The organism is Mesorhizobium sp. M0136 (assembly GCF_040322515.1).
GTDB lineage: Bacteria > Pseudomonadota > Alphaproteobacteria > Rhizobiales > Rhizobiaceae > Mesorhizobium.
In genome coordinates this window covers 1-56121 of record NZ_JAMYTP010000024.1, presented here as the reverse complement: position 1 = coordinate 56121, position 56121 = coordinate 1, and the positions used below count along the sequence as shown (strand labels likewise).

Below are 56121 nucleotides of genomic sequence, written 5' to 3'. Positions count from 1 at the left end.
CCAGCGCAAGTTGCGGCCAGCTTATGGAGTTGTAGTTGCGCGCGCTGAAATTCAAGTCGACTTTCCTGCCCAGGCCAGCCGGTGCGGTTTCGCTACTGGTGATCGCTGCGGCGCTTTCCGCCTGCAATTCGTCCAAGATGATCGGCGATCTCAATCCGAGCGAGACGCTGACGCAAGGCTACGTCATCGACCAGCAGGCGATCGACCTGGTGCCGGTCGGCTCAAGCCGCGAACAGGTGCTGCTGGCGCTCGGCACTCCCTCGACGAAGGCGACCTTCGATAACGAGGCCTTTTATTACATTTCTCAGACGCGCAAGCGCTATGTCGCCTTCGATAAGCCGCGGCTGGTCGACCAGCATGTGCTGGCGGTCTATTTTGGCGATGACGGGCGCGTCACCCAGATCGCCAATTACGGCTTGAAAGACGGCAAAGTGTTCGACTTCATCTCGCGCACCACACCGACCGGCGGCAAGGACCAGAACTTCCTCAGCCAGATCATCAGTGGCGCCAGCAAGCTGGCGCCTGGTGTTCCCGGCGCCAGCGGCGGCAGCACGCTCGGCGGCACCTGATCCATTCCGGTGGAGGTCGGCTCCTTCTTTCCTTTTACTTCCCTCCCCAGAAGCGGCACATCTCAGGCAATGAAAAACCCGCGGGAGCGATCCCGCGGGTTTTTGTCTTAAGGTCGTAGCAACCGAGCTTAGCCGTGCGCGAGAACGGCCAGCAACAGCAGCGCGACGATGTTGGTGATCTTGATCGCCGGGTTGACCGCCGGGCCGGCAGTATCCTTGTAGGGGTCGCCGACCGTATCGCCGGTCACCGAAGCCTTGTGCGCTTCGGAGCCCTTCATATGCTTGACGCCGTCCTTGTCGACAAAACCATCTTCGAACGACTTCTTGGCGTTGTCCCAGGCACCGCCGCCGGAGGTCATCGAGATGGCGACGAAAAGGCCGTTGACGATGACGCCGAGCAGCGAGGCACCGAGGGCGGCAAAGGCGGATGCCTTCGAACCGGAGATCAGGAGGACGCCGAAATAGACGACCAGCGGCGCCAGCACCGGCAACAATGACGGAACGATCATCTCCCGGATCGCTGCCTTGGTCAGAAGGTCGACGGCGCGCGCATAGTTCGGCTTCGAGGTGCCGGCCATGATGCCCGGATCCTCGCGGAACTGCTTGCGCACCTCCTGGACGATAGCGCCCGCGGCGCGGCCGACGGCGGTCATGGCGATGCCGCCGAACAGATACGGGATCAGGCCGCCGAAGATCAGGCCGGCGACGACGTAAGGATTGGAGAGGTCGAAGGAGACGTCGCCCATGCCCTGGAAGTAGGGGTATTTGTCGCCACTGGCGGCAAAGAACTTCAGGTCGTTAGAGTAGGCCGCGAACAGCACCAGCGCGCCGAGGCCGGCCGAGCCGATAGCGTAGCCCTTGGTTACCGCCTTGGTGGTGTTGCCGACCGCGTCGAGCGCGTCGGTTGACTGGCGCACTTCCTTGGGCAGGCCGGCCATTTCGGCAATGCCCCCGGCATTGTCGGTAACCGGGCCGAAGGCATCGAGCGCGACGATCATGCCGGCGAGGCCGAGCATCGTCGTCACCGCGATCGCCGTGCCGTAGAGGCCGGCAAGCTGGTATGTCGAGATGATGCCGCCGACGATGACGATCGCCGGCAACGCCGTCGCTTCCAGCGAGACCGCGAGGCCCTGGATGACGTTGGTGCCGTGACCGGTGACCGAGGCCTGGGCGATGGAGTTCACCGGACGCTTGTTGGTGCCGGTATAATATTCGGTGATCACCACGATGAGGCCGGTCACCGCAAGGCCGACAAGACCGCAGATGAACAGGTTCGTGCCGGTAATAGCCATGCCGGCGACGGTGCCGATCTCCCCCCAGCCGATACATGCCGAAGTGGCTACGGCAAGGCCGACAATCGACAGCAGCCCGGTGACGATCAGGCCCTTGTAGAGCGCGCCCATGATCGAGCCGCTGGAACCAAGCTTGACGAAGAAGGTGCCGACGATTGAGGTGAGGATGCAGGCGCCGCAGATGGCCAGCGGATAGAGCATGGCCGCGCCGAGAACGGCGGTGCCACCGAAGAAGATGGCGGCCAGGACCATCGTGGCGACCACAGTCACTGCATAGGTCTCGAACAGGTCGGCCGCCATGCCGGCGCAATCGCCGACATTGTCGCCGACATTGTCGGCAATGGTGGCCGGATTGCGTGGATCGTCTTCGGGAATGCCGGCTTCAACCTTGCCGACGAGATCCCCGCCAACGTCGGCTCCCTTGGTGAAGATGCCGCCGCCGAGACGGGCGAAGATCGAGATCAGCGAGGCGCCGAAGCCGAGCGAAACAAGCGAGTCGATGACGACGCGATCGTTTGGCTGCAGACCCATGAACTGGGTCAGGATCAGGTAGTAGATGGAGACGCCGAGAAGGGCCAGGCCAGCAACCAGCATGCCAGTGATGGCGCCCGACTTGAAGGCGATCTCGAGGCCGGCAGCGAGGCTGTTGGAAGCCGCCTGCGCGGTGCGCACATTGGCCCGTACCGAGACGTGCATGCCGATGAAGCCAGCGGCACCCGACAGAACGGCGCCGATCAGGAAGCCGATGGCGGCGGTAATCGAAAGCAGCCACCAGGCGAGAAGCAGGACCACGACACCGACGATGGCGATGGTGGTGTACTGGCGCGCCAGATAAGCCTGCGCGCCTTCGCGGATGGCCGCGGAAATTTCCTGCATGCGTGCATTGCCCTGATCGGCCGCGAGAACCGAACGTGTCGCCCAGATGGCGTAAAGGACTGAAAGCAGACCGCAGGCGATGACAGCTGAAATTATGGTCATTGCCGAATTTTCCTCGATTGGTGGCCCAAAAGAACCCCTCCCCGGGCCGTTGAGACAGGGGACGAAAATTTCCGCAACCGGAATCCGTCCCTTCGCAGCGGCTTATGCGAAACAGGGCTCGGAACGTCAAGATATTGTTCGGTTCTTGTCCGGCTTTCGCCCAAAAGATCTCGGGTTTCGCCCAAAAGGCTGGACGGCAGTGCGCCTGTCGACACCGCCATCCGGTAAGGTCGATTGAAATCGACGAAGGGCCGTCAAGCTTTGCGCGGGTCGCCGTCCGGCTGGACGACGAAGACCAGCACCACCAGCATGGTCATGTAGAATTTGAACGCCGCCTCCTGACCATTCTATGTCGAAGACTGCCACATGGCAAACCACTCGCCGCCAACGACCATGAAACCGAAATACCAAACGAGGAAGCCCATTGTGGCGGCAATGATGGCGAACTTCTTGGCATCGTTGAAAGCCTGTCCGCTGGCGTTGCGCGCCTGCCAGAGTTGCCAGGCGGCGATCAGGAAGAGCAGGCAGGTCAGCGCCTCGCCAAGGATGATCAGCCAGTAGCCTGCCGTCCACAAGGCCGGGTTGGTGATCGAGCGGTACATCAGTGCATTGCCTGGAAAGGTCGTGTCCATGCTCAGCACATGCTGGACAAAGGCGAAGTTTGAGCCGTAATCGGTGATGTTGCCAAAGGCGACGAGGAAGGCGAAAGCCGCCAGACACAAACACATGACGATCTTGGAGAAACGCGCGGTCATGGCAAGAACTCCTGCTGCAAGATCGGGGCATCGCACTCATCAATCGCCGAGTCCCGAAGATCGCGCAACGGGTGGCCCAGTGATCATCGTGCTCACAGCCATTGCGAGACATTATGCCGGCAAGCAAGACATTGCCGGGACTGTCGAAGCCCTCGATCTCGATAGCGATTGCGCTGTCGGCGACTTGGTCTCTGTGGTTGGAGCCGGGACACAGCACGATTTCGCCGTCATCCGCCGCCGCTGGATCGCCAGCGGGACGGGTATGGCGCTCGAACTGACGCTTGATCATCCGGCGCGTTCGATCGGCCGCTGAAAGGAACGAAGCTCGCTCGGAGAGGCTTACTCCGCCTCGCGTCCCATGCGCCGCGCTGTGTAGCGCTCGATCGCCGACAGCCCGTCATAGATCAGTACGGCAAGGGCGGCGACGATCAGGCCGCCCTGCAGGATGAAGGCGAGGTTGTTCGACAGCAGGCCGGCGATGATCACCTCGCCCAATGTCCTCGCCGCGACTGTCGAGCCGATGGTCGCGGTGGCAAGGCTGATCACCACCGACAGCCGGATACCGCCGAGAATGATCGGCGCGCTGAGCGGCAGCTCGACCTTGATCAGCTTTTGCCAGCCAGTCATGCCGGCGCCACGCGCCGCCTCGACGACGTTGGCTGGCAGCGTCGTCAGGCCGGTCAGCGCGTTCTCGAAGATCGGCAGCAGGCCATAGAGAAACAGCGCAATCAGCGTCGGCTTTTCGCCGAAGCCGACCGCCGGCACGGCAAGCGCCAGTACCGCTACCGGTGGAAAGGTCTGGCCTATGTTGACCAGGCTGCGCGACAGCGGCAGGAATTCGGCGCCGGCCGGCCTGGTGACCAGAATGGCGAGCGCGACCGCAACGATCGTCGCGGCAACCGTCGCGATCAGCACGGTCCGCAGATGCAGCAGCGTCAGCGTCAACAGGCTGCCCTGATTGTAGATTACCGGCGCATTGTTCTCTGTCAGCGGCTTCAGCAGCGGTTCGAACCAGCCGGGATTGGTGACGAAGGCGATAAGCAGCACCACCAGGGCAAGCCTGAGCAGTGATGGAAGCCAAGCCTTTAAGCCAGCCTCTTTCATGCCGGTCTCGCGCGCTTAACTAGCCCGTCCACCGTGACGCGGCCAAGCGGCTTGCCGTCGGTATCTGTCACCGGCAGCGCAGGGCGGCCCGACCACAGGAGTTCGGCGAGCGCGTCGCGCTGGCTGGCGTCACCGGGGATCGCCTCGCCTTCGGCGGTGCCGTTTTCCACCGCGTCGCGGACCCGGCCAAGCGACAACAGCCGGAACGGTTTTTCGCTGGCACCTACCAGGGTTTCGACAAACGCGCTGGCCGGTTTCGCCAGTATTTCGGCCGGCTCGGCATATTGCACCACTTTGCCGCCGTCCATCACGGCGATCTTGTCGCCCATGTGAACGGCCTCTTCCATGTCATGGGTGACTAGGATGATGGTGGTGCCGAAGCGCTTCTGGATTGCCAGCAGATCCTCCTGCGCCTTGTTGCGGATAATCGGATCGAGCGCCCCGAACGGCTCATCCATCAACAGCACGTTGGGTTCCGCGGCAAGCGCCCGAGCGACGCCGACGCGCTGCTGCTGGCCGCCGGAAAGCTCGTGCGGATAGCGTGGCCCGTAGTCTTGCGGGTCGAGCTGGTATAGCGTCATCAGCTCGTCGACGCGGGCCTTGATGCGGTTGGCGTCCCAGCCGAGCAATACCGGCACAGTGGCGATGTTCTGCGCCACCGTGCGATGCGGAAACAGGCCGTGGCCCTGGATGGCATAGCCTATGCTGCGGCGCAGCTCATAATCCGGCACCGAGCGGTTGTCGACGCCGTCGAGCTTGATCACGCCCGATGTCGGCTCGACCAGCCGGTTGATCATGCGAAGCAGCGTCGTCTTGCCGGAGCCGGAGGTGCCGACGATGACGGCGATGCTGCGCGGCTCGATTACCATCGACACGTCGTTGACGACTGTCGTCTCGCCGTAGCGCTTGGTGATGCCTTCGATCTCGATCATGCCGTTTCAACCCTGCGCTTGCTGGCGCTCATTTCGATCACTGCATCGAGGATGATGGCGGCGGCGAAGGCCAGCGCCACCGTCGGCACGGCGCCGAGCAGCACCAGGTCCATCGCCGTCTGACCGACGCCCTGGAACACGAACACGCCAAAGCCGCCGCCGCCGATCAACGCGGCAATCGTGGCGAGGCCGATATTCTGCACCAGCACGATGCGGATGCCGGTGAGGATCACCGGGAAGGCGAGCGGAAACTCGACGCCGAACAGCCGCTGGCGGTCGGTCATGCCCATGCCGCGCGCTGCGTCGTTGGCGGCACGCGGCACACCGGCAAGGCCGACCACGGTATTGGCCACCACCGGCAGCAGCGAATAGAGGAACAGGGCGACGAAAGCCGGCGCTGTGCCGATGCCGCGAATGCCGAGCGCGGCAGCACCCGGCACATGCGAAGCGACCCAGCCGAGCGGTGCGATCAAGAGGCCGAACAGCGCGATCGAAGGAATGGTCTGGATGATGTTCAGCACGTTGAGCACGCCGGCCCGCAATTTCTCGACGCGGTGGCAGAGGATGCCGAGCGGCAGGCCGATAATCACCGCAGCCGCCAGCGAACCCAGCGCCAACGTCACGTGCTTGGAGCCTTCCGCCCAAAAACTATCGGAGCGATTGAAATATTCCTTGAGGATCGACAGGCTGTTCCAGCTTCCCGAGACGAGCAGCAGGCCGATCGCCGCTGCGGCGACAACAAGCACGCCGACCCGTGCCTGCGGCGACAGGTTCAGCCTTGTGAGCACGTCGGCGAGCAGAAGCGTGAAGGCGAAGATAAGCAGCCAGAAGCCCGAAGCCGGCGAGATACGGGCGAAGGTGTTGCCGGCGGGCGTCAGGAAGCTGCCGGCAACGCCGATCAGCAGCGCCAGCGCCGCAAGTGCCACCGCACTGGCGGCGAGGCGCAGAGCAAGCGGCGTTTTCAGCAGCGCAATGAGCGCCGCTGCGACAACAATCGCCATCAATAGCGGACCGACCGCCGCGGGCAAAGATTCGAGGATCGAGCGCGCCTCGCCGGGTACGATGCGATTGGCGCGGAAGGTGGCGAATGGCGCCGCGAAAGCCGCATAGGCCGATATCGCCGCGATGACCACGCCAAGCTTGTCGAACCGGATGCGCACGCCCTCCCCCATCGGCCGATCCGGCGCACCTTGAAGCGGAGCGCCGGAAATCGCCTTACTTCAGGAAGCCGTTCTTTTTCAAAAAGTCCTCAGCGACGCCCTTGACTGGCTCGCCGCCAACCTGCACGCGGCCATTCAACTCCTGCAGCGTAACGAGATCGAGCTTGGCGAAGACCGGCTTCAGAAGCGTCTCGATTTCGGGATGCTCCTTCAGCACCGCCTCGCGGATGATCGGCGCTGGCTGGTAGACCGGCTGCACACCCTTGTCGTCTTCAAGCACGACGAGGCCGGAGGGCGCGATGCCGCCGTCGGTGCCGTAGACCATGGCGGCGTTGGCGCCGTTGGTCTGGTTGGCCGCAGCGGCAATGGTCGCCGCCGTATCGCCGCCCGACAGCGTGATCAACTGGTCCGGCTTCAGCGTGAAGCCATAGGTCTTCTGGAAAGCGGGCAGCGCGGCCGCCGAATTGACGAACTCGGCGGAGGCCGCCAGCACCACCTTGCCGCCGCCCGAGACATATTTGCCGAAGTCGGAAAGGGTGACGAGCTTATTGGTATCGGCGACCTCCTTGCGCAGGGCGATCGCCCAGGTGTTGTTGGCCGGTGACGGTGACAGCCAGACGATCTTGTTGGCGTCGTAGTCGAGCTTCTTGGCAGTCTCGTAGGCCTTGGCGGCGTCTTTCCACACCGGATCGTCGGCCTTCTCGAAGAAGAAGGCGGCGTTGCCGGTGTATTCCGGATAGATGTCGATCTCGCCGGCTGCAATCGCCTTGCGGACCACGGGCGTGCCGCCGAGCTGGATACGGTCGGTGGTCTGGACATTATTGGCGTTCAGCACCAGTTGGATGATATTGCCGAGCACGCCGCCCTCGGTGTCGATCTTCGACGACACCACCACCTGGGCACTCGCCGAGGCAAACGTAATTCCGAGCGCTAGTACAGCGCCGGCCAGAACCTTGATTGAAAACATCTCACAAATCCCTTGCTGTGAACCGGAATACGGCTGCCGCATATGAGCATGGCTTCGATGCCCCGTCGGGGTACACGGTTTCATAAGAGGGGGGATGGGCGCAATAATTTTGTTCGGATGTGAGTGAATCCGCTGCCGCGACGTCCCGACAGCGTGACGTCAGTTGGCCGTCCGCAAGCCCGTCATCTTCAACACGCCCAGTGCCACGAAGCACAGCGCGACGACCGGGAAAATCATCCAGTTCAGCATCTCCCAGCCCCAGGCATTGTAGACCGCGCCCGACATCAGCGAGGCGAAGGCGACGGAGCCGAACAGGACGAAATCGTGGAACCCCTGGACCTTGCCTTTTTCGGATGGCTGGTAGCTGTCGGCCACCATGGCGGTGGCACCGATGAAGCTGAAGTTCCAGCCAAGGCCGAGCAGGATCAGCGTCGTCCAGAACTGCCACAGTGCCAACCCCGACAGCGCGACTATGCCGCAGCCAATGAGCAGTACCAGGCCGATAGCCACGATCCGTTCCGCGCCAAAACGATGGATCAGCGACCCCGTGAAGAAGCTCGGCGCGAACATCGCCATGACGTGCCAGGAAATGCCGAGCGTGGCGTCGTCGGTCGAAAGGCCGCAGCCGACCATGGCCAGCGGCGCGCCGGTCATCACGAAGCTCATCAGTGCGTAGCTGCCGATGGCGCAAAACAACGCCGCGACGAAGCGTGGCCTGGTGACGATTTCTGAGAGCGGCCTGGCGTCGCTGTCGGAAATTTCCACCTTCTCGGTTGCCTTGGCTGGGATACGCAACAAAGAGAGAATGGCGGCGCCGACCGCCGCCAGCACCAGGATGGACGCAAACGAGCCGGCAAACTTCACCGGCGAGAACAGATCGCCGGTGAAGATGACGATCTGCGGCCCGAGTATGGCGGTGACGATGCCGCCGGCCAGCACGAAGGAGATGGCACGCGCCTTGAATTCAGGCGGAGCATTGTCGGCGGCGGCAAAGCGGAATTGCTGGACGAAGGCGCCCCCGATCCCGATCACGGCCAAGCCGAAAGCGAACAGCCAGAAGCTGGGATGAAATAGCGCCAGCGTGGCGATCAGGCCGCCAAGCGCTGTCACCGCCGTTCCGGTCATGAAGCCGTCGCGCTGGCCGAGCCGGCGGATGATCGCCGCGGCCGGCAGGGAACCGAGTGCCACGCCGACATTGAAGCCGGTGATCGGCGCGGTTGCCAGCGACTTGTCAGCGTCGAGCAGATACTGCCCGGCCAATCCGCCCATGGAAATGGCGATGGGTGCGGCCGAGCCGATGATCGCCTGCGAGGCTGCGAGGATGATGGCGGTGCGACGCGCTTCCTTGCCCGCCACAACGGCGACGACGGCAGTCATGAGGCGTCCTTCCCCCGGCCCTCGCCACGCACCCGGCGCGACACGCGATCAAGCACGGCATTGACCAGTTTCGGCTCGTCTTCCTCGTAAAATGCCTTGGCGATGTCGACATATTCGGAGACGATGACCGCCACCGGCACGTCCTCGCGCTGCATCAGCTCGTAGACGCCGGCGCGCAATATGGCGCGCAATGTTGAATCGAGCCTCGACAGAGGCCAGTCCTCGGTCAGTGCCTGTCGGATGATCGGATCGATGGTCTTCTGGTGCTCGACGACGCCTGCAAGAATGGCGCGAAACCATTGCGCATCGGCTTCGCGATAGAGCGCGCCGTCGACTTCCTTGCCGAGCCTGAACGCCTCGTACTCGGCGGTGATCTCAAACACGCCGCTGCCGGCGACGTCCATCTGATAGAGCGCCTGTACAGCGGCCAGACGGGCTGCACCGCGCTTGTTGGCATGGCGAACCGCAGGCTGGCCGGGCGAAGCGGGTTCGCTCACGTTCGCTCTCCCAGCTGTTCCTTTAGAGCGATCATGGTCAGCGCCGCACGCGCCGCAAAGCCGCCCTTGTCGCCTTCCGAACGCCTGGCCCGTGTCCACGCCTGTTCGTCGTTTTCGGTGGTCAGGATGCCGTTGCCGATACAGACCGAATCCTGCACGGACAGGTCCATCAGGGCACGGCTGGATTCATTGGCGACGATCTCGAAATGATAGGTGTCGCCGCGGATGACTGTGCCGAGGGCGACGAAACCGTCATAGTTCGTCCCGCCTTCGGAGGCACCGTCGAGCGCGAAGGAAATCACGGCGGGGATTTCGAGCGAGCCAGGAACGGTGACGACATCGTATGTCGCGCCCGCTTCGTCGAGCGCGCTGGTCGCGCCTTCGAGCAGCGCGTCGGCAAGGTCGTCGTGAAAGCGCGCCTCGATGACAAGAAGGTGCGCCTTCTTCTTCGGACGGGTGAACGCTTTGCCGTGTTGGGATGTGCCTGCCATAGATGTCTCCGGGGATCGCCGGTGACTTAGGCCGAAGCCGGTTTGATCGCAAGCGGAAGATTGCCGAAGGAACTTTCAGGGCCAACCCGGTGGCGATCGCATCAGGGAATGGGCTTTATGGACGAGCGCCTCAAAGCCCCTCCTTCGCCGCCTCCATCAGCCGCGCGGCGTAGCGGGCCATGGTGTCGATCTCGAGATTGACCCAGTCGCCGACCTGGCGTTCGCCCCAGGTGGTGACGGTCAGCGAATGATGGATCAACAGCACGTCGAAGCGGGTGCCTTCGACCTTGTTGACGGTGAGCGAAGTGCCGTCGAGTGCGACGGAACCCTTGGGGGCGATGAATTTGGCAAGCCCGCGCGGTGCTTCCAGGGTAAAGCGCACGGCGTCACCCTCTTCCTTGCGGGCCACGATCTCGGCCATGCCGTCGACATGGCCTGATACAATGTGGCCACCGAGTTCGTCGCCGATCTTCAGCGCCCGCTCCAGATTGATCCTCGTGCCGGATTTCCAGGCCATAGCTGTCGTCAGTCTGAGTGCTTCTTCCCAGGCCTCGACCTCGAACCACCGTGCGTTGGCGCCGTCTTCCGGCAGTCCCGTTACCGTCAGACAGACGCCGCCACAGGAAATCGAGGCGCCGATGGCAATGGTCTGCGGATCGTAGGCGGTGTCGATACGCAAACCGACGCCTTCCCTGAGCGGCTTCACGGCAACGACGGTGCCGACATCGGTGACGATTCCGGTGAACATTAGTTTGGCCCCGTGAACATCAGTTCGGTCCTAGATGTCTCTTATCCATTCCGCATATGTGTCTTCGCCGAAACGCATGTTGCGCAATTTGCGAAATCCCGGCGGGATATTGTTGGCATCGATTGGCGATACAATGCCGCCCTCGCCGATCGCGTCCGGCCCCTGAAACAGCACGATACGATCGACCAGTTGTTCGTCGAGGAACGCCTTGGCCACCCTGGCCCCGCCCTCGACCAGGAGACTGGCCATGCCGAGCGCCGCCAGATCCTCGAGCAGTTCCGGCAGCGCAATATCGCCTTCATACGTCTCAGTGCCGATAAAGCGAACGCCGGCGCGTTCAAGCGCGGCGCGCCGGTGCGGATCGGCCTCGGCGCAGGCAGCGATATAGAGCGGCACACGGTCGACGCCGGCGACCAGTTTCGAAGTCTCGGGTAGCCTGATCTGGCGGTCGAGCACGATGCGCGCCGGCGAACGGCTCTCCAGTCCCGGAAGCCTAACCGTCAGCGCCGGATCGTCCTCCAGTGCCGTGCCGATGCCGATCAATATGCCATCGGCTTCGGCGCGCGTCAGATAGACTTCGCGCCGGGCGATATCGCCGGTGATGGAGACCTGTCCCTCGCCTCTCACGCCGATCTTGTTGTCGCTTGAAAGCGCAAGCTTCAGGATCACTTCCGGGCGTTTTTTCAGAGATCGAATCAAATAGCCGGCCATCTGCTCCGCGGCATCGGCCGCCAGCACTTTTTCCACCACTTCGACCCCAGCGGCACGCAAGATTGCATAGCCCTTGCCGGAAACACGCGGGTCCGGATCGCTGGCAGCGCCGACCACACGCGCCACGCCGGCACTGACCAGGGCATTGGCGCAAGGCGGCGTGCGGCCGTGATGGGCGCAGGGCTCCAGCGTTACATAGGCGGTGGCGCCGCGCGCCAGTTCGCCGGCCTCTGCCAAAGCCTCGGTCTCGGCATGCGGCCGGCCGCCGACGGCGGTGACGCCGCTGCCGACGATCATCGGCCCGTTGCCGTCATCCCGTACGATCAGCGTGCCGACGGAAGGATTGGTCGAGGTCCGGCCGGCATTCTTGCGCGACAGCCTGAGGGCTGCCGCCATATAGCGGCGATCGAGGAGCTCTTGCTCAGCCGTGCTGCGTTCGGACCCTGCCATGCTCAGCTGGCGTCCTCTTCGCTCTTCAGCTCTTCGCCCCTGGGCTCGTCGGTTTTGAGCTCGTCGCCTTTGAGTTCGCCCAATACGTCGTGGAAATCCTTGGCCTCGCGGAAATTGCGGTAGACGGAGGCAAAGCGCACATAGGCGACATCATCGAGCGACTTAAGCGCCTCCATGACCAGCCGGCCGACTTCGCCAGAAGCCACTTCGGTCTCGCCCGAGCTTTCGAGCTGGCGCACGATGCCGGTCACGGCCCGGTCGATGCGCTCGGGATCGACATTGCGCTTGCGTACCGCGATCTCGACCGAGCGCAGCAGCTTGTCGCGGTCGAACGGCACCTTGCGTCCAGACTTCTTCACGACGACGAGATCGCGCAGCTGTACCCGCTCGAACGTGGTAAAACGGCCGCCGCAATCCGGGCAGACGCGCCGCCTGCGGATCGCCGCGCCGTCTTCGGCGGGGCGTGAATCCTTCACCTGCGTATCTTCGGACTGACAGTAGGGACAGCGCATGGAGGGCCTTCGGTTCGCGATTCTCGTGGAGCGAAAGGCTTAGAGGTTTTTGCCACGATGGCAAAGTATGGCCGATGACCGATCGCGCCTCAGAGATAGAGAGGGACGAGGAAAATTGCGAGAGTGGCAATCAGTTGGACGGCAATACGCCAATCAGGGAGCGACGTCGCCGGTCGGGAAGCCGCAGGACGTGCCGAGATAGCGATAGGCTTTGGTGAAGCCGTCCATCGATATGGTCGCGACCGGCTTGTCGGCGAAGCTGACATCGAGGGCGCTCGTACGGCGCATGGCACGCAGTATGGCAAGCGTGGTCTCGGGCTTGTTGTCCATCATCCACTGTCCGTCGGCGATAGGATGAAAACCAGCCTTGATCTTGTCGTTAACGTCGCGAAACACCGCCGGGACGTTGTCACCTTTGGGCAAGTCACTGTTTCTCACGGCGATGATGAGGCTCGGATAGCCTGCCGGTGGCAGTACGTCGCCATTCGAGATGGCCAGCGTAAGGGTGCCGCTGGTCCCGTTAGCGTCGAAAAAGACGGTCGAGGCGGCGCAGGTCTTGCGCACATCCTCACCGGTGTTGACCTCGTCCATCGTGGTGGACCACCTGCCGAAGGTCTCTGTCTTGGGCGCTGCCGGCGTCGGCTCGGTCTGCGCCAAGGCGAGGTCGGACAGCTGCAAAATGGCCGATGCCAGCAAGGCGCCAAAGCCGGCGAAACGGAAAGTTTGCATCATTGAGCTTCTTCGCAAGTGCCTTGCTGTCGCACCGGGATTGTCGCACACATGGAGGACACTCGGCGTGGTCAACCAAGGTACGGGTAAAGCGGAAAACGATCCGTCAATGCCGCCACCTTGGTCTTCACAACTGCCTCGACGGCCGCATTGCCATCGTCGGAATTGGCGACTTTCAGTCCATCCAGCACCTCGGCGATCAGCTTGCCGATCTCGCGGAACTCAGCCTGGCCGAAGCCGCGCGTGGTGCCAGCCGGCGTGCCAAGCCGAACGCCCGAGGTGACGAAAGGCTTTTCCGGGTCGAAGGGGATGCCGTTCTTGTTGCAGGTGATGTTGGCGCGGCCAAGGGCAGCCTCGGCGCGCTTCCCGGTGGCGTTCTTGGGGCGCAGGTCGACCAACATCAGATGGTTGTCAGTGCCGCCGGAGACGATGTCGAGCCCGGTTTCCTGCAGGCTGGAGGCTAGCGCCTTGGCATTGGCGACAACGCTCTCTGCATAGACCTTGAAGCTTGGCTTCAGCGCCTCTCCCAGGGCCACGGCCTTGGCGGCGATGACATGCATCAGCGGTCCGCCCTGCAGGCCGGGGAAGACGGCCGAATTCATCTTCTTGGCAATGTCCTCGTCATTGCACAGGATCATGCCGCCACGCGGGCCGCGCAGCGACTTGTGCGTCGTGGTGGTGACCACATGGGCATGCGGCAGCGGCGACGGATGCATGCCACCGGCGACCAGTCCGGCGATATGAGCCATATCGACCATCAGATAGGCGCCGACCGAATCGGCGATCTCGCGAAAACGCTTCCAGTCCCAGACACGTGAATAGGCTGTGCCGCCGGCCAGGATCAGCTTCGGCCTGGTCTCATGGGCGGTCTTCTCGATCGCGTCCATATCGAGCAGATGATCGTCCCGGCGCACGCCATAGGAGACGACCTTGAACCATTTGCCGCTCATATTGACCGGCGAGCCATGCGTCAGGTGCCCGCCGGAATTGAGGTCGAGACCCATGAAGGTGTCGCCGGGCTGCAGCAGCGCCAGGAACACCGCCTGGTTCATCTGGCTGCCGGAATTCGGCTGGACGTTGGCGAAGTTGCAGCCGAACAGCTTTTTCGCGCGTTCGATGGCCAGTTCCTCGGCGACATCGACAAACTGGCAGCCGCCATAGTAGCGTTTGCCTGGATAGCCCTCGGCATATTTGTTGGTCATGATCGACCCCTGCGCCTCGAGCACGGCGCGCGAGACGATGTTTTCCGAGGCAATCAGCTCGATCTCGTGGCGCTGGCGACCGAGTTCGTTTCGGATCGCGCCGAAAATCTCGGGATCGGCATCGGCAAGCGTGGTTTCGAAGAAGGATTCGAATTTGTTCGACACTGCCGCTGCTGTTGCCATGGGCTGAACTCCTCAAGGTTCGGGGTCTGTCGCGCCATTAACACAGTTGCTTTCGGCCCGCCACGTTTGGAGCGCGAAATTTGCTGGCCGGATTGCGCCAGAGAGACTGGCGGCCTCTATTTCCTTGCCCTGCTGAAGGGCCGGCAGGCTTCGGTGAGCGTGATCTCGGTGAACAGCGCCTGCATCGTATGGTCGTTGATCTGGCCGGCGTGATGGCGCCGCGCACGCCGGCAACAGAGCTGGCGATCCGGACGCGCAGCCCGAACGGCTCGGCCTTGCGCTTGTGTAATCGCGCCGAGACGCCCCTCGCGATGTCGCCGACCCAGATCCACAGGAAGCGCAGCCCCATGCGGCGATCGGCCCAGCAAAGCTTATCGCGAAAGACCCGGCAACGAAAAAGGCCGCCCTTCCGGCGGCCTTTTGCAAATGAACTCAGCTGCTTAGAGCGCGGATGTGATCTGCAGCTCGTTGGCTCCGTCGAGGCCGTAAATGTCGTCACGGAACTGGACCACGCCCGGCCCTGTCGACCAGGCCGAGACGTAGAGAAAATAAACCGGCACCGGATTGGTAACCTGCACCGGCATGTTCTCCCCGGTCTTGATCGCCGCCTCGAAATGCTGGCGATCCCAGCCCGGTGTGTCGCGCAGAATCCAGGTGACGAGGTCGCGCACGTTCTGAACGCGCACGCAGCCAGAGGAATCGAAGCGCATCAGCTTGCCGAACAGGCTCTGCTGCGGCGTGTCGTGCATGTAGACGCCGTCCGGGCTGGGGAAATTGATCTTGACCGAGGCCATCGCGTTGCCGGAACCGGGATCCTGGCGGAAGCGATATTTTTCGGCATCGTCGGTCGACCAGTCGACCGTCATTGGGTCGACCTCGCTGCCGTCCGGCGCGAACAGGCGGATATGGCTATCCTTGAGATAGTTGGGGTCCTTCCGCATCAGCGGAATGATGTCCTTGCGCACGATAGAGACCGGCGCGTTCCAGTACGGATTGACGATGATTTCGTTGATCTTGGAATTGACGATCGGCGTCTGGCGATCGATCTTGCCGACGATTGCGGTGTGGCGCAGCACAACGCGGTCGTTCTCGACAGCCTCGATCTGCGCCGCCGGGATGTCAACCAGCACATAGCGGTTGCCAAGCGTGCCGGCCCGCTCACGCAGCCGTTGCAGATTGGTCTGCAGCTGACCAAGCCGAACCGGCGCCGACACGTTCATTGCCGCGAAAGTATATTTGCCGGTGGTTCCGTCGGCCGGCAAGCCGTGACGCAACTGGAAGCGCTTGAGCGCCGAGTCGACATAAGAATCGAACGCTTCCGAGAGCCCGGCGCTCTGCGCCAGATCGCCCGATATCATCAAGCGCCTGCGCAGCGGCACCACATCGGGATCCTCGACGCCAAGCTGCAGCTTCTTGGTGTCTGGAACCTGCTCCCAGCCGCCTTGCGCGACGATATTCTGATACTGCATGATCGCCTGCTCGGTGAAGGACACCGTCTGCAGGCTGAAGATCGGCAGCGTCGAGGCAACCTTGCCGCCTTCGCTGGCACGCGCATCGAATTGGTCGTCCCAATTGCCACGCGCCGAGGATTTCAGGATATCCCCGATCACATCCTGTGCACTGGCGCGGCCGGCGACCATTGCGGCTGCGAGCGCGGAGGCTCCTGAAAGGAAAAAACGGCGGCTGGTTCTCATGGATGGTCCAGACATTCTTGCTACAATTCAACCCACCGGGCGGTCTCGCCCGCACTCTAGAGTTGGCTTCTTAACAATTAGCCAACCATGGCCCGCATCACTTCGGTGTAAAAACACATGGGTGTAAAAACACATGGAAGTGACTTGAGCACAGGACAAATGCACGGCTTTGGCCCAGCATCACCCGCATCTTCGGTTCCATCCGAATATGGCGGCAACGTGGCTGTTGCTCGAATTTGGATCGGCCGGCCTGACGAAACGGCAAGACCGGTGCTTTTCGGCACCGGTCTTTGGTCTGCTCCGCGGCAGCACTTCCGTGGTCCAGCTTCAGATCTTGCTGCGGCGGGTGCGATTACATCCGATAGGCGATGGTATCGTTCCAGAACCGATCCAGCCGCTGCAGGGCGCGGTTCATCTGCTTGAATTCTTCCGTGTTGATGCCGCCGACCTGCTCGATCGAGCCGACATGGCGTTCGTAAAGGCCGGCGACGACTTCCGCCACCTCGTTGCCCTTCGGCGTCAGCGAGACGCGGACCGAACGGCGGTCGATGCGCGAGCGCTGGTGGTTGATGAAGCCGAGATCGACCAGCTTCTTTAGATTGTAGGAGACATTCGAGCCGAGATAATAGCCGCGCGAGCGCAGTTCGCCAGCGGTCAGCTCCGAATTGCCGATGTTGAACAGCAGCAGCGCCTGGATGGCGTTGATGTCGGAGCGACCGTTGCGGTCGAATTCGTCCTTGATCACATCAAGCAGACGGCGATGCAGCCGCTCGACCAGCTGCAGCGATTCCATGTACAGCGAACGGATCGCCTCGCGGCGGTCATCGGATACGTTGGCGGTCTTCGCCGCCGGACGCGAATTGATCATTGTCTTTGCCTCTCGTTTGTCGCCCGGTGATTTTTTGTTCTTCACCTTGATCGCGACACTATCGAATACTCATAAAATTCGACTTAAACGCCAAGGCTAACAAGAGCTTACCGGTAAGGGGTTTCGAAAGAGGCTTAACGGACGGTCACCCGAGCAAGGATGATTAACCTAAAGATTTAGCCAACGATCCTGGCCGGAATTGCTATCGCCGGGCTTGCCGCTTCTGGATCCAGATCACCACGCGGAACACTAGGTAGAGCAGCGCCACCGCAAGGTGCGAGGCGACGATCAGCGGCCGGTGGCCGAACAAGTCGGGGAAGCCAGCATACATGACGCACTCGGTCAACGCGCAGATGAACCAGATCACCGGCCCCCAGGACGCCAGCATCCACAGGCCGGCGGCAGCGAATGGAAAAAACACTGCCAGCACCACCGCCGCCACCTGCCAGTGCACCGGCATCAGATCGAAGCGCCACAACTGGCCGGGGTAAACGCCGATCAGCCGGATCCAGTACAAGATGCCGAACAGCAGACAGTAGCCGGCGATAACGCGCTGGAACCAGGCGAAGATGACCTCGATCGTCGACGGCTGCAGCACCACGCGTCTCGAGGCGGCCTCGCTCACAGCTTCAGTTCCCGTTCGCCGAGCGGTGCGAAATAGGCATCGACGTCGGCGGCGCTGACGTCATCGATGCCTGCCGGCCGCCATTGCGGCGTCGAGCCCTTGTCGATGATGGCGGCGCGGATACCTTCATAGAAGTCGTGCCCGACAAGCATACGGTTGAGGATACGGAACTCCATTTTCATGCACTCGTCCATCGACAACGTCTGCCCGGCGCTGATCTGGCGCCACGCGACATGCAGGCTGGTCGGTGAACGTGTGCGGATGGTGGCCAGCGTATTTGCCGCGAACTCGTCGGCGATGGCTGCCCGCTCCAGGCTGGCGACCATATCGGCCAGTGACGGCTGCGCGAAATGCCGGGCGATGGCGTCCAGCGTCGGCCTGTCTGTCTCGCGTTTGGCCGGGACGAAGCAGCCGCGCAGCACCGATTCCGGGTCGCCGCTTGCCGCCAGCCGGTCGAGAAAGCCGGCCTGGTCCTCCGCCTTGATCGTATGGGTGGCGAGGCCCGACCACAACGCATCGCCATAGCGGATGCGGTTGCCGGTCAGCGCCAGATACATGCCGAAGCTGCCGCCGAGATCCGGCAACAGATGGCTGGCGCCGACATCCGGGAAAAAGCCGATCCCGACCTCTGGCATGGCAAACTGCGCGTTCTCGGTCAGCACCCGCTGCGAGCCATGGAAGGAGATGCCGACGCCGCCGCCCATGACGATGCCGTCGATCAGGGCGACATAGGGTTTCTTGAAACGGGCGATGCGGGCGTTCAGCCGGTACTCGTCGGCGAAGAACTCGACCGGCGGTTTTCCAGCCCGGCCGGCTTCGTAGATGTGGAGGATGTCGCCGCCCGCCGAAAATGCCCTGCCCTCGGCCTTGACGACGACGACGTCGACACCATCGTCGCGTTCCCAACTGCGCAGCGCCTTGTCCAGCGCCTTGACCATGCGGTGGGTTACGGCATTGAGCGCCTGCGGCCGCGTCAGCGTGACGACGCCGGCCCTGCCCAACCTTTCGAAGCGAATCTCGTCGCCTCCGCCAAAATCCATCGCCAGAGAATCCCTCCCGCGCCCGCCGGGAGTGAAGTGCTAATGCGTGGCGCATAGCCACGTCAATGGCAGCGCCAATCCCGCCTGCTGGCCCGTGGCCGCAGCCGGTGCTAATGCTGGCGCTTTGAACCGGAAGGTTGGACCATGCCTTGGTTGCCACGCCTTGCTGTTGTGGTGGTCGGCCTGATCGCTGCGAACACTCCTCCCGTATCGGCCGAAACCGTGGATAGTCTCTACCAATCGCAGACCATCGTCACCGGCCAGGGCGAGGTCAATCGCCAGATCGGTTTCAAGACATGTTTGGATGCGGTGCTGGTCCGTGTCTCCGGTGATCAGCGGCTGGCGAAAAAACCTGAGACGGCGGCGCTGCGCGACAAGGCCGGCAGCTTCGTTGCCGAATTCCGCTACCACGACCGCCTTGAAGGCATTCCGGTCCATGACGAACAAGGCACTCACGACCGGCCGCATGATCTCACCTGCCTGTACAAGCCCGACGCCATCGATCGGGTGCTTGCCGCGCTTGGCAGCAAGCCATGGCTTGCCGAGCGGCCACGCCTGGCGATTTTTCTGGCGGCGGAGCAAGGCACAAGGCAGTTCGCGCTGACTGCCGACGACCAGCGCGGGGCGGCGATGCGCGAATCCTTCGTTAATGCCACCGGTCCGCTGGTCATGCGGATTGTGTTTCCCGAAGCGTCGCTGCTGTCGGCCTCGAAGCTTGACGACCGGGCCCTGCGCCATGCCGATATGGCGACGCTGGACCAGCTTGCCCGAAAGGCCGGTGCCGATCAGGCGCTCGCCGGCAGCCTGATCTGGAGCGACAAGGAGTTTGGCTGGATCGCCGATTGGCGGCTTGCCATGAACGGCAAGGCTTATAAATGGCAAGTGCGCGGTGTCAGCTTCGACGAGGCATTCCGCGTCGCCATGCGGGGTGCTGCGCAGATTCTGTCGGGCAATGGTCAACCAGAATAACGCCCGACAGGACCGCTGGCACAATCGTGTCGCATTGGTCAGCAGCGAAGGCTCGTGGTAAAAGCCGCCCGGTCCGGAGTTTTGGCGATGAACAAATTCACACCTGCAAAGCCTGCCGGCGCGCGCAGCGTCGACGAGATCACCGGCAGCCGGCGGCTGCGGCGCATGCGCAAGGCCGATTGGTCGCGCCGCCTTGTCCAGGAGAACCGGCTCTCGGTCGACGATCTGATCTGGCCGATCTTCGTCGTCGACGGCAGACAAGTGCGCGAACCGATCGCAGCCATGCCCGGCGTGTTCCGCCTGTCGCTCGACCTCGCCGTCAAGGAGGCTGAGCGCGCGGCCAAGCTTGGCATTCCGGCGATCGCCACTTTCCCCAATGTGGAGCTCGGCCTGCGCGATCAGACCGGTTCCCACATCCTCGATCCGGAAAACATCATCAATCGCGCCACCCGCGCCATTAAGCGGGCGGTGCCGGAGATCGGCATCATCACCGACGCGGCGCTGGACCCGTTCACCTCGCATGGCCATGACGGCATCTTGCGTGAGGGCATTATCGTCAATGATGAAACGGTGGAGCAGGTGACGGCGGCGGCCGTCATCCAGGCGGCGGCAGGGGCCGACATCATTGCCCCCTCGGACATGATGGACGGCCGGATCGGTGCCATCCGCGATGCGCTCGACGCCAATGGGTTTCAGGATGTAGCGATCATGTCCTATGCGACCAAGTTCGCATCCGCTTTTTACGGCCCCTATCGCGAGGCGGTCGGCACCGCCGGCCTGCTCAAGGGCGACAAGAAAACCTATTATATCGACCACGCCAATTCCGACGAAGCGGTGCGCGAGGCCGAGCAGGATCTAGCCGAAGGCGCCGACATGCTGATGGTCAAGCCCGGCCTGCCCTATCTCGACATCATCCGCCGGCTGAAGGACGAATTGCAGATGCCGACCTTCGCCTATCAGGTCTCGGGCGAATATTCGATGATCAAGGCCGCCGCCGCCAATGGCTGGATCGACGGCGACAAGGCGATGCTGGAATCGCTGCTCGCGTTCAAGCGCGCCGGCTGCGACGGGATTCTCACCTACTTTGCGCCCGAAGTAGCGGCGATGCTGAAGGGATAGGTGATCGCATCGTTTTGGGACTTTGGTGCATGGGATGGGGCCTGTGGTAAACCTTCGGGATTGGCCGAATCCTCCTTCCCCCTCGTCATCCCGGGGCGGAGCAGGAGCGAAGCTCCGTCGCGGAGACCCTAGGATCCATGCCGTGACCTGGCGGCAGTGCTCCGGCGGATCGAAAACGAACGCACCCATCCGGTTCTCCGAAAAAGTTCGGACCATTCCAGATTGGTCTTCTTGATCTCCATTCGCGTGGTTCGTCGTTCTGGGCCGCTGTATTCTTCGGCCGATGTCACGGCATGGATCCTAGGGTCTGCGCCGCGTCGCTTCGCTCCTTGCTTCGCCCCAGGATGACGACGGGATGGTTGGTTATGGCCAATCGCCAGCGTTGGGAGATTGGCGGTTGTGGCCCAGCCGTTCATCGCTAGCCGGCGATCCAAAAACACCGCTTGCAAAATGCAATCAGTTAAGCTAACCCGATAACTGCTTGCATGTCACAATTGGTTATCGAGGAGGCTCTCATGTCCAAACTTCGCGTCAGCGCTTTCACCCTGTCGATCGACGGCTTCGGCGCCGGTCCCGACCAAGACCTGAAGAACCCGCTGGGTGTTGGCGGGGAAGCCCTGCACGGATGGATGTTCGGCACCCGCACTTTCCGCAAGATGGTCCTCGGCAAGGATGGCGGGACCACGGACACTGACGAGGCGTTCGCCGCACGCAGCTTCGAAAACGTCGGCGCATGGATCCTCGGCCGCAACATGTTTGGGCCAATCCGCGGCGAATGGCCGGATGACAGCTGGAAAGGCTGGTGGGGTGACAACCCGCCCTACCATGTGCCGGTCTTCGTGCTCACGCATCATCCGCGTGATCCGATTGTAATGGAGGGCGGCACGACCTTCTATTTCGTGACCGATGGCATCCACTCAGCGCTACAAAAGGCGAAAGCAGCGGCTGACGGCAAGGACATAAGGCTCGGCGGCGGCGGCGCAACGATCCGGCAATATCTCCAGGAAAAGCTCATCGACGAATTGCATCTGGCGATCTCACCGGTCCTGCTGGGCGCCGGCGAGAACCTTTTTGCCGGCATCGACATGCCCAAGCTCGGCTATCGCTGCAGCGAGCAGGTCGCGACGCCGAAAGCCACGCACGTCATCATCGAGCGTACCTAGCTTGTCGCAGGGCGCCGCCACAGAGCAGCGCCCTCCTCGCCACTTTAGTCAGTACTTCTCCGGCACATACAGTTCGCGCGGCAGTACCTGGCGCTCGTATTCGGGATTAAAGACGCGCTCCGGCAGTGTGATCTCTTCGTGCGGCACCTCCTCATAAGGCATCTGCTTGAGGAGTTGGTCGATGCAGTTCAGCCGTCCCCGTTTCTTGTCGTTGCCCTCGACGATGAACCACGGGGCGCCACCCTTGCCCGCCGAGTCACGGCCCTCGAAGACCACGACGAGCTTCTTCTTGCGATAGGCGACCCAGGACTGCAGCTTGATCAATTCGGATTGCAGCGTGATGAGATCGCGAAAATACTGCAGGCGGTCGATCGATGGCGGATGCGCATTCTTGTAGATCTTGGCGATCTCCATCGACAGCGCCGGCTCCGAGATTTCCAGCTCATAATCTTCGTCGAGCGTGTCGGCGAGTTCCGCTTCCAGCCAGTCCCTGGCCGGGGAATTCTGTTTTATCTCGGTCATTTGCGCTGCTCCGCTTACAGTCCTTGCCGGCCGCTGTCAGGCGCTCCGCCGCCCGGCCCGGCGGCCGGAAATCGAAGCGCTGAACCGATGTTAGTATAGGCCGGCAATGACGGTTTTTATTGCAGCCACTGCTGCGCTGGCTGTGCGTTCAATCGGAAAGATGTGATCGAGCTTGCCCTGCGGAACTGGCGACAAGCGGAACGAATTATCCTACAAATGCCCGGTTCATTGAGGGCTGTCGTTTGCAACGCCCTTTCCCGATAAATCGTGAGGATACGACATGGAATACCGCACTCTCGGCCGTTCCGGGCTGAAGGTTTCGACGCTGACCATGGGCACCATGACGTTCGGCGGCGGCGGCGCGTTTTCGGCGGTCGGCAAGACCGACCTCGACGAGGCGCGCCGGATGATCGACCTTTGCATCGATGCCGGCGTCAATGTCATCGACACCGCCAACGTCTATTCGAACGGCGTGTCGGAAGAGATCATCGGCGAGGCGCTCGGAGGCAAGCGCAAGGGCGACGTGCTGATCGCCTCCAAGGCGCGCATGCGGATCGGCAAAGGCCCCAACGATGAAGGCTTGTCGCGCTACCATCTGATCCGCGAATGCGAGAGGAGCCTGAAGCGCCTCAGGACCGATGTCATCGACATCTATTTCCTGCACGAGTGGGATGGCCTGACACCGCTTGAGGAAACCATCGCCGCGCTCGACACTCTGGTCACGCAGGGCAAGGTCCGTTATGTCGGCTGCTCCAATTATTCCGGCTGGCAAGTGATGAAGGGGCTGGGGATCAGTGACCGTCATCACCAGCCGCGCTTCGTCACCCAGCAGATCCATTACACGTTGGAAGCGCGCGAGGCCGAGTATGAATTGTTGCCGATCTCGGTCGACCAAGGGCTCGGCGTGCTGGTCTGGAGCCCGCTTGCCGGCGGGTTGCTGTCCGGCAAATACCACCGTGACCAGCCGACCGCCCGCCAGCTCAGCGGCTGGTCGGAACCGCCGATCCGCGACGAGGACCGGCTGTGGCGGATCGTCGACGCGCTGATCGACATCGGCAACAACCACGGTGTGTCGGCGGCGCAAGTGGCGCTTGCCTGGCTACTCGGCCGGCCCGCCGTCAGCTCGTTGGTGATCGGCGGACGAACCGAAGCGCATTTCAAAGACAATATCGCCGCTGCAAGCCTGGTGCTTGGCGATGAGGAGCGCACACGGCTCGACGCGGTCAGCAGGCCGCCCGTGCTCTACCCCTACTGGCACCAGCAGTTCACCGCAAAGGACCGGTTCGGTCCGGCCGATCTCGTCCTCGACCGCGATGGCGCCTGAAAGCCGGGCTCTCAGGACTGCGCCGAGATATGGAGCCGATCGTGCTTGCGGTGTTGTGTTTGCGGTCCAATGCTCCTAGGCAAAGGCCAAGCACAACGAAAGGAAACGATATGGCACGAGCACCGAACTACGGTCAGGAGCGCAAGGAACGCGACCGGCAGAAGGCTGCCAAGAAGGCGGAAAAGCAGGCTGCCAAGGTCGCAGCCAAGGAGCGATCGAAGCCCGAGGGCGAGAGCGAGTCCCAAACCAAAACCGAAACGACCAAGTGATGACGCCGGGCCTGTCAGGCGGTCCGGGCCTCGGTCAAATCCCGCTATGCCTCAGGCGGGCGCCTTGTCGCTGACGAAGACGTTCACTTCACGAGCGGCGGCAATGAAGGCCCGTCTTGCGTTCATGGCCGGCTTGTCGCCGGCCAGCGCATCATGACAGGCCTGCAGCGCTTCGCGGTGCTTGGGACTGCGCTTGCCGGGCCAATTGTTGAGGAGGTAGTCGGAAGCCTCGCGGGCCGTACGCAAGAGCTGATTGCTTCCCGCCGCACCCTTGACGGTCACGGGTGTGTCAAATCGGTTGTTTTCCATCGCCGCTCTTACGCCATCGGCATTTGCGAAGCGAGACCGAAAGTAGCATTCTTCGCTCATCTGCCCTTTTCGTGATCAATGGCAGCCGATCCTCACTCAAGCGACGACGGCAAATCCCCTGGCGCGCAGGCCCCGCCGGTCGTTGCGCAGCGAGGCCACCAGCCGGTCGCGGCTGCCACTGATGTGGGCTGAAAGCAGGCGGGCGGCGCTATCGGCATCGCCGGCCCGCACCGCCGACAGAATGGCATGGTGTTCGGCCCAGGCACGGCCAAGTGCTGCCTCGTCGCGAACCTCGAGCCAGCGGGCGCGCGACAGGCGTGTCATCGCGTCGCGAACCGCTCTGAACAGGAACTCGTTGCCGGACAGTCGCGCCAGCTCGATATGAAAATCCATGCCGACGCGATGCCATTCCTCGCGCGGCATCTTGTCGTCGCAAGAATCGAGCATCGCCTCGATGATTTCGACGGCACTCCTGTCCTGCAAGGTGCAAGTTATTCTGAGTGCCGCGACCTCGACCGCCTCGCGATAGACGGCAATCTGCTCGAGCTCAGCAAGATTGATAGGCGAGACCGTCCAGCCGCGGCCGTCTCGGCAGATCAGGCCTTCGGTCTCGAGCCGCAGCAATGCCGCCCTGACCGGCGTGCGCGAGGCTCCGAAACGGCTTTCGACCCAGCGCTCCGTCAGCCGCTCGCCCGGACCGATCTCGAGCCCGAGGATCATCTCGCGAAGCTGCTTTTCGACGTTTTGCATCTGCGACATTGGCGTTCCGTTTGTCGGAGCCGTTTCATTGGCTCTCTGTTCACCGGCCATTTGTTGCCGATCACTTTGCAGCGGCCGCATTGACAGCGACCAGCCTTGCGTCCATGACGGATACCAATCTGGTATACCAAAATGGGATCCACAACAAGTTTTCATCCAAGCCGGCCGGACAGGACATGCCGCAAGACGCCACCCTCGCCACGCAAGGCTCGCACAACGTCCACTGGCGTCGCAATCTCGCCGTGTGTTTTGCGGGCTCGTTCAGCACGCTTGTAGCGATGACACTGCTGTTGCCCTTCCTGCCGCTTTACGTCGAGCAGTTGGGCGCTGAGGGTCACGCGGCGATCGTCCAGTGGTCGGGCATTGCCTACGGCGCCACCTTCCTTGCTGCCGCGCTGGTTGCGCCCTTGTGGGGGCGGCTAGGCGACCGCTACGGCCGCAAACTGATGCTGGTGCGCGCCAGTTTCGGTATGGCGCTGTGCATGTCGCTGACCGGCATGGTGCAGACCGTCTGGCAATTGGTGCTCTTGCGCCTGCTGATCGGCTTTGCCGGCGGCTATTCTTCGGGCTCGACCATCCTGGTTGCCATGCAGACGCCGAAGGATCGCTCCGGCTGGGCGCTGGGCGTGCTGTCGGCCGGCATAACCGCCGGTGCTCTGGTCGGTCCGCTGCTCGGCGGCGCGCTGCCGCCGCTGATTGGAATCCGCGCCACCTTCCTGCTCGCAGGCGGCGTCATTTTCCTGGCGTTTCTGGCAACCACCTTGCTGATCAAGGAGGCCCCTCGCCCGGTTGCCGTCAAGGCGGCGTCACAAGAAAACGCGAGAGGCGGCTGGTCGCAGATTCCCGACAAGCGCCCCGTCGTCGCCATGCTGGCGACCGGCATGCTGTTGAGTTTTGCCACCATGTCGATCGAGCCGATCATCACCGTCTATGTCCAACAGCTCATCGAAGATCAGAGCCAGGTCACGCTGGTCTCCGGCATCGTCATGTCCGCGGCGGCGCTCGGCGCCATCCTGTCGGCGTCGCGGCTCGGCAAGCTCGCCGACCGTATCGGCCACTGGAACGTAATCGTTGCCGCACTCGCCGTCTCGGCGCTGCTCCTGATCCCGCAGGCCTTCGTTACGCAGGGCTGGCAACTCGTCGGCCTTCGCTTCCTGATGGGCCTGGCGCTTGGCGGTCTTTTGCCCTGCATCACGAGCGTCATCCGCCACAATGTGCCCGACGGCGTCGGCGGCAATGTGCTGGGCTTGTCGATCTCGGCGCAATATGTCGGGCAGGTTGCCGGACCGTTGCTCGGCGGCTTCGTCGGCGGCCATTTCGGTATGCGCTCGGTGTTTCTCGGCACATCCGTGCTGATGGCGGGCGGAGCGGCTTATAACCAGCTAGTCCAGTCGCGCCGCGAACGCGCCATGCTGGCGGAAGCCGGCGAATCCTGACACGGTTCGCCGCACTATCTCAGGCGGTCGCCAGGAATCGCGGAGGCGTGGAAATGAGCATGGCTGAACAGACGGCGGGCAGTCGCATTCTGATTTTTGCCGGCGGCCTATGCGGCGGAACAGGCGTGGCTCTTTCGGCGGCGGCGGCACATCTCGGCGGCGCTTTCGTCGGTACGGCCGCATCCTTCCTGCTCATGCATGCGCCGGTCTTTCTTACCGTCGGGCTGCTCGGTGGTTATAGAATCCTGCGAACCGGAAGCCTCATCCTTCTCGTCGGGCTTCTGCTTTTCTCGGGAGATCTTTTGGCCCGCGACTTCCTTGGCTCGCGGCTGTTCCCGATGTCGGCGCCGATCGGCGGCACGTTGCTCATCGGCGGCTGGCTCGTGATGGCCGCCTCGGCGCTGGTACACCCGCGCCGCCATTGATGCGGCAACCAATGGCGGCCGCTGCTCTTCGCCAGCCGCGCTCGATCCACGAGCTCCGTCTTGCCAGCTCAGTCTCGCGGACGTTCGGGCCGAACTTGGCCGTCGCGCTTGGGCGTCTTGACTATACGCCGTCGCTCCAGCCGTTCGGTGGCCGGCGAGATGCCCCAATAATTGCGATAGATGTCTTCGAACAGATGCTTGATCGGATGCATGGCTTAATGTCCTCTAGCTTTTTGAATCGATCCAATCCGCGGGCACAAAAACAGGCCGCCGATCAGCTCCCCTTGCGCCCTACGAGGAAACGCAGGTCGCGAATCCACGGACCGGTCCTGTCGCGCCCCTTACGGGCCTCCGCACCCGAGCGGATGCTCCAGTCGTTCCGGTAAATGTCCTCGAACAGATAACTGACGGGGTGCATGGCGCTCTCCTCTTGTATCGATCCAATCTGCGGACAAAAACTGCTCTTGGATCGATTCAATAATACGCGTCACACCACAAATGTCAAGCAAAAATTTGAATCGATCCAAGGAAGATGTTAGTTAATTGCGATACTGCTGGACAGGAGTCCTGGAGACAAACAATGGCATCACTCACCGAAAGCGGCAGGAGACCCATCCGGCTGGCGGACATCGCCAAAGCCGCGGGCGTATCGCACGGCACTGCCTCCAATGTCTTCAGCCGTCCCGAAATCGTGCGCGAGGAAGTCCGCGAGCGGGTCAAGGCGGCGGCCGACGCCCTGGGCTACGCCGGCCCGGATCCCAAGGGCCGCCTGCTGCGCGCCGGCAAGGTCAATGCGATCGGCGTCGCCACAACCGAGCCGCTGTCTTACTTCTTCGACGACCCGTTTGCCCGCGTGATGATGGCCGGCATCTCGGAAGCTTGCGACGCCACCGGCGCGGGGATAGCCCTCGTGTCGGCTGGCAACGAGGAAAAACTTGCCTGGAATATCCAGAGCGCTCTCGTGGACGGCTTCATCCTGTTCTGCATCGAGGGCGGTCCGCGTCTCGTTGAGCTGACGCGCGAACGAAAGCTCCCCTTCGTCGCGCTCGAGCTCGGCTCGCAGGACGACACGGTCTCCGCGATCAGTATCGACAATGTTGCCGGCGGCCGGCTCGCGGCGCGCCATCTGGCGGAACTTGGACATCGCCGTTTCGCCGTGTTGTCGCTGGCCTTCGCCGACGACAGCACCGGTCTTGTCTCGCCCGAGCAGGTCCGGACGGCGTCCTATACCGGGACCCGTGACCGCCTCATCGGCTATTTCGAAGAGCTTTCCCGGTTTGGTGTCGACACCGCCAAGGTGCCGGTCTACGAGACCGAAAACGACAAGGCGAGCACAAGGGCTGGCCTTGAAACCATCTTCGCCTCGGCGGAGCCGCCGACCGCCGTCCTGGCGATGTCGGACCGGATCGCGATGGTGGCATTGGAATGGCTCACCGCACGGGGCATCGCGGTTCCCCGCGATGTTTCCGTCGTCGGCTTCGACGGCGTGCCTGAAGCCGCAACTTGCGAGCCTCCGCTCACCACCATCGCCCAGCCGATCGCCGAGATCGGCCGCCGGGCAGCGCGAAGAATCCTCGACTTCGACGGCACGGTGCGGCGAGAAACGCTCGACGTCGAACTTGTCGTCAGGGCATCGTCCGGACCGCCGCCAAGTACAGGCTGACTGGGGCAGATCGGCACCAAATCTTATCTATTTGCCGCCATGGGACCGATGCCAAAGGATGGACGAACAGGCAGCGCCTCGTTGCGGACCGGCTTGCCTTTGCCGGACCAGCCGATTGCGGACAGCCACTCCAGATAAAAGGCGAGCGCGAACTGCATGGCGATGCCGGCGGCGAGCAGCAGACTGTCATAGGCAATGCCGCCCGGGTTGATCAGCTTCATCACCTGCGCCGCCATGGCAATCACCGTGCCGGCAATGAAAACCGGCAGCGAGCGTTTGCCCAATATGGCGAGCGGATTGTCGCGGCCGGTGCGGAACAGGTTCGAGACGAAAGGCAAGGCGACGACCAGATAGCTCATCGCCAGGATGTGCAGCAGCCGCGGCAACGACAGGAACGTCTTGTCGAAACCGGTCAGCACCACCGGCAGGTCGAGCCATGACACATGCCCCCACAGCGGGCTATGCACCCAGACGAGCGCCGTCAGCACGTAGGCGGCCGCCGCGCCGACCAGCCACCGATTGACCGGGATGGTGCCGCCGCGCCGCACATGCAACACGCTGGCCATGCCGATATTGAACAGCAATTGCCATGACAGCGGATTGAGGAACCAGAACCCGGGCTCCGGGTAGTTCGGCGGCGCGATCTGGTAGATTCCGGCAACCAGCCAAAGAGCTGCGGACACGGCAAGCGCCGCCAGTGGCCTGTAGCTGATGAACAGCAGGAAGGCCGGCGCCATCAACAGCAGCGCCGCATAGACCGGTAGTATGTTGTTGTAACCGAGCTGATGGCCGAGCGTGACGATACCGACCAGGACTTGCGGCGGGTTCCTGACGAGCGGCTCGATGTTGATCAGCGTCAGAAGGTCCGGCCGTTTCGCAAACACCGCCGCTGCGCAGAAGATGGCCATGACCACCATCGTCGTGACGATGTGGGTGACATAGAGCACGCCGGCGCGGCGCCACATTTTCAGCGTTGCGACCAGCCGGTTTCCCGGCTGGAATTTGGTGCCGTAGGCAAGAGCGACGGACATGCCGGAGATCAGCACGAAGGCCTCGGCCGCATCCGAAAACCCGAAATTCTTGTAGGTCAGGGTTTCGAAAACTGTGCCCGGCACGTGGTCGATGAATATGGTCAGGAGGGCGAGTGCCCGGAACACGTCAATACGCGTATCGCGTTCCGGCGAAACTGGCATGGTCATCGATAAAAGGCCTTAAAGCTGGTTGTTCATGCGCGGTATGCGACCACCAGGCGCACACTGCTCGAATCCCTCCCGCGGGGATTATATCGGCAAAGAAACGGACTGAAATGCGCCCGGTTCAATCAACTTTCGCGGAGCTTGAAAATATTCCGTTTTGAAGCCGGCAAATGAATGAAAACATCGTGAAAACAAGAGGATGCAACTATGTCCGAAAAACCTCCGGAAGATGACTTTTTGCGGCGCGACCTGCCATTTTTTTACCGCGTTTACAGGCCCGCAGCACCAACCGGAGAGTGCCTCTTTCTGCTGCATGGATCGGGTGTCGACGAGACGACTCTGGTGCCGCTGGGGCGCCAAGTCTCGCCGCACGCCACCTTGGTGGCGGTGCGTGGCCGGATCGCCCAGGAAGACGGTTTCCGCTGGTTCAGGCGGATTTCGCCGATACGATTCGAGCAGGACAGCATCCGCAAAGAGGCGGACGCTTTCGCTGACTTCATCCCCAAGGCCGCGAAACGCCACGACCTCGATCTCGCCCGAGCCTCCTTTATCGGCTACTCCAACGGCGCCAACCTGGTTTCAAGCGTGATGCTGCTGCATCCGCGGCTCATCGTCCAAGCGGCTTTGCTGCGCCCGATGCCGGTTCTGGACGAGGTGCCGCCGGCGGATCTCAGCAACGCACGGGTGGTAATCTTATCCGGCGCCGACGACCTGACGTACCGGCCCTTCGCACTCGCGCTGGTCGGACTGCTCAGCCGGCATGGCGCCAAAGTCGAGGCCCACACCGTCGCCTCCGGCCATGAAATCGGCAATCCGGACGCCGCGATAGTCAGGCAATGGCTGGCGGATCCTGCAGCCGCCGTTGCAACGTCAGATCGATGAGCCTCGAAGCTACCCTCGCCCCATGCGGTTCCAGGCGTCCAGCCCGGCGATCTTGTAGGCCTCAGCCAGCGTCGGATAATTGAAGGTGTTGTTGACGAAGAAGTCGACAGTGCCGCCGAGATTGATGACCGCCTGGCCAATGTGGATGAGTTCGGTCGCGCCCTCGCCGACAATATGGGCGCCGAGCAGACGGCGTGTTTCGATCGAAAACAGAAGCTTCAGAAAGCCGGTGTTGACGCCCATGATGTGGCCGCGCGAGGTCTCGCGAAACCGCGCCACGCCGACCTCATAGGCGGCACCACTCTCGCGCACCTGCTCCTCGGATTGCCCGACGGTGGAGATTTCCGGCACGGCGTAGATGCCGTAGGGAAAGGTTTCGGGCGGCGGCGGCAAGGGCACGCCGAAGGCATGGCAGGCGGCCACCCTGCCCTGCTCCATCGAGGTCGAGGCCAGGCTCGGAAAACCAATGACGTCGCCGGCGGCATAGATGTTCGGCGCGCTTGTCTGGAACGTCTGCGGATCGACCTTGATGCGGCCCCTGGGATCGGCCTCGATACCGACCGCCTCCAACCCCAGGCTGCCGACATTGCCGGTACGCCCTGCAGCATAAAGCACCATCTCGGAACGTATGGTGCGCCCGTCGGCCAGCATCACCTCGGCATGATCGGGTTTGGAGGCGATCTCCTTGACGGCGCTGCCCAATCTGATCGTCATGCCGCGGTCGCGCATCTGATGGATGAAGTCGTCGACGATCTCACGGTCGACGAAATCCAACATGGTATTGCGCGGCTCGACCAGCGTCACCGGCACGTCGAGCGCCGAAAAGATCGTCGCATATTCGACGCCGATGACGCCGGCGCCGATCACCGTCAGCGTGCGCGGCAGGCGGTCGAGCTCCAGCATCTCGTCGCTGTCGAAGATCCGTGTCTTATCGAACGGCACGTCGCGCGGCCGGTGCGGCCGGGTGCCGACCGCGATCAGCGCATGGGCGAAGCCGACCTCGCTGTAGTCGCCGGTGTCGGTGGTCAGGCTGACCTTGTTGGGGCCGAGGAATTTTACCGCGGCGCGCGCACTCTTGACCGTGTTGCGCATGAACTGGTGCTGCAGCACCTCGACCTCATGGTCGAGCGTCTTATGCAGGCGCTCGACCAGATCGCCGACCGAAATGTCCTGCTTGACCCGGTAGCCGCGACCGTAAAAGCCGCGCTCGCGCCAGCCTGAGAGGTTGAGCACCGTCTCGCGCAACGTCTTCGACGGGATGGTGCCGGTATGCACCGACACGCCGCCGAGGCGCCGGCCTCTGTCGACCACCAGCACCGACTTGCCGAGCTTGGCCGACTGCACCGCGGCGCGGCGCCCGGATGGGCCGCTGCCGATGACCAGCATGTCGTAGTCCATGTCGCCCCGTCCCCTCGGCTTGGCGCTTTTTGTTGCGCCGCAGCAAGCTAACGCTATCCGCCCCACAAATTCAACAAGTCACAGACGGCGCCAAGTGCTCCGTCACCATCTACATGGTGGACGGCTCGATCTTGATTCCGCCGCGAACCTTCACCATTTCATCAACAAGCGGCCCCGTGCATTAACCCGGGTTCGATTACGAGGAAATGACATGAACGCTCGCGTTCTCGACGGCGAAATCATCACCAACAGGCTCGAAGATATCAGCGCCTATGAGGGCGTGCGCACGCGGCGCATTCTCGCCTTCGTCATCGATTATTTCATCGTGGCGCTGCTCACCATTCCATTCGCGATCCTGGTGTTCCTGTTCGGGCTGTTGACGCTCGGCCTCGGCTGGATGCTGTTTTCCATTCTCGTGCCGGCCGTCGCCATCCTCTACATCTGGAACACGCTCGGCAGTAAAGACCAGGCCACCACCGGCATGAAGATAATGGGCATCCGGCTCGACCGACTCGACGGCAGCCCCATCGACGGGCTGACCGCCGTCGTGCATTCGGTGCTGTTTTGGGCCGGCAATGTCATCCTTTCGCCGCTGGTCCTACTGGTGAGCCTGTTTTCCGATCGCAAGCGCACGCTGCACGACCTGCTGCTCGGCACCGTCGTCAGCCGCAGCGGCCGCTGAGCAGACTTTTGAAGCGCGGCCGCAGCCTTTGCGCACAAATGTGAAGACGTCCAATCAACCAGGCTTTCACAATCCTGTTGAATTTTTCGGCGTCCGCGCCAAAGGTAGAGCGATTCGCAGGAGTGTTTCCAAGGCTCGATGACGCAGCACCCGACCCAGTCGCCGCAGTTCTTTCTGACCGCGCCCTCGCCATGTCCCTATCTCGAGGGCCAGTTCGAGCGCAAGGTGTTCACACACCTGGTCGGCGACAAGGCCCCGGAGATGAACGATCTGCTGACGCAGGGCGGTTTCAGGCGCTCGCAGAACATCGCCTACAGGCCGGCTTGCGAGACCTGCCGCGCCTGTGTGTCGGTGCGCATCCTGGCGCAGGAATTCACCGCCAGCCGAAACATGAAACGCGTCATACAGCATAATTCGGATCTGGTCGGCGCCATGCACGACGCCGAGCCCTCCACCGAGCAGTATTCGCTGTTCCGCAGCTATCTCGACGCCCGCCACCGCCGTGGCGGCATGTCCGACATGACCGTGCTCGACTACGCCATGATGGTCGAGGATACCCATGTCGACACCAAGGTCATCGAATACCGTCGCCGCGGACCCGACAGCTTCATCACCGGCAAGGGCCAGGGCGAGCTGATCGCCGTGGCGCTCACCGACAAGATGGCCGATGGCCTGTCGATGGTCTATTCCTACTTCAATCCGGACTTCGAGGACCGCTCGCTCGGCACCTTCATGATCCTCGACCACATCGCCCGCGCCAGGGCGATGGGCCTGCCCCATGTCTATCTCGGCTACTGGGTCAACGGCTCGCGCAAGATGAATTATAAGATGCGCTTCCAGCCGCAGGAGCATCTCGGCCCGAAAGGCTGGGAACGCTACAATCACGAAGCGGTTTCGCGCTGAACTTCGCTTTCGGTATTCACTCATAATTGTTTCGAGGAGGATGCCCGCTGGGCTTCCGGCCGATCGGCTGGAAACCGGGCAGGTCAATTTTGCGCCTCCAAGCCTACGCGAGAATTGCCGCATGTCTTCCCACAACGACCACCAGAGAGGCCTTCTGATCACCGCCATCGGCGGGCTGACGCTGACCGTCGACATTCCGCTGATCCGGCTCGCCGACGGCGAGGCATGGACGATCCTGCTGTTGCGCACCGGCACGACCTTCGTCGCCACGCTCATCATCTGGGCCGTCTGGCGCTCGCTGAGCGCAAAGGCGCCGCAGCTTATCCCGGGCTGGTCAGGGCTCATCGTTGCCGCCCTCTACGGGCTCGGCTCGATCGCCTTCATCACCGGCGTCTACAACACCTCGACCGCCAACCTCGTTTTCATCCTGGCCTTCACAACCATGTTCGCGGCCCTTTTGTCATGGCTGTTCCTGAAGGAGAGGCCACGGCCCCTGACGCTTGCAGCGCTGGCGCTGATGATCGTCGGCGTGACGATCATTGTCGGCGATTCCGTTGGAACCGGACATCTCTTCGGCGACCTGGTGGCGCTATGCTCGGCTTTCATGATCGCCGCGGCCATTACCATCTCGCGCGCAAGCGGCAAGGATATGGGTTTCACGGCGCTGATCGGAGTGGTCCTGCCGCTGGCCGTCGCCACCCTGATGGTTTCCAAGGTGGGTTTCCACGTCAACGCGCCGTGGTGGATCGTCTTCAACGGTGCCGTCATCATGCCGATCTCTTTCTTCTGCCTCGCCAACGGCCCGAAATACATCTCCGGGCCGGAAGTGGCGATGTTCTACCTGTTAGAAACCGTGCTGGCACCGGTCTGGGTGTGGATGATCTTCGCCGAAGCGCCGTCGCGCAACAGCCTGATCGGCGGCGCGATCCTAATCATGACTTTGATCGGCCATTCGCTCTGGCAGTTGCACGAGGGGCGCAAACGCCGCGCCACGTTCGCCGTCAGTCACCCGGCCTGATTCTTTCTCGCGGCGGCGCGCTCGGCGACAATTTCGATCTGCGGCGGCGCGTCATCGTGCTCCGCCGGTTCGGCGGCAGCGAGTTCATCGGTCAGTTCCACTTCGCGCAGCCATTCGCGCCAGATTGCGACCAGCAGGGCCATCAGCACCGGGCCTATGAACAGGCCGAGAAAACCCATCGTCTTGACGCCGCCGATCAGGCCGAAAAAGGTTGGCAGGAAGGGCAGCTTTATCGGCCCGCCGACCAGCTTCGGGCGCAATGTCTTGTCGACGATGAAGAGTTCGACCGCGCCCCAGATGAACAGCGCCAGCCCCGCCATCGGCGAGCCGCTGGCGGCGAGATAGATCGAGACCAGCGTGAAGGACAGGGGCGCGCCGCCGGGGATCAGCGCCATGATGCCGGTCAGCGCGCCGAGCGTCACCGGCGAAGGCACGCCGGCCAACCAGTAAGCGATGCCCAGCACCAGCCCCTCGCCGATGGCGATAACGGTCATGCCGGTCACCGTCGAGGAGATCGTCGCCGGCACCACGCGTGAGATCCGTTCCCATCTGGCCGGCAGGATGCGTTCGCCGAGGCGATCGACCTGTCCGGCGAAATGCTCGCCATCGCGATAGGCGAAGAACAGCGCGATCATCATGAACAGCAGCGTCAGCAAAAGGCCGAAGGCGCTGCCGCCGGCGGCAAGCACGCCGCGGTAGATGCTGCCGATATTGGCGCCGCTGATCAGCTGGATCAGTTCGCCGATACCGCCAGGGTGGCCAACGTTGACCGTCCATTGTTCATTGAGCCATTCGCCCACCACCGGCATGGTGGCGATCCAGTGCGGCGTCGGCGCACCGTAGCGGTTGGTCTCGATCGACCAGTTGACCCATTCGCGCACCTCATTGATGGCGTAGGTGCCGGCAAGCGCGATCGGCACCACCAGGAAGGTTAGGATGAACAAGATCGCAAGCGTCGCCGCGATCGTGCGGTTGCCGCCGACGCCGGCGAGCAGCCGTCGGTAGAGCGGCCAGCTGGCGAAGGCGATCACCAGGGCGGCAAGGACCGGAAACAGGAAGCCGTGGAAGAAGTAAACGCCAGCGGCAACGATCAGCACCAGGAGCCAGCGCGCCGCCGACAGCGGCGGAATGACAGCGGCCCTGAGCGGCGTCGACAGGCCAAACAGGCGCTGCTGCCGCTCCGGCTTCTGTATCCTGACTTCCTTCAAGCGCCCAATTCTCCCTGGCCCAACGCGTCGCTTATGCACTGATATAGTGCAGCAATCGTGACGACATTCCAAATGTTTGGGTGGAGCTGCTAATCTCCCCGCTTGAGGAGGAGATGGCCGGCAGGCCAGGGGGTCGCCGAGCGTGAGACGCCGGCCTCCTCTGTCTGCGATACGTGAGGCGCCAGTCCCCTCCGTCTGCGATAAGGGTCGTGTCTGGACGTTCCGACCCCCTCTGTCGCCTTCGGCGACATCTCCCCCTCAAGGGGGGAGATACCGCTTCACCCAAATTTCCCCGTGCGCGGGAAACCCTTCGGCACCATGCGGCCGGCCGAGGCGCGGGCGCTGATCCATTCGGCAAGCTCGTCACGCGATTTGATGAAGGTGCGATCTGCCGAATCCTGCCAGGACAGGCCGCTTGCGAGCGTGAAGGTCTTGAGGTCGAGGACGCCGCCATCCTTGTACTTCTGCAGGCGCACGCCCTTGCCGCGTCCCATCTCCGGGATTTCGGCCAGCGGGAACACCAGCATCTTGCGATTCTCGCCGACAATGGCGAGATGGTCGCCCGCGACGCTCACGCAGCGCTGGGCTTCGTCTGGCGCCTTGACGTTCATCACCTGCTTGCCCTTGCGGGTGTTGGCGACGACCTCTTCTTCCGGCACGATGAAACCGTTGCCGTCATGCGATACCAGCAGCAGCTTGCGCTTGGGATCGTGGACGAAGGCGGTGACGATATCCTGGTCGTTGTCCATGTCGACGATGATGCGGATCGGCTCGCCATGGCCACGCCCGCCGGGCAGCCGGTCGGCGCCGATCGTGTAGAACTTGCCGCCGGTGGTGAAGACCAGCACCTTGTCGGTGGTCTGGGCGTGGAAGGCGAGCTTGAGGCTGTCGCCTTCCTTGAAGGTCAGGGCCGAGTGGTCGGTCAGATGGCCTTTCATTGCCCTCAGCCAGCCCTTTTCCGAAACGACCACGGTGACCGGCTCGCGCTCGATCATGGCGTGGGCGATATCGGTCAGGTCATGCTCGGGTGCGTCGGCGAACTCGGTGCGGCGTTTGCCGATGTCGGTCTCGGGCCCGTATTTCTGGCGAACATTGGCGACTTCCCACTTGATCGTCGCCCACTGCTTGGCGTCGGACGCAAGCAGTGCCTCGATCTGCTTCTTCTCGCCGGTCAGGCCATTGAATTCCTCGCGGATTTCGAATTCCTCGAGCTTGCGCAGCGCCCTCAGCCGCATGTTGAGGATGGCTTCAGCCTGGGTGTCGGTGAGTGACCAGCGAGCCATCATCACTTGCTTGGGCTCGTCCTCCTCGCGGATGATCCTGATCACCTCGTCGATGTTGAGGTAGGCAATCAAATAGCCGGCGAGGATCTCCAGCCGCCGCTCGATCTCGCCGAGGCGGTGCTTGGAGCGGCGGATCAAGACGTCGCGGCGGTGCTCCAGCCATTCCTTGAGCACACCTTTCAGCGACAGCACGTTCGGCACCTTGCCGCGCGACAACACGTTCATGTTGAGCGGAAAGCGGCTTTCGAGCTCGGTCAGCTTGAACAGCGATTCCATCATGATGCCGGGATCGACCGAGCGGCTCTTCGGCACCAGCACGACGCGGATGTCCTCGGCGCTCTCGTCGCGGATATCCTCGAGCAGCGGCAGCTTGCGTGCCATCAAGAGCTCGGCGATCTTTTCGATCAGCCTGGCCTTCTGGACGCCATAGGGAATTTCGGTGACGACAATGTTCCAGGTGCCCCTGCCCTGATCCTCCTGGCTCCATTTCGCCCTGACGCGAAAGCCGCCGCGACCCGTTTCGTAGGCTTCGAGGATCGAGGCTCGGCTGTCGACGATGATGCCGCCGGTCGGGAAATCCGGCCCCTGGACGAAGTCCATCAGCTTGGTGACGGGCGCATCCGGATGATCGATCAGGTGAAGCGCGGCGTCGCAAAGCTCGGCCGCATTGTGTGGCGGGATCGAGGTCGCCATGCCGACGGCGATGCCGGACGAGCCGTTGGCGAGCAGATTCGGGAAGGCGCCGGGCAGCACGGCCGGCTCCTCGTCTTCCTCGTTGTAGGTCGGGCGGAAATCGACCGCGTCCTCGGTGATGCCTTCCAAAAGCAGCGTCGACACTTCGGTCATGCGCGCTTCGGTGTAGCGCATGGCGGCGGCGTTATCGCCGTCGATATTGCCAAAATTACCCTGCCCGTCGACCAGCGGGTAGCGCATCGAAAAATCCTGCGCCAACCGCACCAAGGCGTCGTAGATCGACTGGTCGCCATGCGGATGGAATTTGCCCATCACCTCGCCGACGATGCGGGCGCATTTGGCAAAACCCTGGTCGGGGTTGAGCCGCAACAAGCGCATGGCATGCATGATGCGACGATGCACCGGCTTCAATCCGTCGCGCACGTCCGGCAGCGCCCGGTGCATGATGGTCGACAGCGCATAGGCGAGATAGCGCTCTTCCAGCGCCTTCTTCAGATCGACGGGCTCGATATTGTCGCCGCCGCCACTCTCGGGCGGCAAAAGCCTTTTTCCCATGGGCTGGCACTAGCCGAGCGGGTGATTCGCGGCAAGAGGCACCGGTATGCCTCCTCCTAAAGTGCGTCGCGTTCGACCGGCCTCATGCGACGCTTTAGGTCCTTGTTTTGATGCGTGTCGTCATCGCAAAACCGCAGCACACTTAGCGCGACGTCCATTATGCAACAGGAATTGGAAGCGTCGCGACGCCGGCCAACATCAACCCGTTACATCCTGCTTCTATCGCAAGCCTGATGGATCGGGTTTGCCTTTGGCCGCGATTTTCCATCATTGTGCCGAGGCCCGCCTTTTTCCGGTCCAGTTCGTCGCCGAATGGTGACGACGCGACGATTTGAAAAGAATTTCAGGACACTCTCAGGGGAGCTCTCGATGACGATCAGACACTCGACACTTATTAAAAGACTGGCTTTTTCGACCTTTTTGCTGACGCTGCCGCTGAATGCGGCATTCGCGCAGGATACCGCGGTCGCCGACCGGCTGAAGGCTGCCCTCGCCGCCCAGGGTGTCGACCTCTCCTGGACCGGAGTAACCGGCGACACCTCCAGCATGGTTCTGCAAGGCGTAGCGGTCAAACCGGCGGCCGAAAAGGAGGCGCTCAAGATCGGCGACGTCAAGCTCGAAGGCGTGACCGAAGCCAATGGCGGCTATCAAATCGCGACCGTATCGACGTCGCCGTTCGAGCACAGCGAAGATGGCGTCACGCTCAATCTCAGCCCCTTCGTCATCCACGACATGACGGTTCCGGCCGAAGGCGCAACCGGTCCGTTGGGCTCGCTGATGATTTACAAATCGGCCGAGCTCGACAACATGACCGTCAAGGTGGCCGACAAGACCGCTTTCTCGATGGACGGGCTTGCCATCGCAATCACGCCGCCGGCCGACGGCAAGGCCCTGGCGTTTTCCGGCACCACGGAAAAATTCACTGCCGACCTGACACTGGTCGAAGATCCGAAGTCCAAGGAAGTCATCAACGCGCTCGGCTACCAGAACATAACAGGCAATCTGGAGATGGAAGGCACCTGGCAGCCTACCGACGGCAGGATGGACTTGTCGAAATACGAAATATCGGTCGACAATGCCGGCACGCTCGGCATGACCTTCGATCTCGGCGGCTACACGCTGGACGTCATCAAATCACTGCAGGAGATGCAGAAGAAGATGGCGGCGCAGCCCGAAGGCGCCGACAATTCGGCGCAAGGCATGGCCATGCTCGGGCTGCTGCAGCAGCTTTCGTTCAACAGCGCCTCGATCCGCTTCGACGACGATTCGCTGACCAAAAAGGTGCTCGATTATGCCGGCAAGCAGCAAGGCATGTCCGGCAAGGACATCGCCAACCAGGCCAAGGCAATCGTGCCCTTCGGCATGGCGCAGCTCAACAATCCAGAACTGACGGCGCAGGTTTCGGCCGCGGTCAACAAGTTCCTCGATGATCCGCAAAGCATCGAGGTCTCGGCCGAGCCGCCGGCGGCGGTGCCGTTCGCACTGATCATGGCGGGCGCCATGTCCAACCCGCTCGACCTGCCGAAAACGCTCGGCGTGACGGTTACGGCAAACGAAGACTGACCGAGACAGGCTTCAAGCAAAAAGCCCGGCAGCGATGCCGGGCTTTTTATGAATCAACAGCATCAGTTCGGAGCGTTTTCTAAACCTCTTTCTTCGTCGCCACGACGCGCAGCGACAATTCGCGAAGCTGCTGCGGGCTGGCCTCCGACGGCGCGTTCATCAACAGGTCGTAGGCCTGCTGGTTCATCGGGAACATCGTCACTTCACGCAGGTTCCTGGCGCCGACCAGAAGCATGACGACGCGGTCGATGCCGGCCGCCATGCCGCCATGCGGCGGCGCGCCATACTGGAAGGCGCGATAAAGGCCGCCGAAGCGCTCCTCGACCGTCGCGCGGTCCAGCCCGACCGTCTCGAACGCCTTGACCATGGTTTCGGGCAGATGGTTGCGGATGCCGCCTGAGGCGATCTCGAAACCATTGCAGACCATGTCGTACTGGAACGCCTTGATGCCGAGCAGATCCTCGCCGTTAAGCGCATCGATGCCACCTTGTGGCATCGAGAACGGATTGTGCGCGAAGTCGATCTTCTTCTCCTCCTCGTTCCATTCGAAGAACGGGAAGTCGACGATCCAGCACAGTTCGAAGCGATCACGGTCGACAAGATTGAGCTCCTCGCCGGCGCGGCTGCGCGCCGCACCCGCGAAGGAGACGAACTTCTTCGGATCGCCGGCGACGAAGAAGGCGGCATCGCCATCGGCAAGGCCGAGTTGCAGGCGGATCGCCTCGGTGCGCTCCTCGCCGATGTTCTTGGCCAGCGGCCCGGCCCCTTCGAGCTTCTCGCCCTCCTTGCGCCAGAAGATGTAGCCGAGGCCGGGCTGGCCCTCGCCCTGCGCCCATGAGTTCATGCGGTCGCAAAAGGCGCGAGACCCGCCGGTCTTGGCCGGAATGGCCCAGACCTCGGCCTTCGGATCGTTGGCAAGGATGTTGGCGAATACCTTGAAGCCGGATTCGCGAAAATGATCCGAGACGGCCTGCATCTCGATCGGGTTGCGCAGGTCCGGCTTGTCGGTGCCGTATTTGCGCATGGCGACATCATAGGCGATGCGCGGAAACTTCTGCGTCACCGGCTTGCCGGCGGCAAAGGTCTCGAACACCCCCCGCATCACCGGCTCCATGGTGGTAAACACATCCTCCTGCTCGACGAAGCTCATCTCCACGTCGAGCTGGTAGAATTCACCCGGCAGACGGTCGGCGCGCGGGTCCTCGTCGCGGAAGCACGGCGCAATCTGGAAGTAGCGGTCGAAGCCGGACACCATGATCAGCTGCTTGTACTGCTGCGGTGCCTGCGGCAGCGCATAGAAAGTGCCGGGGTGGATGCGCGACGGCACCAGGAAGTCGCGCGCGCCTTCCGGCGATGAGGCGGTCAGGATCGGCGTCGAGAATTCGGTGAAGCCGACCTCGCCCATCAGCTTGCGCATCTCGGCGATGATTTTCGTCCGCGCCACGATGTTCTTGTGCAGCGTGTCGCGGCGCAGGTCGAGGAAGCGGTATTTGAGGCGGATGTCCTCCGGATAGTCCGGCTCGCCGAAGACTGGCAACGGCAATTCCCTGGCGGCCGACAGCACTTCGATCTCGCGCGCGAAAATCTCGATCTCGCCGGTCGGCAAATTGGGGTTGACGGTGTCGGCGAGGCGCGCCTTGACCTCGCCGTCGACGCGGACGACCCATTCGCCGCGCAAGGACTCGGCGATTTTGAAGGCAGGCGAATCCGGATCGGCAACGATCTGGGTCAGACCGTAATGGTCGCGCAAATCGATGAACAGCAGTCCGCCATGGTCGCGCACGCGATGCACCCAACCCGACAGGCGAACGGTCGAGCCGACATCGACCTTCCTCAACTGGGCACAGGTATGGCTGCGGTAACGATGCATTGTCATTCTTAAAGTCCGGATGTTGGGTTGCGGCCGAGGCATGATGGCCCAGCCTGAAAATTTGCGCGAAAAGCACATGAGAGGGTGCATTTGTCAAGGCAAGCGGCGGCTGGGTCGAGTTCGCGTTCTTCCCGCCCCTATCTCACCGGCATCAATTTATGCCAGAGGCGTCAATCTGAGTTCGCTGCTCTGTGCCGGCAGTTCAACTATGCACTCACCCCTTCACCCCGCCCGCCGTGAGACCGGAAATGATCTTGCGCTGGAAGATGAGAACGAGGACGACAAGCGGCACGGTGACGATCACCGATGCGGCCATAATGTTGCCCCAGGGGATCTCGAACTGCGAGCTGCCGGAGAGCAGCGCGATCGCCACCGGCACGGTTCGCTGCTCGTTGCTGGAGGTAAACGTCAGGGCGAACAGGAACTCGTTCCAAGCACCGATGAAGGCGAGGAGCCCGGTGGTCGCCAGCGCCGGCCACATCAGCGGCAGGAAGACGCGGCTGATGATGATCCAGGGCGTGGCGCCATCGAGGATCGCCGCTTCCTCCAGTTCGATCGGCAGGTCGCGAACGAAGGCGGTGAGAACCCAGACGGTGAACGGCAAGGTGAAGATCATGTAGGACAAGATCAGCGCGAACGGCGAATTGTAGAGGCCGAAGATGCGGATCAGCTCGAAAAGCCCGGCAAGCACCGCCAATTGCGGGAACATCGAGACGGACAGGATGATGAGGAGCAGCGCCGAACGGCCTCTGAAGCGGATGCGCGCCAGTGCATAGGCGGCGGTGACGCCGAGGAACAGCGAAATGAAGACAACCGCGCTCGAGATGAACAGCGAGTTCACGAGATTGCGCAAGAAGGTCCCCTCGGTGAATACGGTCCTGTAGTTGCTGAAGGTAATCGTCGTCGGCCAATAGTCGACCTGGAAGAGCGCCGTCCCCGATTTCAGGCTGGTGATGATGGCGTAGTAAAACGGGAACACCGCGACGACGATGATAATGGCGACGAGGAGGTAGAAAGCCGTGCGCTTGACGATCCACATGGTCAGTAGTCCCCCATGATCAATAGTCCTTGTCCAGTCTTATCCGGCCGAGCCAAAGAACGAGCATGGTCAGCAGAGCGAGGATAAGGAAGAGAAGCGTCGAGGCGGCGGAACCGGAAGCGAACTTGTCGAACTCAAACAGGCTCTCGCGGGCAAACACCGACATAGACTTGGTGTGTATGTTGTTTGGCGTGAGCACGTAGATCAGATCGAAGATGCGCAGGGCATCGAGACCGCGAAAGATCATGGCCACCATCAACGCCGGTCGGATGAGCGGCAAGGTGATCTTCCCGAAAACTCTCCACGCGCCGACGCCGTCGAGCTTGGCGACCTCGTAGATTTCTTGTGGAAGCATCTGGAGGCCGGCGAGAATGAGAAGCGCCATGAACGGGGTCGCTTTCCAGATGTCGACAACGAGGACGGCGACCATCGCCGTGTCGGCGCTTGCCGTCCAGGCGATTTTTGTGCTGATCAGGCCGAGCTTGAGCAGGACGTCGTTGATGATGCCGAACTGGTCGTTGAGCATCCACTGCCACATTTTCGCCGAGACGATCGTCGGGATGGCCCAAGGGATTAGAATCGCGGCGCGCACGATGCCGCGGCCGCGAAACCTCGTGTTGAGCACCAGCGCAACGATCATGCCGAGCACCGTCTCGCAGGTCACCGAAATCACCGCGAAGCGCACGGTATTCCAGACGGCGCGCCACCAGACCGGATCGGCGAGAAGCCCGTCGTAGATGACGCGGCCGCTCGGCATTTGCACGACGGAGAAATAGTTGGCGAAGCCAACCCAGCGGCGGGCTTCGAGGTCGGCGAGCGAGGCATCGGTGAAGCCGAAATAGATCGTGCGCATCAACGGCCAGCCGGCAACGGCGGCGAGCACGATGAGCATCGGGGCAAGCAGCAGCCATGCCGAGCGCGCACGCTGACGCGCCAGCATCGAGCCTGACCGCGGCGAGGTCACCAGGCGGTGCCTTTGAGCCTGGTCAAGGAGAACTCCAGATCGGCAAGGTTGTCGGCGGCCGTGCCCTCGCCGGAAATGGTGTTGTGGACGGCGGTCCAGAACTCGCTCGATGCCTCATTGTACCTGCTCTTGGCTTGGGCCGAGGGACGCGGCACCGCGTTGAGGACGACTTCCTTCCAGCGCGGAATCACCGGCTGGGCGCTGGCGATGTCGGCATCGTCATAGAGTGCCTGGATGGTCGGCAGATATGCCCCCTTCAAGGCGCGGTACTTCTGCATCTGCGGCGAGGCGATCCATTTGACCAGATCGATCGCTGCATCCGGGTTCTTCGAATATTTGGAAACCGCGAGATTCCAGCCGCCAAGCGTTGCTGCCGGGCGGGCGCCCTCGCCCGACCCCGGCGGCAGCGTGGTCACCTCGAACTTGCCTTTGATGGGGGAGCTTTCGCTGTTGCCAAGCGCGTAGGCATAGGGCCAGTTGCGCATGAAGACGGCGTTGCCTGTCTGCCAGACTCCGCGCGACTCTTCTTCCTGATAGGCCAGAACGCCGGGCGGCGAGATGGTTCCCACCCAGCTCCTCGCCATTTCCAGCGCCGCAACTGCTTGCGGATTGTTGATGGAGATCGTGCCATCCGGCTCGATAATCTGGCCGCCGCCGTTCGACTTCACCCATTCGAGTGCATCGCAGGTCAGCCCCTCATAGGCGTTGCCCTGGAAAACGAAGCCCCACATGTCCTTGCTGCCGGCGTCGCGCTCCTTGTCCATGACAAGCTTGGCGGTGTCGGCAAGCTCGGCCCAGCTGGCCGGGACCCTGGCGCCGTATTTGTCGAGGAGATCCTTGCGGTAGTAGAGCGCCGGAGCGTCGGTGAATATCGGCAAGGCGACCAGCTTGCGGTCCACGGTCTGCGATTTGATGATCGATGGGAAATGGGCGCCAACGACATCCTTGGTCGCTTCGGTCAGGTCGATGAACTGCCTTGCAAGCTGGGGGGCCCAGATGATGTCCGTTTGATAGACGTCGACGTCGCTGCTTCCGGCGGCAAGCCAGAGCCGGTATTGGCCAAACTGGTCCGTCGCCGAGGGAGGCAGCGGAACGACGCTAACCTTATTGCCGGTCTTCTTCTCGTATTGATCGAGGATCTCGCGAAGGATTCTCTGGCCGTTGCCGGTATCGCCCGATACCATGACGAGGTCGACAGCCCGCGCCGGCCCGGCCGCCAGAACTGCGGCCATGGCAAATGCCGCAAATGCGGGATGAAATTTCATGACGGCGGACCTCTCTTTGGAGCTTCAGGCCGGGCAACAGAAACGGACGTCGATGCCCGACACCGCCTCCGCACACCGGCAACTCACAAGACGCTTTTTCGCCCACCAGCACTGAACTACAAAGATACGCCTTGGTTCCAACACGGAGGGTCCGGCGCCACGCGGCAGCCCCCGGCTGGCCCCAACGCCGCCGGGAATTGTCGCTGGTATTGGCGAAGGCGATGGTTCAAGAAGGGATCAACGACAGGCTTTCCTTCATGTCTTCCATCCGCCCGCTGATCCCGCTCCTGATCGCCGCCGGCATCCTGCTCGGCGGCAACGGCCTGCAGAGCACCTTGATTGCGCTGCGTGGTGCGCAGGAAGGTTTTCCCGCTTCCTCGATCGGCCTGATGGGCACGTTCTATTTCGCCGGCTTCCTGCTCGGCTGCCTTGCCGTGACGCGCATCATGAAGTCGGTCGGCCATGTGCGCGCCTTTTCGGCACTGGCGGCGATCGCCTCGGCGGGGACGCTGCTTCTGGTGCTGGTCATCGATCCGGTGATGTGGTGCGCCGTGCGCTTTGCCGGCGGGTTCTGCTTCGCCGGCTTGTTCACAATCATGGAAGCCTGGCTGAATTCCGGTGTCACCAACACCGACCGGGCGCGGGTGCTTGCCATCTACCGGATGGTCGACATCGGCTCGGTGACGGGCGCCCAGTTCCTGATCCCGATCTTCGGCGCCGGCGGCTTTGCCATCTTCGCCATCATGTCGATCATGATCACGCTCTCGCTGGTGCCGGTGTCGCTCGGCGACCGTTCCAATCCTGCCCCGCCCGAAGAGGTCAAGCTCGATTTGGCCCGCGTCTGGCGGATCTCGCCGCTCGGCTGCTTCGGCTGTATCGCCGTCGGCGTCACGAACAGCGCTTTCCGCACCCTGTCGCCGGTCTATGCCGAGCAGATCGGCATGTCTGTCGCCGACGTCGTCACCTTCGTCAGCGTCGGCATTTTCGGCGGCGCCATCATCCAGTACCCGCTCGGCTATCTCTCCGACCGCTGGGACCGGCGCTCGGTGCTGCTGATGACGACGTGCTGTGCGATGGTGGCGGCACTGGCCCTGGCATTCGTGGCAGGCGGCAGCCCGTTCCTCAACTTCCTGCTCGTCTTCATCTTCGGCTGCTTCGCCATGCCGCTCTATTCGCTGTCGGCGGCGCATTCCAACGACCGCGCCGACAAGGGCGAGTTCGTGCTGATCAACGCAGCCTTGATGCTGTTTTATTCCTTCGGCGCCATCGGCGGGCCGTTCGCAGCCTCGACGGTGATGCAATTTTTCGGGCCGAGCGCGCTGTTCGTGTTCAGCGCCACCGTCTATGCGATCTTCGTGGCCGTCATCCTTTACCGGATGCAGGCGCGCTCCGCCGTGCCGGCCACCCATCGCAGCCGCTTTACGGCGCTGTTGCGCACGTCGACGGTTTTTGCCCGGTTGGCGAAGCGGAATGCCGATCCCGATGAACCCGCAAAGCCTGGATAGAGGTGCTTACGCTTGACGAAAGCGCGCGCGGCTGAAATTGAAAGAGACCCTATTCCCTTGCCAAAAGCGATTTGATGCACGTCATCACCACTCAGAAAGAACTCGAGACCGCTATTGCCGCTTTCGAAAAGGCGGAATTCGTCACCGTCGATACCGAATTCATTCGCGAAACGACCTTCTGGCCGATCCTGTGCCTGATCCAGATGGCAGCGCCCGGGGTGACGGCGCTGATTGATCCGCTGTCGCCCGACATCGACCTGAAACCGTTCTTCAGGCTGATGGCCAACGAGGCGATCGTCAAAGTCTTCCATGCGGCGCGGCAGGACATCGAAATCATTGTGCATCTCGGCGATCTGGTGCCGCATCCGGTGTTCGACACCCAGGTCGCGGCAATGGTCTGCGGCTTCGGCGACAGCGTTTCCTACGACCAGTTGGTGCAGCGCATCACCGGCGCGCGGCTCGACAAGTCCTCGCGCTTCACCGACTGGCGCCACCGTCCGCTGTCCGAAAAGCAGCTCGACTACGCGCTCGCCGACGTCACCCACCTGATCGAGGTGTACAAGCATCTCAGCGCCGAGCTGGTGCGGGAAAACCGCGCCCACTGGCTGAACGAGGAGATGGACGTGCTGACCTCGCGCGAGACCTACGATCCGCATCCCGAGGATGCCTGGAAGCGGCTCAAAATGCGGCTGCGCAAGCCGCAGGAACTGGCGATCGTGCAGGCGGTGGCGGCCTGGCGCGAACGCGAAGCGCGCGAGCGCGACGTGCCGCGCGGCCGGGTCCTCAAGGACGATGCGATCTACGAAGTGGCGCAGCAGGCGCCGCGCGACGCTGCGGCGCTGAGCAAGCTGCGCACCACGCCGAAGGGCTGGGAACGCTCTTCGACGGCGACGGCATTGCTTGGCGCAGTCAACGCTGCCCTTGCCCTGCCCAGGGAAGAGATGCCGAAGCTGCCGAAGAGCTTCCAGCCGCCGGAGGGGTCGAGCGCCGCGGCGGAGTTGCTGAAGGTGCTGCTGCGGATCGTTGCCGAAAGGGAAGGCGTCGCCTCGAAGGTACTCGCCTCCAGTGACGACATCGACCGCATCGCTGCCGAGGGCGAGGAAGCCGACGTGCCGGCATTGCAAGGCTGGCGGCGTGCCGTTTTCGGCGAGGCCGCGCTCAAGCTGGTGCGCGGCGAACTCGCCATCAGGTTCGACAAGCGCAAGATCGCGGTGTTCGATTTGTAGCCTTGAGCTTGCTCAGACTAAGCCGAGCAGATGCAGCGCCAGCCATATCCAGCCAAGTGCGAGAACGACCGCGCCCAGGTAGAATGCCCTGCTGCGCAGGATTAGCCGATTGCTGGTCAAGTGGACCGATGCGTGAAGATAGCGGGAGACGACAAAGATCCACATCAGTGTCAAAGTCAGATAATTGACGCCATTGGTCACGTGCAGCGTCAAGCATAAGACGTAGAAAAGCACCGGCAGTTCGAACTGGTTGCTCAGATTGTTGGCGACGGTGATACTGGACCCAGGCTCCGTCGAGCGCGTCTTGAACTGGCCGGTCTTGGCTTCGCCCGATCTGACCGCGCCATGGCGGCGCCGGCCCATTACGACATAGACGATATAGACCAGCAGCACCTGCGCCAGCATCGGCCAGAAGATCGCGGTCTGGTTCAAGACGCCCCCTGTCGTTGTCACCCAGCCTTCAAGGCCGTTTCTGAGCCATCAGAATGAAAGCCGCAATGACGGTCCCCGGTATCGCCAGCAGGGCGAATTTGGTGACGATCAGCGCCGAGGCGAAGGATAGCGAATCCGGATTGGCCGACAGAAAATCGGACAAAAGACGAGCCACGGCGATGTTCTGGGCATAGTCGGCGAGCGTGTAGGGCAGCACCAGCACAGCTGCGAATGTCGCCTGCGTTTGCGCAGGCAGTGCATGGAAATTCTTCAGCCGCCGGCCCGTGGCCAGGATCAGGCTGACCATCGTCAGCGACAGCAGCGCCGGAAACAGCAGGTCGAAGGTCAGGTAATGCCAGACGAGGATAATCTCGCTGCCGCGCCGGCCGAGAGCCGTTAGCCAGGCCATGCCCTCATCCGGAGTGAAACCGGCATAGCGCATGTCGAGCGACGGCAGACCGCCGCTCAATCGGCGAAAATAGAGGAACTCCATCGCCGTCATGATGATGAAAACCGCCACTGTGGCGACACAGAGTGCGGCCGCGTGGCGCGACAGCCGCAGGATCATTGCCGCCAGATTGCGCCAAGACGCATGACGGTCAGGCTCCGCCAGGATAATTCGGGCTTTCGCGGGTAATCGTGACGTCATGGGCGTGGCTTTCACGAAGTCCGGCATTGGATATCCGCACAAAAGTGGCGCGCTCGCGGAAATCGGCAAGGTCGCGGCCACCGACATAACCCATAGCGGCTTTCAGGCCGCCTGCAAGCTGGTGCAGCACGCCAGACACAGGTCCTTTGTACGGCACCTGCCCTTCGATGCCTTCCGGGACCAGTTTCAGCGTGTCGCGCACCTCGGCCTGGAAATAACGATCGGCGGAGCCGCGCGCCATCGCGCCGACCGAACCCATGCCGCGATAGGCTTTGAAGGAGCGGCCCTGATGCAGATAGACCTCGCCGGGGCTCTCGTCGGTGCCGGCCAGCAGCGAGCCAATCATCGCCGCGCTGGCCCCGGCGGCCAGCGCCTTGGCGAGATCGCCCGAATATTTGATGCCGCCATCGGCAATAACCGAAACGCCCGATTTCTGCGCCGTCTCGACTGCCGACATAATTGCCGAGAGCTGCGGCACGCCGACGCCGGCGACGATACGGGTGGTGCAGATGGAGCCTGGTCCGATGCCGACCTTGACCGCGTCGGCGCCGGCATCGATCAGCGCCAAGGTGCCTTCCGCGGTGGCGACGTTGCCGGCCAGGATGCGAACCGAGTTGGACAGCTTCTTGGCCCGCGTCACGGCATCCAGAACGCGCTGCGAATGACCGTGCGCGGTGTCGATCACCAGAAGGTCGACGCCGGCATCGATGAGGCGCTCGGCCCTTTCGAAACCGTCATCGCCGACGCTGGTGGCGGCGGCGGCGCGCAAGCGCCCCTGCGCATCCTTGGTGGCGTGCGGGTTGAGCTGCGACTTCTCGATGTCCTTGACCGTGATCAGCCCGACGCAATTGCCGTCCCGATCGACCACAACCAGCTTCTCGATGCGGTGCTGATGGAGCAGCCGCTTGGCCTCGTCCTGATCGACGTTCTCCTTGACCGTGATCAGGTTCTCGCGGGTCATCAGTTCATAGACCTTTTGCGCCGGATCGGACGCGAAGCGGACGTCGCGGTTGGTCAGGATGCCGACGAGCCGGCCGACCGTGTGGCCGCCGGTGCCGCCGTTCTCGACCACCGGAATGCCCGAAATGCTGTAGGTGCGCATCAGGCCCAACGCATCGGCAAGCGTCGCCTCGGGACCGATGGTGACCGGGTTGACCACCATGCCGGATTCGAATTTCTTCACCTGCCGCACCTGCTCGGCCTGTTCGGCCGGCGAGAAATTGCGGTGGATGACACCGATGCCGCCGGCCTGGGCCATGGCGATGGCGAGCCGCGCCTCGGTAACCGTGTCCATGGCGGCCGACAGGATCGGCACGTTGAGGTCGATGTCGCCGGCGATGCGGGTGCGGATGTCGGTCTCGCCGGGCATGACCTCGGAATGACCCGGCTGCAGCAGCACGTCGTCAAAGGTCAGCGCCAATGCGCCGGTGGACGTCTCGATGATTTTTGCCATGGCCAGCCCTCGGAATGCAGGAAAGGCGCTCGCCCTGATGGACAGCGCCGACTCGTCTTCTTCCCTTTCAGGATTGGCGCTGGCTCGTAACACGTCCCGTCGCCGTTGAAAAGCCGATGGTTGCGTAGTGGCAAAGCTGCATTTGCCGCAGGTGCTGCACGACCTGCGGTCGCACAAACGTGACGGCAAATTAATGCGACATCCGGGCCAAGCCATGATAACCGCCCTATCTGTCGGTTTGGCCCCCAAGGCCGGCAAGCAATCGCGACGCACATTTCAAGGCCGGATCCATCGTGAACCGCACCATTCCGCTTATCCTGGCGGTCGCTCTTTTCATGGAAAACATGGATTCGACCATCATTGCGACATCGTTGCCGGCGATCGCCATCGACATCCACACCAGCCCGATCGCGCTCAAGCTGGCGCTGACCGCCTATCTGGTATCGCTGGCGATCTTCATTCCGATCAGCGGCTGGATGGCCGACCGCTTCGGCGCCAAGAATGTCTTCCGTGCCGCGATCGCCGTGTTCATCGTCGGTTCGGTCGGGTGCGCCATTTCCAATTCGCTGCCGGCTTTCGTGGTCTCACGCTTCCTGCAAGGCATTGGCGGTGCCATGATGACGCCGGTCGGACGCCTGGTGCTGGTACGCGCGACGCCGAAAAGCGAACTCGTTGCCGCCATGTCGTGGCTGACCGTCCCGGCTCTGGTCGGCCCGCTGGTCGGCCCGCCGGTAGGCGGCTTCATCACGACCTATTTTTCCTGGCACTGGATTTTTCTGATCAACGTGCCGATCGGGCTGATCGGGATCTGGCTGGCCACGCGTTTCCTGCCAAAGACCGACGCCGCGCAGACGCCGCCGCTCGATTTCACCGGTTTCGTGCTGAGCGGGTTGGCGGCATCGGGCATCGTGTTCGGCCTGTCGGTGGTCAGCTTGCCGGCTCTGCCGCCCGCTGCCGGCTTTGTCACCGTAGCCGTCGGGCTGGCGTCGGCGGTGCTTTACCTGCTGCACGCGCGCCGCGTCAAGAATCCGCTGCTGGCGCTCGAGCTGTTTCGCAATCGGGTGTTCCGCTCGTCGGTGCTCGGCGGCGGACTGTTCCGCATCGGCATTGGTGCCGTACCTTTTCTTTTGCCGCTGATGTTCCAGATCGGTTTCGGGTTGACGCCGTTCCAGTCCGGCATGATCACCTTCGTCTCGGCGATCGGCGCCATAGGCATGAAATTCGTCACCGCGCTGATCTTCAGGGTCGCCGGCTTTCGCCGTGTGCTGATTTCAGGCTCGCTCATCGCTGCCGCGTCCATCGCCATCAACGGCCTGTTCACACCCGACACGCCCTATGGGCTGATCCTCGCCATGTTGCTCGCCGGGGGCTTCATCCGCTCGATGTTCTTCACCGGCATCAACGCGCTTGCCTACGCCGAGATTTCGGCCGCCGACACCAGCAAGGCGACGCCGATCACGGCGGTGTTCCAGCAGTTGGCGATCGCGCTCGGTGTGGCGCTGGCCGGCGGCATCCTGGAAGTGTCGACCACGATCCATGGCGGCCCGTTGACGCTGGCCGACTTTCACACCGCCTTCTTCATCGTGGCGGCGGTGTCGGCGGCGGCCTCGCTGTCGTTCATGCGGCTGGCCCCGGACGCCGGCAATGCCGTGTCTGGACATGGCCGGCTGACACCGCCAAAGACACTGGAGCCGGTGAGCCCGCCGGGGAGTTGACCTTTCCTCGTGCTACGGACGCCGGAGGGACAGCGCCCCCCTCTGGCCTGCCGGCCATCTCCCCCACGAGGGGGGAGATCGGACGAGACGTCGGTTTTCGCCAATCTCCAGTGTTGCAGGATTAGGCGGCGCGCCGAAGCTGCCAATCTCCCCCCTCATGGGGGAGATGTCCGGCAGGACAGAGGGGGGCGCGAAGGACCGCTACAGAGCGATTTTCACGCCGTGCCGTTTCCGCCTTTAAAATCTTTCGCCAAGAGATACAGCTCCACCGATTCGTCGCGTGAGGCGGGCGGCTTGACGTGATGGACCGAGCGGAAATTCCGCTTGAGTCTCGCCAGCAATTCGTTCTCGGCGCCGCCCTGAAACGTCTTGGCGAGGAAATGTCCGCCCGGCTTCAATACCGACAGCGCGAAATCGGCCGCCACCTCGCACAGATGCATGGTGCGGATGTGGTCGGTCCGCTTGTGGCCGGTGGTGGGTGCGGCCATGTCGGAGAGCACGATATCCGGCTGGCCGCCCAGCGTCTCGCCCAGCTTTTCGGGTGCCTGCGGATCGAGGAAATCCATCAGCAGCACCGGCGCGCCCGGCACCGCGTCCATTTCCAGGTAATCGATGCCGACGACGTTCGGGTGTTCCGCGGTAGATTTCGTACGTGCGGCGGCGACCTGGCACCAGCCGCCGGGTGCCGCACCAAGGTCGATCACCTTCATGCCGGGCTTGAGCAAATGGTGCTTGTCGTCGATCTCGATCAGCTTGTAGGCCGCGCGCGAACGATAACCGTCGGCCTTCGAGCGCTGGACATAGGGATCGTTGATATGGCGCTGCAGCCAGCGGCGCGACGATTCCTTGAGGCCGCTTTTCTTCTTGATCTTCGTCTTCAGCACGCGAATGCCGGCGGAGCTCGGTCTTTCCGGTTTCTTGGTCATTGCTTGATTACTTGTTTGAGCATGATCTTGTCCGAAAACCGGCAGCCACTTTTCGGGATCATGCTCTGCCTCGCCCGCTGTTGCGCCAGACGCCGTCATCGGCCATCAACTCGCTCAGTATGCCCTCGCGCAGGCCGCGGTCGGCGACGCGCAGCCGTTCGGACGGCCAGACGGCACGGATCGCCTCCAATATGGCGCAGCCGGCCAGAACCAGATCGGCGCGGTCGGCGCCGATGCAAGGGTTGGCGACGCGCTGCTGGAAATCCCAGCCGACCAGCTTTTCGACCATGCGGTCGACGCTGTCGCGATCCATCCACAACCCGTCGACGCGGCGGCGGTCGTAGCGTTCGAGATCGAGGTGGACGCCGGCAAGCGTCGTCACCGTGCCCGAGGTGCCGAGCAGATGGAATTTCGGGCTGGACAGGAGGTGGCTCAGCCGGTCGCGCCCGTCGAAGGCGCGCAGCCGTATTGCGACATCCTCGACCATGGCGCCAAAGATCTCGCGCGTCACCGTGCGGCCGCCAAAACGCTCGGCCAGCGAGACGACGCCGACCGGCAGCGAGGTCCACGAGACGATGTGGTTGGCGAGCCTTGGCGAGCGTTGGCCGGTGAGGTCGATCAGTGCGATTTCGGACGAGCCGCCGCCGATGTCGAACAGCACGACGCCTTGCGTGTCGCGCTCGACCAGGGAGCCGCAGCCCGACACCGCCAGCCGCGCCTCGGTCTGGCGGTCGATGATCTCGAGCTTCAGGCCGGCCTCGCGCTCGACGCGTTCGAGGAACTCGACGCCGTTGGCGGCGGTGCGGCAGGCCTCGGTGGCGATCAGCCTGGCCTTCCTGACCTTGCGGTTGCGCAATTTGTCGCCGCAGATCTTCAGCGCCTCGACCGCGCGGTCCATTGCAGCCTCGCCGAGCCGGCCATTGGCGGTAAGGCCCTCGCCCAGCCTGACGATGCGCGAGAACGCATCGATGACGCGGAACTGGCCATGGCGCGTCGGCACCGCGACCAGCAGGCGGCAATTGTTGGTGCCGAGGTCGAGCGCGGCAAACACCGGCAATTCCTGCAGCGGTGGCGGCGTCCGGGCACCTTGCCCCGGCCTTGGCAAGGCTGGAGGCAATTGCGCGATTGAAGCCGATTGCGCGATCGAGGACTGGGGCGCGATCGAAGCCGCCGGCTGGGGCTGGCGAGCGGCCGAGGCCCCGCCGGCGGCGGGCACCGAAGTGCCTGTTATCGCCGGACGAGCCTCGTCGCGTGCGAAAACCTTGCGCCCGCGCCGCCGCTTGCGCCGCTTCTTGGGTTTGCCGTTCTGATGCGGGCCGTTCTGACCCTTGTGATCGTGGGACGTGTCGCCAGCCTGTCCATTGCCGGACCGGGGCTGCACCTGACGGCCGTAGCGTCCGGCGGCTGGGTTTGCCTCGCCGGATGGCGGCGGCGAACCCCTGGACACGCCCACTTCCGGCGCACCAGCGCCGGCTTCGTGGTCTTCCACTGTCGTTCCTTCCGGCGCCGCGCGAACCGGAGACCGGACGCAGCAGGCGCTTTTACATGTTCAAGTTGCGGCCAGACTATCAGCGCCGGGCCGGATCACCAAGAGTGCAAGGGCCGAATTTTGCCGACGGCATGAAGGCGACGACGTTGGGGATCCCTTCTCCCCTTCTTGTGGGAGAAGGAAAGACGCCAGCGCCGCAACGCGCCTTCCCGGTTGAATAGCCGGCTTCAATGAGGCATTTCTGAAATGAACCATTCGGGACCGCGGGCGGTTTTCCTGCTGCGAACCGGACAACGGGTACGGGCTGCAACGCATGATCGTCAGGCAATGAACTGGAGCCGCTATTTCTGGCCCGTCATCGGCGTCGCCGCGGTGGTGTTCTCGCTGTGGCTGTTGCTGCACGAATTGCGCGGCATCTCGCTCGACGATGTCTGGGACGGCATCGTCGCCATCCCGGCGCGCGGCTGGGTGCTCGCGGCGCTGAGCTCGGTCGTCGCCTATGCCTCGCTCGCCGGCTACGACCACATCGCGCTTTTGCACATCGGCAAAAAAGTGTCGTGGCTGTTCGTCACCTTCTGCTCGTTCACCACCTACGCGCTGTCGCACAATATCGGCGGCTCGGTGTTTTCCGGTGCGGTGATCCGCTACCGCGCCTACGGCACCAAGGGCCTGACCGGCCAGGACGTCGGCGTTCTGGTGGCGATCTGCTGGATCACTTTCGTGCTGTCGACACTGTTCGTCTCAAGCATCGTCCTGTTGCTCGAGCCTGAGGTGATCGACCGGTTTTCCGGCACGCCGCATCACCGGCTGGCGCAGGCGGCCGGCTTTGCCATGCTGCTGGTGGTGGCGGCCTATGTCTTCGGCAGCTGGCTGCATCTGAGGCCGCTGAGGATAGGCAGCTTTCAGCTGCACTACCCGGCGCTGCCGATTGTGGCGCGGCAATTGCTGGTCGGCCCGATCGAGCTGCTGGCAGCGGCGGCGATCATCTTCTTCGCCCTGCCCGCCACCGGCAATCCCGGCTATTTCGTCGTGCTCGGCGTCTTCCTGGTGTCGTTCTCGATCGCGCAGATCTCGCATGCGCCGGGCGGGCTCGGGGTGTTCGAGGTGGTGTTCCTCGCAGGCTTGTCGCATATGGACCAGGTCGGCGTACTGGCGGCGCTGCTGGTGTTCCGGTTGTTCTACCTGATCATCCCGCTGCTGATCGCGCTCGGTGTGGTGCTGTTTTTCGAGCACTCGCAATACAGCAGGGGTGAGAGTTGAGGCGCCGGAAGCCAACAATTGAACGTACGCCTCCGGCGAAGGCCGCCTTGCGGGAGCATGGCATGGTAGCGAGGCTGCGCTCTTAAGGTCGTCCTTACGAGCGTA

At 62.7% G+C, this 56121-nt stretch carries 54 protein-coding genes and 1 pseudogene; 19 read left to right on the top strand and 36 right to left on the bottom strand.

What is annotated here, in order from left to right; genetic code table 11:
* Positions 1-35: 35 nt before the first annotated feature.
* Positions 36-569 carry an outer membrane protein assembly factor BamE gene (locus tag NKJ35_RS24985; RefSeq protein WP_254817563.1) on the top strand — a complete coding sequence of 178 codons (534 nt, stop codon included), beginning with the start codon at positions 36-38 and terminating at the stop codon, positions 567-569.
* A gap of 128 nt (positions 570-697) precedes the next feature.
* Here NKJ35_RS24985 and NKJ35_RS24980 read toward each other — a convergent pair whose 3' ends face one another.
* Both NKJ35_RS24980 and NKJ35_RS24975 read right to left on the bottom strand, forming a co-directional pair.
* Positions 698-2839 carry a sodium-translocating pyrophosphatase gene (locus NKJ35_RS24980; protein WP_352649987.1) on the bottom strand — a complete coding sequence of 714 codons (2142 nt, stop codon included), beginning with the start codon at positions 2837-2839 and terminating at the stop codon, positions 698-700.
* 254 nt (positions 2840-3093) lie between these two features.
* Positions 3094-3594 (bottom strand): annotated as a pseudogene (locus NKJ35_RS24975) (DUF2165 family protein).
* A 79-nt stretch (positions 3595-3673) separates the two neighbouring features.
* Here NKJ35_RS24975 and NKJ35_RS24970 point away from each other — a divergent pair.
* Positions 3674-3907 (top strand): hypothetical protein, encoded by a 234-nt coding sequence (locus NKJ35_RS24970; protein WP_352649985.1) that lies wholly within the window; start codon positions 3674-3676, stop codon positions 3905-3907.
* Between the two features lie 26 nt (positions 3908-3933).
* Here NKJ35_RS24970 and NKJ35_RS24965 read toward each other — a convergent pair whose 3' ends face one another.
* The 16 genes from NKJ35_RS24965 to NKJ35_RS24890 form a co-directional block, all read right to left on the bottom strand.
* On the bottom strand, positions 3934-4698 hold the full coding sequence (locus NKJ35_RS24965) for an ABC transporter permease (RefSeq protein WP_352649984.1): 765 nt from the start codon (positions 4696-4698) through the stop codon (positions 3934-3936).
* A complete protein-coding gene (locus NKJ35_RS24960; protein ID WP_352649982.1) occupies positions 4695-5630 on the bottom strand; it encodes an ABC transporter ATP-binding protein in 936 nt (311 codons plus the stop codon). Before NKJ35_RS24960 ends, NKJ35_RS24965 begins: the two co-directional genes overlap by 4 nt.
* Positions 5627-6802 carry an ABC transporter permease gene (locus tag NKJ35_RS24955; protein ID WP_352649980.1) on the bottom strand — a complete coding sequence of 392 codons (1176 nt, stop codon included), beginning with the start codon at positions 6800-6802 and terminating at the stop codon, positions 5627-5629. The genes NKJ35_RS24960 and NKJ35_RS24955 overlap by 4 nt, the downstream gene beginning before the upstream one ends.
* A 43-nt stretch (positions 6803-6845) precedes the next feature.
* Positions 6846-7757 (bottom strand): glycine betaine ABC transporter substrate-binding protein OsmF, encoded by a 912-nt coding sequence (gene osmF / locus NKJ35_RS24950; protein WP_352649978.1) that lies wholly within the window; start codon positions 7755-7757, stop codon positions 6846-6848.
* A gap of 159 nt (positions 7758-7916) precedes the next feature.
* Positions 7917-9134 (bottom strand): MFS transporter, encoded by a 1218-nt coding sequence (locus NKJ35_RS24945; protein ID WP_352649976.1) that lies wholly within the window; start codon positions 9132-9134, stop codon positions 7917-7919.
* Positions 9131-9631 carry a transcription antitermination factor NusB gene (gene nusB / locus NKJ35_RS24940; protein WP_352456584.1) on the bottom strand — a complete coding sequence of 167 codons (501 nt, stop codon included), beginning with the start codon at positions 9629-9631 and terminating at the stop codon, positions 9131-9133. The genes NKJ35_RS24945 and nusB overlap by 4 nt, the downstream gene beginning before the upstream one ends.
* Positions 9628-10122, bottom strand: coding sequence for a 6,7-dimethyl-8-ribityllumazine synthase (gene ribH / locus NKJ35_RS24935; RefSeq protein WP_352649975.1), 495 nt, complete (start codon positions 10120-10122; stop codon positions 9628-9630). The genes nusB and ribH overlap by 4 nt, the downstream gene beginning before the upstream one ends.
* A 130-nt stretch (positions 10123-10252) precedes the next feature.
* Positions 10253-10870: a riboflavin synthase gene (locus tag NKJ35_RS24930; RefSeq protein WP_352649973.1), complete on the bottom strand. Its 618-nt coding sequence runs from the start codon at positions 10868-10870 to the stop codon at positions 10253-10255.
* Between the two features lie 30 nt (positions 10871-10900).
* The gene (ribD, locus tag NKJ35_RS24925) at positions 10901-12031 is read right to left on the bottom strand and encodes a bifunctional diaminohydroxyphosphoribosylaminopyrimidine deaminase/5-amino-6-(5-phosphoribosylamino)uracil reductase RibD (protein ID WP_352649971.1); all 1131 of its coding nucleotides are present in this window, start codon (positions 12029-12031) and stop codon (positions 10901-10903) included.
* A 2-nt stretch (positions 12032-12033) separates the two neighbouring features.
* The gene (nrdR, locus tag NKJ35_RS24920) at positions 12034-12543 is read right to left on the bottom strand and encodes a transcriptional regulator NrdR (protein ID WP_023674492.1); all 510 of its coding nucleotides are present in this window, start codon (positions 12541-12543) and stop codon (positions 12034-12036) included.
* A gap of 153 nt (positions 12544-12696) precedes the next feature.
* A complete protein-coding gene (locus NKJ35_RS24915) occupies positions 12697-13275 on the bottom strand; it encodes a hypothetical protein (protein WP_352649969.1) in 579 nt (192 codons plus the stop codon).
* A 68-nt stretch (positions 13276-13343) separates the two neighbouring features.
* On the bottom strand, positions 13344-14657 hold the full coding sequence (glyA, locus tag NKJ35_RS24910) for a serine hydroxymethyltransferase (RefSeq protein WP_352649968.1): 1314 nt from the start codon (positions 14655-14657) through the stop codon (positions 13344-13346).
* 440 nt (positions 14658-15097) lie between these two features.
* Positions 15098-16351, bottom strand: a complete 1254-nt coding sequence (locus tag NKJ35_RS24905; RefSeq protein WP_352477160.1) for a L,D-transpeptidase family protein — start codon at positions 16349-16351, stop codon at positions 15098-15100.
* 352 nt (positions 16352-16703) lie between these two features.
* Positions 16704-17219: a transcriptional regulator LdtR gene (gene ldtR / locus NKJ35_RS24900; protein ID WP_023674486.1), complete on the bottom strand. Its 516-nt coding sequence runs from the start codon at positions 17217-17219 to the stop codon at positions 16704-16706.
* 202 nt (positions 17220-17421) lie between these two features.
* A complete protein-coding gene (locus NKJ35_RS24895; protein WP_352649967.1) occupies positions 17422-17844 on the bottom strand; it encodes a DUF6163 family protein in 423 nt (140 codons plus the stop codon).
* Positions 17841-18884 (bottom strand): enoyl-CoA hydratase/isomerase family protein, encoded by a 1044-nt coding sequence (locus NKJ35_RS24890; RefSeq protein WP_352649966.1) that lies wholly within the window; start codon positions 18882-18884, stop codon positions 17841-17843. Before NKJ35_RS24890 ends, NKJ35_RS24895 begins: the two co-directional genes overlap by 4 nt.
* Positions 18885-19028: 144 nt before the next feature.
* Between NKJ35_RS24890 and NKJ35_RS24885 the strand changes: the two genes are divergently transcribed.
* From NKJ35_RS24885 to NKJ35_RS24875, 3 genes are all read left to right on the top strand, one after another.
* Positions 19029-19853 carry a DUF8605 domain-containing protein gene (locus NKJ35_RS24885; RefSeq protein ID WP_352649964.1) on the top strand — a complete coding sequence of 275 codons (825 nt, stop codon included), beginning with the start codon at positions 19029-19031 and terminating at the stop codon, positions 19851-19853.
* An 87-nt stretch (positions 19854-19940) separates the two neighbouring features.
* Positions 19941-20972, top strand: coding sequence for a porphobilinogen synthase (gene hemB / locus NKJ35_RS24880; protein ID WP_352477156.1), 1032 nt, complete (start codon positions 19941-19943; stop codon positions 20970-20972).
* A gap of 515 nt (positions 20973-21487) precedes the next feature.
* Positions 21488-22135, top strand: coding sequence for a dihydrofolate reductase family protein (locus tag NKJ35_RS24875; RefSeq protein WP_352649962.1), 648 nt, complete (start codon positions 21488-21490; stop codon positions 22133-22135).
* Between the two features lie 48 nt (positions 22136-22183).
* On the opposite strand, the gene NKJ35_RS24870 is transcribed toward NKJ35_RS24875, so the two are convergent.
* Complete coding sequence (locus NKJ35_RS24870) at positions 22184-22657, bottom strand: polyphosphate kinase 2 family protein (protein WP_352649960.1); 474 nt, start codon at positions 22655-22657, stop codon at positions 22184-22186.
* Positions 22658-22937: 280 nt separating this feature from the next.
* On the opposite strand from NKJ35_RS24870, the gene NKJ35_RS24865 reads away from it, so the two are divergent.
* Positions 22938-23981: an aldo/keto reductase gene (locus NKJ35_RS24865; RefSeq protein ID WP_352477152.1), complete on the top strand. Its 1044-nt coding sequence runs from the start codon at positions 22938-22940 to the stop codon at positions 23979-23981.
* A gap of 110 nt (positions 23982-24091) precedes the next feature.
* Positions 24092-24250, top strand: a complete 159-nt coding sequence (locus NKJ35_RS24860) for a hypothetical protein (protein WP_352477150.1) — start codon at positions 24092-24094, stop codon at positions 24248-24250.
* A gap of 51 nt (positions 24251-24301) precedes the next feature.
* Here NKJ35_RS24860 and NKJ35_RS24855 read toward each other — a convergent pair whose 3' ends face one another.
* The gene (locus tag NKJ35_RS24855; protein WP_023674477.1) at positions 24302-24559 is read right to left on the bottom strand and encodes a DUF982 domain-containing protein; all 258 of its coding nucleotides are present in this window, start codon (positions 24557-24559) and stop codon (positions 24302-24304) included.
* Between the two features lie 96 nt (positions 24560-24655).
* Positions 24656-25318 carry a GntR family transcriptional regulator gene (locus NKJ35_RS24850; protein ID WP_352649958.1) on the bottom strand — a complete coding sequence of 221 codons (663 nt, stop codon included), beginning with the start codon at positions 25316-25318 and terminating at the stop codon, positions 24656-24658.
* 176 nt (positions 25319-25494) lie between these two features.
* Between NKJ35_RS24850 and NKJ35_RS24845 the strand changes: the two genes are divergently transcribed.
* On the top strand, positions 25495-26754 hold the full coding sequence (locus NKJ35_RS24845) for a multidrug efflux MFS transporter (protein WP_352649957.1): 1260 nt from the start codon (positions 25495-25497) through the stop codon (positions 26752-26754).
* Positions 26755-26807: 53 nt separating this feature from the next.
* Complete coding sequence (locus NKJ35_RS24840) at positions 26808-27179, top strand: DUF423 domain-containing protein (protein ID WP_352649955.1); 372 nt, start codon at positions 26808-26810, stop codon at positions 27177-27179.
* Between the two features lie 68 nt (positions 27180-27247).
* Here NKJ35_RS24840 and NKJ35_RS24835 read toward each other — a convergent pair whose 3' ends face one another.
* Together NKJ35_RS24835 and NKJ35_RS24830 are read right to left on the bottom strand one after the other, a co-directional pair.
* Positions 27248-27391, bottom strand: coding sequence for a hypothetical protein (locus NKJ35_RS24835; protein WP_352649953.1), 144 nt, complete (start codon positions 27389-27391; stop codon positions 27248-27250).
* Positions 27392-27453: 62 nt separating this feature from the next.
* Positions 27454-27597, bottom strand: a complete 144-nt coding sequence (locus NKJ35_RS24830; protein ID WP_352649952.1) for a hypothetical protein — start codon at positions 27595-27597, stop codon at positions 27454-27456.
* A gap of 162 nt (positions 27598-27759) precedes the next feature.
* On the opposite strand from NKJ35_RS24830, the gene NKJ35_RS24825 reads away from it, so the two are divergent.
* Positions 27760-28842, top strand: a complete 1083-nt coding sequence (locus NKJ35_RS24825; RefSeq protein WP_352649951.1) for a LacI family DNA-binding transcriptional regulator — start codon at positions 27760-27762, stop codon at positions 28840-28842.
* 23 nt (positions 28843-28865) lie between these two features.
* Here the strand turns inward: NKJ35_RS24825 and NKJ35_RS24820 are convergent, their stop codons facing one another.
* Positions 28866-30041, bottom strand: a complete 1176-nt coding sequence (locus tag NKJ35_RS24820) for an OpgC family protein (protein WP_352649950.1) — start codon at positions 30039-30041, stop codon at positions 28866-28868.
* A 204-nt stretch (positions 30042-30245) separates the two neighbouring features.
* Between NKJ35_RS24820 and NKJ35_RS24815 the strand changes: the two genes are divergently transcribed.
* Positions 30246-30920 (top strand): alpha/beta hydrolase, encoded by a 675-nt coding sequence (locus NKJ35_RS24815; protein WP_352649949.1) that lies wholly within the window; start codon positions 30246-30248, stop codon positions 30918-30920.
* 9 nt (positions 30921-30929) lie between these two features.
* Here the strand turns inward: NKJ35_RS24815 and sthA are convergent, their stop codons facing one another.
* The gene (gene sthA, locus NKJ35_RS24810; protein ID WP_352649948.1) at positions 30930-32318 is read right to left on the bottom strand and encodes a Si-specific NAD(P)(+) transhydrogenase; all 1389 of its coding nucleotides are present in this window, start codon (positions 32316-32318) and stop codon (positions 30930-30932) included.
* Between the two features lie 211 nt (positions 32319-32529).
* On the opposite strand from sthA, the gene NKJ35_RS24805 reads away from it, so the two are divergent.
* The 3 genes from NKJ35_RS24805 (at position 32530) to NKJ35_RS24795 (ending at position 34921) form a co-directional block, all read left to right on the top strand.
* Entirely contained in the window at positions 32530-33000 is a 471-nt protein-coding gene (locus NKJ35_RS24805; RefSeq protein ID WP_352649947.1) for an RDD family protein, read from the top strand.
* 138 nt (positions 33001-33138) lie between these two features.
* Entirely contained in the window at positions 33139-33903 is a 765-nt protein-coding gene (locus NKJ35_RS24800) for an arginyltransferase (protein WP_023717252.1), read from the top strand.
* Positions 33904-34024: 121 nt separating this feature from the next.
* Positions 34025-34921, top strand: coding sequence for a DMT family transporter (locus NKJ35_RS24795; RefSeq protein WP_352649946.1), 897 nt, complete (start codon positions 34025-34027; stop codon positions 34919-34921).
* Here NKJ35_RS24795 and NKJ35_RS24790 read toward each other — a convergent pair.
* Positions 34909-36129 (bottom strand): AI-2E family transporter, encoded by a 1221-nt coding sequence (locus NKJ35_RS24790; protein ID WP_352649944.1) that lies wholly within the window; start codon positions 36127-36129, stop codon positions 34909-34911. The genes NKJ35_RS24795 and NKJ35_RS24790 overlap by 13 nt on opposite strands.
* Positions 36130-36407: 278 nt before the next feature.
* Positions 36408-38660 carry a DNA topoisomerase IV subunit A gene (parC, locus tag NKJ35_RS24785; protein WP_352649943.1) on the bottom strand — a complete coding sequence of 751 codons (2253 nt, stop codon included), beginning with the start codon at positions 38658-38660 and terminating at the stop codon, positions 36408-36410.
* A 369-nt stretch (positions 38661-39029) separates the two neighbouring features.
* On the opposite strand from parC, the gene NKJ35_RS24780 reads away from it, so the two are divergent.
* A complete protein-coding gene (locus NKJ35_RS24780; protein ID WP_352649941.1) occupies positions 39030-40223 on the top strand; it encodes an aq_1923 C-terminal domain in 1194 nt (397 codons plus the stop codon).
* Between the two features lie 79 nt (positions 40224-40302).
* On the opposite strand, the gene aspS is transcribed toward NKJ35_RS24780, so the two are convergent.
* From aspS to NKJ35_RS24760, 4 genes are all read right to left on the bottom strand, one after another.
* Positions 40303-42093: an aspartate--tRNA ligase gene (aspS, locus tag NKJ35_RS24775; RefSeq protein ID WP_352650041.1), complete on the bottom strand. Its 1791-nt coding sequence runs from the start codon at positions 42091-42093 to the stop codon at positions 40303-40305.
* 214 nt (positions 42094-42307) lie between these two features.
* Entirely contained in the window at positions 42308-43132 is an 825-nt protein-coding gene (locus NKJ35_RS24770; protein WP_352649940.1) for a carbohydrate ABC transporter permease, read from the bottom strand.
* A 19-nt stretch (positions 43133-43151) separates the two neighbouring features.
* Complete coding sequence (locus NKJ35_RS24765) at positions 43152-44072, bottom strand: carbohydrate ABC transporter permease (RefSeq protein ID WP_352650039.1); 921 nt, start codon at positions 44070-44072, stop codon at positions 43152-43154.
* A 20-nt stretch (positions 44073-44092) separates the two neighbouring features.
* Positions 44093-45361 carry an ABC transporter substrate-binding protein gene (locus tag NKJ35_RS24760; RefSeq protein ID WP_352649938.1) on the bottom strand — a complete coding sequence of 423 codons (1269 nt, stop codon included), beginning with the start codon at positions 45359-45361 and terminating at the stop codon, positions 44093-44095.
* A 257-nt stretch (positions 45362-45618) separates the two neighbouring features.
* On the opposite strand from NKJ35_RS24760, the gene NKJ35_RS24755 reads away from it, so the two are divergent.
* Together NKJ35_RS24755 and rnd are read left to right on the top strand one after the other, a co-directional pair.
* Positions 45619-46866, top strand: a complete 1248-nt coding sequence (locus tag NKJ35_RS24755) for an MFS transporter (RefSeq protein WP_352649937.1) — start codon at positions 45619-45621, stop codon at positions 46864-46866.
* A gap of 74 nt (positions 46867-46940) precedes the next feature.
* Complete coding sequence (gene rnd / locus NKJ35_RS24750; protein WP_254817521.1) at positions 46941-48092, top strand: ribonuclease D; 1152 nt, start codon at positions 46941-46943, stop codon at positions 48090-48092.
* 12 nt (positions 48093-48104) lie between these two features.
* Here the strand turns inward: rnd and NKJ35_RS24745 are convergent, their stop codons facing one another.
* From NKJ35_RS24745 to guaB, 3 genes are read right to left on the bottom strand one after another with little or no spacing between them, the layout of a single operon-like run.
* Positions 48105-48524: an MAPEG family protein gene (locus NKJ35_RS24745; RefSeq protein ID WP_352649936.1), complete on the bottom strand. Its 420-nt coding sequence runs from the start codon at positions 48522-48524 to the stop codon at positions 48105-48107.
* Between the two features lie 28 nt (positions 48525-48552).
* A complete protein-coding gene (locus tag NKJ35_RS24740) occupies positions 48553-49092 on the bottom strand; it encodes a hypothetical protein (protein WP_254817519.1) in 540 nt (179 codons plus the stop codon).
* A 31-nt stretch (positions 49093-49123) separates the two neighbouring features.
* Positions 49124-50626: an IMP dehydrogenase gene (gene guaB, locus NKJ35_RS24735; protein ID WP_352458563.1), complete on the bottom strand. Its 1503-nt coding sequence runs from the start codon at positions 50624-50626 to the stop codon at positions 49124-49126.
* Positions 50627-50919: 293 nt separating this feature from the next.
* Between guaB and NKJ35_RS24730 the strand changes: the two genes are divergently transcribed.
* Positions 50920-52341 (top strand): MFS transporter, encoded by a 1422-nt coding sequence (locus tag NKJ35_RS24730; protein WP_352649935.1) that lies wholly within the window; start codon positions 50920-50922, stop codon positions 52339-52341.
* Positions 52342-52556: 215 nt separating this feature from the next.
* On the opposite strand, the gene NKJ35_RS24725 is transcribed toward NKJ35_RS24730, so the two are convergent.
* Both NKJ35_RS24725 and NKJ35_RS24720 read right to left on the bottom strand, forming a co-directional pair.
* Positions 52557-53267 carry an RlmE family RNA methyltransferase gene (locus NKJ35_RS24725; protein ID WP_352649934.1) on the bottom strand — a complete coding sequence of 237 codons (711 nt, stop codon included), beginning with the start codon at positions 53265-53267 and terminating at the stop codon, positions 52557-52559.
* Positions 53268-53325: 58 nt separating this feature from the next.
* Positions 53326-54756 (bottom strand): Ppx/GppA phosphatase family protein, encoded by a 1431-nt coding sequence (locus tag NKJ35_RS24720; protein ID WP_352649933.1) that lies wholly within the window; start codon positions 54754-54756, stop codon positions 53326-53328.
* A gap of 327 nt (positions 54757-55083) precedes the next feature.
* On the opposite strand from NKJ35_RS24720, the gene NKJ35_RS24715 reads away from it, so the two are divergent.
* On the top strand, positions 55084-56016 hold the full coding sequence (locus NKJ35_RS24715; protein ID WP_352650037.1) for a lysylphosphatidylglycerol synthase domain-containing protein: 933 nt from the start codon (positions 55084-55086) through the stop codon (positions 56014-56016).
* Positions 56017-56121 lie beyond the last annotated feature (105 nt).

What these genes read in the sequence shown, in the direction of transcription:
- NKJ35_RS24980 (WP_352649987.1), bottom strand. Translation starts at nt 2,839, where the DNA reads ATGACCATAATTTCAGCTGTCATCGCCTGCGGTCTGCTTTCAGTCCTT.
- NKJ35_RS24965 (WP_352649984.1), bottom strand. Translation starts at nt 4,698, where the DNA reads ATGAAAGAGGCTGGCTTAAAGGCTTGGCTTCCATCACTGCTCAGGCTT.
- NKJ35_RS24960 (WP_352649982.1), bottom strand. Translation starts at nt 5,630, where the DNA reads ATGATCGAGATCGAAGGCATCACCAAGCGCTACGGCGAGACGACAGTC.
- NKJ35_RS24955 (WP_352649980.1), bottom strand. Translation starts at nt 6,802, where the DNA reads ATGGGGGAGGGCGTGCGCATCCGGTTCGACAAGCTTGGCGTGGTCATC.
- osmF (WP_352649978.1), bottom strand. Translation starts at nt 7,757, where the DNA reads ATGTTTTCAATCAAGGTTCTGGCCGGCGCTGTACTAGCGCTCGGAATT.
- NKJ35_RS24945 (WP_352649976.1), bottom strand. Translation starts at nt 9,134, where the DNA reads ATGACTGCCGTCGTCGCCGTTGTGGCGGGCAAGGAAGCGCGTCGCACC.
- ribH (WP_352649975.1), bottom strand. Translation starts at nt 10,122, where the DNA reads ATGGCAGGCACATCCCAACACGGCAAAGCGTTCACCCGTCCGAAGAAG.
- NKJ35_RS24930 (WP_352649973.1), bottom strand. Translation starts at nt 10,870, where the DNA reads ATGTTCACCGGAATCGTCACCGATGTCGGCACCGTCGTTGCCGTGAAG.
- ribD (WP_352649971.1), bottom strand. Translation starts at nt 12,031, where the DNA reads ATGGCAGGGTCCGAACGCAGCACGGCTGAGCAAGAGCTCCTCGATCGC.
- nrdR (WP_023674492.1), bottom strand. Translation starts at nt 12,543, where the DNA reads ATGCGCTGTCCCTACTGTCAGTCCGAAGATACGCAGGTGAAGGATTCA.
- NKJ35_RS24915 (WP_352649969.1), bottom strand. Translation starts at nt 13,275, where the DNA reads ATGATGCAAACTTTCCGTTTCGCCGGCTTTGGCGCCTTGCTGGCATCG.
- glyA (WP_352649968.1), bottom strand. Translation starts at nt 14,657, where the DNA reads ATGGCAACAGCAGCGGCAGTGTCGAACAAATTCGAATCCTTCTTCGAA.
- NKJ35_RS24905 (WP_352477160.1), bottom strand. Translation starts at nt 16,351, where the DNA reads ATGAGAACCAGCCGCCGTTTTTTCCTTTCAGGAGCCTCCGCGCTCGCA.
- ldtR (WP_023674486.1), bottom strand. Translation starts at nt 17,219, where the DNA reads ATGATCAATTCGCGTCCGGCGGCGAAGACCGCCAACGTATCCGATGAC.
- NKJ35_RS24890 (WP_352649966.1), bottom strand. Translation starts at nt 18,884, where the DNA reads ATGGATTTTGGCGGAGGCGACGAGATTCGCTTCGAAAGGTTGGGCAGG.
- NKJ35_RS24885 (WP_352649964.1), top strand. Translation starts at nt 19,029, where the DNA reads ATGCCTTGGTTGCCACGCCTTGCTGTTGTGGTGGTCGGCCTGATCGCT.
- hemB (WP_352477156.1), top strand. Translation starts at nt 19,941, where the DNA reads ATGAACAAATTCACACCTGCAAAGCCTGCCGGCGCGCGCAGCGTCGAC.
- NKJ35_RS24875 (WP_352649962.1), top strand. Translation starts at nt 21,488, where the DNA reads ATGTCCAAACTTCGCGTCAGCGCTTTCACCCTGTCGATCGACGGCTTC.
- NKJ35_RS24870 (WP_352649960.1), bottom strand. Translation starts at nt 22,657, where the DNA reads ATGACCGAGATAAAACAGAATTCCCCGGCCAGGGACTGGCTGGAAGCG.
- NKJ35_RS24865 (WP_352477152.1), top strand. Translation starts at nt 22,938, where the DNA reads ATGGAATACCGCACTCTCGGCCGTTCCGGGCTGAAGGTTTCGACGCTG.
- NKJ35_RS24860 (WP_352477150.1), top strand. Translation starts at nt 24,092, where the DNA reads ATGGCACGAGCACCGAACTACGGTCAGGAGCGCAAGGAACGCGACCGG.
- NKJ35_RS24855 (WP_023674477.1), bottom strand. Translation starts at nt 24,559, where the DNA reads ATGGAAAACAACCGATTTGACACACCCGTGACCGTCAAGGGTGCGGCG.
- NKJ35_RS24850 (WP_352649958.1), bottom strand. Translation starts at nt 25,318, where the DNA reads ATGTCGCAGATGCAAAACGTCGAAAAGCAGCTTCGCGAGATGATCCTC.
- NKJ35_RS24845 (WP_352649957.1), top strand. Translation starts at nt 25,495, where the DNA reads ATGCCGCAAGACGCCACCCTCGCCACGCAAGGCTCGCACAACGTCCAC.
- NKJ35_RS24840 (WP_352649955.1), top strand. Translation starts at nt 26,808, where the DNA reads ATGAGCATGGCTGAACAGACGGCGGGCAGTCGCATTCTGATTTTTGCC.
- NKJ35_RS24835 (WP_352649953.1), bottom strand. Translation starts at nt 27,391, where the DNA reads ATGCATCCGATCAAGCATCTGTTCGAAGACATCTATCGCAATTATTGG.
- NKJ35_RS24830 (WP_352649952.1), bottom strand. Translation starts at nt 27,597, where the DNA reads ATGCACCCCGTCAGTTATCTGTTCGAGGACATTTACCGGAACGACTGG.
- NKJ35_RS24825 (WP_352649951.1), top strand. Translation starts at nt 27,760, where the DNA reads ATGGCATCACTCACCGAAAGCGGCAGGAGACCCATCCGGCTGGCGGAC.
- NKJ35_RS24820 (WP_352649950.1), bottom strand. Translation starts at nt 30,041, where the DNA reads ATGACCATGCCAGTTTCGCCGGAACGCGATACGCGTATTGACGTGTTC.
- NKJ35_RS24815 (WP_352649949.1), top strand. Translation starts at nt 30,246, where the DNA reads ATGTCCGAAAAACCTCCGGAAGATGACTTTTTGCGGCGCGACCTGCCA.
- sthA (WP_352649948.1), bottom strand. Translation starts at nt 32,318, where the DNA reads ATGGACTACGACATGCTGGTCATCGGCAGCGGCCCATCCGGGCGCCGC.
- NKJ35_RS24805 (WP_352649947.1), top strand. Translation starts at nt 32,530, where the DNA reads ATGAACGCTCGCGTTCTCGACGGCGAAATCATCACCAACAGGCTCGAA.
- NKJ35_RS24800 (WP_023717252.1), top strand. Translation starts at nt 33,139, where the DNA reads ATGACGCAGCACCCGACCCAGTCGCCGCAGTTCTTTCTGACCGCGCCC.
- NKJ35_RS24795 (WP_352649946.1), top strand. Translation starts at nt 34,025, where the DNA reads ATGTCTTCCCACAACGACCACCAGAGAGGCCTTCTGATCACCGCCATC.
- parC (WP_352649943.1), bottom strand. Translation starts at nt 38,660, where the DNA reads ATGGGAAAAAGGCTTTTGCCGCCCGAGAGTGGCGGCGGCGACAATATC.
- NKJ35_RS24780 (WP_352649941.1), top strand. Translation starts at nt 39,030, where the DNA reads ATGACGATCAGACACTCGACACTTATTAAAAGACTGGCTTTTTCGACC.
- aspS (WP_352650041.1), bottom strand. Translation starts at nt 42,093, where the DNA reads ATGCATCGTTACCGCAGCCATACCTGTGCCCAGTTGAGGAAGGTCGAT.
- NKJ35_RS24770 (WP_352649940.1), bottom strand. Translation starts at nt 43,132, where the DNA reads ATGTGGATCGTCAAGCGCACGGCTTTCTACCTCCTCGTCGCCATTATC.
- NKJ35_RS24765 (WP_352650039.1), bottom strand. Translation starts at nt 44,072, where the DNA reads ATGCTGGCGCGTCAGCGTGCGCGCTCGGCATGGCTGCTGCTTGCCCCG.
- NKJ35_RS24760 (WP_352649938.1), bottom strand. Translation starts at nt 45,361, where the DNA reads ATGAAATTTCATCCCGCATTTGCGGCATTTGCCATGGCCGCAGTTCTG.
- NKJ35_RS24755 (WP_352649937.1), top strand. Translation starts at nt 45,619, where the DNA reads ATGTCTTCCATCCGCCCGCTGATCCCGCTCCTGATCGCCGCCGGCATC.
- rnd (WP_254817521.1), top strand. Translation starts at nt 46,941, where the DNA reads ATGCACGTCATCACCACTCAGAAAGAACTCGAGACCGCTATTGCCGCT.
- NKJ35_RS24740 (WP_254817519.1), bottom strand. Translation starts at nt 49,092, where the DNA reads ATGATCCTGCGGCTGTCGCGCCACGCGGCCGCACTCTGTGTCGCCACA.
- guaB (WP_352458563.1), bottom strand. Translation starts at nt 50,626, where the DNA reads ATGGCAAAAATCATCGAGACGTCCACCGGCGCATTGGCGCTGACCTTT.
- NKJ35_RS24725 (WP_352649934.1), bottom strand. Translation starts at nt 53,267, where the DNA reads ATGACCAAGAAACCGGAAAGACCGAGCTCCGCCGGCATTCGCGTGCTG.
- NKJ35_RS24715 (WP_352650037.1), top strand. Translation starts at nt 55,084, where the DNA reads ATGAACTGGAGCCGCTATTTCTGGCCCGTCATCGGCGTCGCCGCGGTG.